Source organism: Endothiovibrio diazotrophicus (assembly GCF_054657215.1).
In genome coordinates this window covers 1-53,382 of sequence record NZ_BAAHXB010000026.1, presented here as the reverse complement: position 1 = coordinate 53,382, position 53,382 = coordinate 1, and the positions used below count along the sequence as shown (strand labels likewise).

38 protein-coding genes are annotated in these 53,382 nt (G+C 67.5%); 25 read left to right on the top strand and 13 right to left on the bottom strand.

All coding sequences use genetic code 11. The features are described from left to right. Positions 1 to 273 precede the first annotated feature (273 nt). The 3 genes from ACYQ2W_RS09170 to mgtE form a co-directional block, all read right to left on the bottom strand. Positions 274 to 1,245, bottom strand: a complete 972-nt coding sequence (locus ACYQ2W_RS09170) for a TAXI family TRAP transporter solute-binding subunit (protein ID WP_459865509.1) — start codon at positions 1,243 to 1,245, stop codon at positions 274 to 276. Between the two features lie 159 nt (positions 1,246 to 1,404). After that, entirely contained in the window at positions 1,405 to 3,018 is a 1,614-nt protein-coding gene (pap, locus tag ACYQ2W_RS09165) for a polyphosphate:AMP phosphotransferase (protein WP_459865507.1), read from the bottom strand. 210 nt (positions 3,019 to 3,228) lie between these two features. Beyond that, the gene (gene mgtE / locus ACYQ2W_RS09160) at positions 3,229 to 4,587 is read right to left on the bottom strand and encodes a magnesium transporter (protein WP_459865505.1); all 1,359 of its coding nucleotides are present in this window, start codon (positions 4,585 to 4,587) and stop codon (positions 3,229 to 3,231) included. A 268-nt stretch (positions 4,588 to 4,855) separates the two neighbouring features. Here mgtE and ACYQ2W_RS09155 point away from each other — a divergent pair, with 268 nt between their 5' ends. Further along, on the top strand, positions 4,856 to 5,644 hold the full coding sequence (locus ACYQ2W_RS09155) for a TIGR00266 family protein (protein ID WP_459865503.1): 789 nt from the start codon (positions 4,856 to 4,858) through the stop codon (positions 5,642 to 5,644). 172 nt (positions 5,645 to 5,816) lie between these two features. On the opposite strand, the gene ACYQ2W_RS09150 is transcribed toward ACYQ2W_RS09155, so the two are convergent. From ACYQ2W_RS09150 to ACYQ2W_RS09135, 4 genes are all read right to left on the bottom strand, one after another. Beyond that, a complete protein-coding gene (locus ACYQ2W_RS09150; RefSeq protein ID WP_459865501.1) occupies positions 5,817 to 5,990 on the bottom strand; it encodes a hypothetical protein in 174 nt (57 codons plus the stop codon). 35 nt (positions 5,991 to 6,025) lie between these two features. After that, a complete protein-coding gene (imuA, locus tag ACYQ2W_RS09145; protein WP_459865499.1) occupies positions 6,026 to 6,649 on the bottom strand; it encodes a translesion DNA synthesis-associated protein ImuA in 624 nt (207 codons plus the stop codon). Continuing rightward, on the bottom strand, positions 6,646 to 7,254 hold the full coding sequence (gene lexA, locus ACYQ2W_RS09140) for a transcriptional repressor LexA (protein ID WP_459865497.1): 609 nt from the start codon (positions 7,252 to 7,254) through the stop codon (positions 6,646 to 6,648). The genes imuA and lexA overlap by 4 nt, the downstream gene beginning before the upstream one ends. 169 nt (positions 7,255 to 7,423) lie before the next feature. Continuing rightward, a complete protein-coding gene (locus tag ACYQ2W_RS09135) occupies positions 7,424 to 10,240 on the bottom strand; it encodes an ATP-binding protein (protein ID WP_459865495.1) in 2,817 nt (938 codons plus the stop codon). A 249-nt stretch (positions 10,241 to 10,489) separates the two neighbouring features. Between ACYQ2W_RS09135 and ACYQ2W_RS09130 the strand changes: the two genes are divergently transcribed. Next, a complete protein-coding gene (locus ACYQ2W_RS09130; protein ID WP_459865493.1) occupies positions 10,490 to 11,170 on the top strand; it encodes an LOG family protein in 681 nt (226 codons plus the stop codon). Positions 11,171 to 11,304: 134 nt separating this feature from the next. Beyond that, positions 11,305 to 12,378 carry a 5'-nucleotidase, lipoprotein e(P4) family gene (locus tag ACYQ2W_RS09125; RefSeq protein WP_459865491.1) on the top strand — a complete coding sequence of 358 codons (1,074 nt, stop codon included), beginning with the start codon at positions 11,305 to 11,307 and terminating at the stop codon, positions 12,376 to 12,378. A 272-nt stretch (positions 12,379 to 12,650) separates the two neighbouring features. Here the strand turns inward: ACYQ2W_RS09125 and ACYQ2W_RS09120 are convergent, their stop codons facing one another. After that, complete coding sequence (locus ACYQ2W_RS09120; RefSeq protein ID WP_459865489.1) at positions 12,651 to 13,022, bottom strand: Mth938-like domain-containing protein; 372 nt, start codon at positions 13,020 to 13,022, stop codon at positions 12,651 to 12,653. Positions 13,023 to 13,116: 94 nt separating this feature from the next. Here ACYQ2W_RS09120 and alaC point away from each other — a divergent pair, with 94 nt between their 5' ends. The 4 genes from alaC (at position 13,117) to ACYQ2W_RS09100 (ending at position 18,651) form a co-directional block, all read left to right on the top strand. After that, the gene (gene alaC / locus ACYQ2W_RS09115; RefSeq protein WP_459865487.1) at positions 13,117 to 14,304 is read left to right on the top strand and encodes an alanine transaminase; all 1,188 of its coding nucleotides are present in this window, start codon (positions 13,117 to 13,119) and stop codon (positions 14,302 to 14,304) included. Continuing rightward, entirely contained in the window at positions 14,301 to 15,569 is a 1,269-nt protein-coding gene (locus tag ACYQ2W_RS09110) for a pyridoxal phosphate-dependent aminotransferase (RefSeq protein ID WP_459865485.1), read from the top strand. The genes alaC and ACYQ2W_RS09110 overlap by 4 nt, the downstream gene beginning before the upstream one ends. A 36-nt stretch (positions 15,570 to 15,605) precedes the next feature. After that, positions 15,606 to 16,919 (top strand): homoserine dehydrogenase, encoded by a 1,314-nt coding sequence (locus ACYQ2W_RS09105; protein ID WP_459865483.1) that lies wholly within the window; start codon positions 15,606 to 15,608, stop codon positions 16,917 to 16,919. Positions 16,920 to 17,670: 751 nt separating this feature from the next. Continuing rightward, positions 17,671 to 18,651: a S49 family peptidase gene (locus tag ACYQ2W_RS09100; RefSeq protein ID WP_459865481.1), complete on the top strand. Its 981-nt coding sequence runs from the start codon at positions 17,671 to 17,673 to the stop codon at positions 18,649 to 18,651. Positions 18,652 to 18,841: 190 nt separating this feature from the next. Here ACYQ2W_RS09100 and ACYQ2W_RS09095 read toward each other — a convergent pair whose 3' ends face one another. Both ACYQ2W_RS09095 and epmB read right to left on the bottom strand, forming a co-directional pair. Further along, positions 18,842 to 20,857 (bottom strand): EAL domain-containing protein, encoded by a 2,016-nt coding sequence (locus ACYQ2W_RS09095; protein ID WP_459865479.1) that lies wholly within the window; start codon positions 20,855 to 20,857, stop codon positions 18,842 to 18,844. Positions 20,858 to 21,014: 157 nt separating this feature from the next. Continuing rightward, a complete protein-coding gene (epmB, locus tag ACYQ2W_RS09090) occupies positions 21,015 to 22,025 on the bottom strand; it encodes an EF-P beta-lysylation protein EpmB (protein WP_459865477.1) in 1,011 nt (336 codons plus the stop codon). A 43-nt stretch (positions 22,026 to 22,068) separates the two neighbouring features. On the opposite strand from epmB, the gene efp reads away from it, so the two are divergent. Both efp and recJ read left to right on the top strand, forming a co-directional pair. Then, complete coding sequence (gene efp / locus ACYQ2W_RS09085; RefSeq protein WP_459865475.1) at positions 22,069 to 22,641, top strand: elongation factor P; 573 nt, start codon at positions 22,069 to 22,071, stop codon at positions 22,639 to 22,641. Between the two features lie 272 nt (positions 22,642 to 22,913). After that, a complete protein-coding gene (recJ, locus tag ACYQ2W_RS09080) occupies positions 22,914 to 24,644 on the top strand; it encodes a single-stranded-DNA-specific exonuclease RecJ (protein WP_459865473.1) in 1,731 nt (576 codons plus the stop codon). Between the two features lie 323 nt (positions 24,645 to 24,967). On the opposite strand, the gene ACYQ2W_RS09075 is transcribed toward recJ, so the two are convergent. Genes ACYQ2W_RS09075 through ACYQ2W_RS09065 form a run of 3 tightly spaced genes read right to left on the bottom strand, consistent with a single transcriptional unit; the run spans position 24,968 to position 26,985 of the window. Beyond that, entirely contained in the window at positions 24,968 to 25,405 is a 438-nt protein-coding gene (locus ACYQ2W_RS09075; RefSeq protein ID WP_459865471.1) for a PKD domain-containing protein, read from the bottom strand. Positions 25,406 to 25,423: 18 nt separating this feature from the next. Next, positions 25,424 to 26,071: a potassium channel family protein gene (locus ACYQ2W_RS09070; protein WP_459865469.1), complete on the bottom strand. Its 648-nt coding sequence runs from the start codon at positions 26,069 to 26,071 to the stop codon at positions 25,424 to 25,426. Beyond that, the gene (locus tag ACYQ2W_RS09065; protein WP_459865467.1) at positions 26,068 to 26,985 is read right to left on the bottom strand and encodes a LysR family transcriptional regulator; all 918 of its coding nucleotides are present in this window, start codon (positions 26,983 to 26,985) and stop codon (positions 26,068 to 26,070) included. Before ACYQ2W_RS09065 ends, ACYQ2W_RS09070 begins: the two co-directional genes overlap by 4 nt. 361 nt (positions 26,986 to 27,346) lie before the next feature. Here ACYQ2W_RS09065 and ACYQ2W_RS09060 point away from each other — a divergent pair, with 361 nt between their 5' ends. The 16 genes from ACYQ2W_RS09060 (at position 27,347) to ACYQ2W_RS08985 (ending at position 53,261) form a co-directional block, all read left to right on the top strand. Further along, positions 27,347 to 27,973, top strand: coding sequence for a 2Fe-2S iron-sulfur cluster-binding protein (locus ACYQ2W_RS09060; protein WP_459865465.1), 627 nt, complete (start codon positions 27,347 to 27,349; stop codon positions 27,971 to 27,973). 31 nt (positions 27,974 to 28,004) lie between these two features. Then, complete coding sequence (locus tag ACYQ2W_RS09055; protein WP_459865463.1) at positions 28,005 to 29,636, top strand: FAD-dependent oxidoreductase; 1,632 nt, start codon at positions 28,005 to 28,007, stop codon at positions 29,634 to 29,636. Positions 29,637 to 29,802: 166 nt separating this feature from the next. Next, positions 29,803 to 31,062, top strand: coding sequence for a complex I 51 kDa subunit family protein (locus ACYQ2W_RS09050; protein WP_459865461.1), 1,260 nt, complete (start codon positions 29,803 to 29,805; stop codon positions 31,060 to 31,062). Positions 31,063 to 31,400: 338 nt separating this feature from the next. Next, positions 31,401 to 33,275, top strand: coding sequence for a 2-oxoacid:acceptor oxidoreductase subunit alpha (locus ACYQ2W_RS09045; RefSeq protein WP_459865459.1), 1,875 nt, complete (start codon positions 31,401 to 31,403; stop codon positions 33,273 to 33,275). A gap of 13 nt (positions 33,276 to 33,288) precedes the next feature. Then, positions 33,289 to 34,242, top strand: a complete 954-nt coding sequence (locus ACYQ2W_RS09040; protein WP_459865457.1) for a thiamine pyrophosphate-dependent enzyme — start codon at positions 33,289 to 33,291, stop codon at positions 34,240 to 34,242. Positions 34,243 to 34,337: 95 nt separating this feature from the next. Beyond that, positions 34,338 to 36,785: a ferredoxin gene (locus tag ACYQ2W_RS09035; protein ID WP_459865455.1), complete on the top strand. Its 2,448-nt coding sequence runs from the start codon at positions 34,338 to 34,340 to the stop codon at positions 36,783 to 36,785. 323 nt (positions 36,786 to 37,108) lie between these two features. Continuing rightward, positions 37,109 to 37,942, top strand: a complete 834-nt coding sequence (locus tag ACYQ2W_RS09030; protein WP_459865453.1) for an RnfABCDGE type electron transport complex subunit B — start codon at positions 37,109 to 37,111, stop codon at positions 37,940 to 37,942. Positions 37,943 to 38,006: 64 nt separating this feature from the next. Continuing rightward, on the top strand, positions 38,007 to 42,542 hold the full coding sequence (locus ACYQ2W_RS09025) for a 4Fe-4S binding protein (protein WP_459865451.1): 4,536 nt from the start codon (positions 38,007 to 38,009) through the stop codon (positions 42,540 to 42,542). A 362-nt stretch (positions 42,543 to 42,904) separates the two neighbouring features. Further along, positions 42,905 to 44,245, top strand: coding sequence for an electron transport complex subunit RsxC (gene rsxC, locus ACYQ2W_RS09020; protein WP_459865449.1), 1,341 nt, complete (start codon positions 42,905 to 42,907; stop codon positions 44,243 to 44,245). A gap of 368 nt (positions 44,246 to 44,613) precedes the next feature. Then, positions 44,614 to 45,651, top strand: a complete 1,038-nt coding sequence (locus ACYQ2W_RS09015; RefSeq protein ID WP_459865447.1) for an RnfABCDGE type electron transport complex subunit D — start codon at positions 44,614 to 44,616, stop codon at positions 45,649 to 45,651. Between the two features lie 69 nt (positions 45,652 to 45,720). Next, positions 45,721 to 46,374, top strand: a complete 654-nt coding sequence (locus ACYQ2W_RS09010) for an RnfABCDGE type electron transport complex subunit G (protein WP_459865445.1) — start codon at positions 45,721 to 45,723, stop codon at positions 46,372 to 46,374. Positions 46,375 to 46,732: 358 nt separating this feature from the next. Continuing rightward, the gene (gene rsxE / locus ACYQ2W_RS09005; protein ID WP_459865443.1) at positions 46,733 to 47,383 is read left to right on the top strand and encodes an electron transport complex subunit RsxE; all 651 of its coding nucleotides are present in this window, start codon (positions 46,733 to 46,735) and stop codon (positions 47,381 to 47,383) included. A gap of 146 nt (positions 47,384 to 47,529) precedes the next feature. Further along, a complete protein-coding gene (locus ACYQ2W_RS09000) occupies positions 47,530 to 48,108 on the top strand; it encodes an electron transport complex protein RnfA (protein WP_459865441.1) in 579 nt (192 codons plus the stop codon). Between the two features lie 157 nt (positions 48,109 to 48,265). Further along, positions 48,266 to 48,424, top strand: coding sequence for a hypothetical protein (locus ACYQ2W_RS08995; RefSeq protein WP_459865439.1), 159 nt, complete (start codon positions 48,266 to 48,268; stop codon positions 48,422 to 48,424). A gap of 268 nt (positions 48,425 to 48,692) precedes the next feature. Further along, on the top strand, positions 48,693 to 49,598 hold the full coding sequence (locus ACYQ2W_RS08990) for a diguanylate cyclase domain-containing protein (RefSeq protein WP_459865437.1): 906 nt from the start codon (positions 48,693 to 48,695) through the stop codon (positions 49,596 to 49,598). A gap of 3 nt (positions 49,599 to 49,601) precedes the next feature. After that, positions 49,602 to 53,261: a response regulator gene (locus tag ACYQ2W_RS08985; protein ID WP_459865435.1), complete on the top strand. Its 3,660-nt coding sequence runs from the start codon at positions 49,602 to 49,604 to the stop codon at positions 53,259 to 53,261. Positions 53,262 to 53,382 lie beyond the last annotated feature (121 nt).

Here is a 53,382-nt window from a genome sequence, read left to right as displayed (position 1 = left end):
CGTAACCAGAAGATTCGGGGGGCGACGGATTGACGCCGACGCGGGTTTGCGCGCCCCTCATCCTCGTTTCCACGCTTTGCGTGGAAATGCCCCTCTTCGACGCTCTGCGTCGTGTGAAACAGTGGCACCGGGGCCTTTTTTCCGTTACTTCGTGCAAGGACGCAGAGCGTCCAAGGTGGCCGGTTACGACGCAGAGCGTCGTAACCAGAAGATTCGGGGGGCGACGGATTGATGCCGACGCGGGTTTGCGCGCCCCTCTTCCTGTCACCTGTTTCAAAGAAGCCCGGCTTCTCTGAAGTAGCGGGTCGCCCCCTCGTGAAGCGGCGCGCTGAGGCCGTCCTTCACCATCTCCGCCTTCTTCAGGTGGTTGAAGGCGGGGTGGAGGCGGCGGAAACGGTCGAAGTGGTCGAACACCGCCTTGACCACCTGGTAGACCGCCTCGGCGGAGGTGCGGGTGGAGCCGACCAGGGTGGCGCCGACGCCGAAGGTGGGGACGTCGGCGTCGTTGCCACGGTACATGCCGCCGGGGATCACCGCCTTGCGGTAGTAGGCGTTGTCGGCCACCAGTTGGTCGATGGCCGCCCCCTCCACCGGTACCAGCACCGCGTCACAGGCGGTGGTCGCCTCCTTGATCGAGCCGGAGGGGTGGCCGACGGTGAAGACGATGGCGTCGATCTTGTTGTCGCAGAGCGCCTTCGACTGCTCGGCCGATTTCAGTTCGGAGGCGAGGGTGAAGTCGGATTTCTGCCAGCCCAGCGCCTGCATCACCACCTCCATGGTGGCGCGCTGGCCGGAACCGGGGTTGCCGATGTTGACCCGCTTGCCCTTCAGGTCGGCGAAGGTGTGGATGCCGGAATCGGCGCGGGCGACCACGGTGAACGGTTCGGCGTGGAGCGAGAACAGCGCGCGCAGCTCCGGGTTGGGCCCCTGTTCGGCGAAGCGGTCGGTGCCGTGGTAGGCGTGGTACTGCCAGTCGGACTGGGCGACGCCGAGGTCGAGCTCGCCGCTGCGGATGGTGTTGAGGTTGTAGATCGAGCCGCCGGTGGACTCCACCGAGCAGTGGATGTGGTGCTTGTCCTGGTCCTTGTTGACCAGCCGGCAGATGGCGCCGCCGGCGGGGTAGTAGACACCGGTCACGCCGCCGGTGCCGATGGTGATGAAGGTGGTCTCCTCGGCCTGGGCGCCGAGGCCGAAAGTGAGGCCGGCGAGCAGCGCGGCGCCGAGCAGGGTGCGGCGTTTCAACATGGTCGGGGGTCTCTCTCTATGAAATGATCAACCGCAGATTAACGCAGATCGGCGCAGATTAGATGGGAAAAATCTGCGCCAATCTGCGCCAATCTGCGTTAATCTGCGGTTCGTCTGTATCGGTGCTGAATCGCTGTGTGTCGGTGCGGTGGCGTCGAGCTACTTCTTCGATTTCTTCGACTTCTTGTCCTTCTTGCCCCCTTCGGCGGCGGCCTCCGCCTCGCCCTTGACGCCGTTGAGCTTCTCCTCGAGCAGCACCAGTTCGGGCTCCTTGACCGTGCCACGCACCTTGTGCAGCGCCTTGTCGAGGCGGTCGCAGACGGTCTGCAGGGCCTGGATACGGGCGAACTTCTTGTCGTTGCCGGCGATGATCGTCCATGGCGAGTAGGTGGTGGAGGTGTGGGCGACCATGTCGTTGACCGCGGCCACGTAGTCGTCCCACTTTTCGCGGTTGCGCCAGTCCTCGTCGGTGATCTTGTGCTGCTTGTAGGCGACCTGCTCGCGCTCCTTGAAGCGGCGCAGCTGCTCGTCCTTGTCGATGTGCAGCCAGAACTTGATCAGCACCACGCCGTGTTCGGTCAGCTGCTCCTCGAACTCGTTGATCTCCAGGTAGGCGCGGCTCCACTCGTGTTCCTTGGCGAAGCCCTCGACCCGCTCGACCAGTACCCGGCCGTACCAGGAGCGGTCGTAGATGGTCACCTTGCCGCGGCGCGGGATGTGACGCCAGAAACGCCAGAGGTAGTGGTGGGCGCGCTCCTCGTCGGTGGGGGCGGCGATCGGGATCACCTGGTAGTGGCGGGCGTCCATGGCGGCGGTCATGCGGCGGATGTTGCCGCCCTTGCCGCCGGCGTCCGAGCCCTCGTAGACCACCACGGTGGAGATGCGGTTGTCGTAGGCCTCCTGGGCGAGGCGGTGGAGCTTGGCCTGGTAGTAGGTGAGCTTCTTCTTGTAGGTCTCGTCGTCGAGGTGCTGGGTGAGATCGACGTGGTCGAGGATGGTGACGTTGGCGGTGGGCACCTCGGGGCGGCGCATCATCGGCGCCTGCCGCGGTTCGCCTTGGCGGTGCGCTTCGAGGCGGCGGTTGAGCGCCTCCAGCAGCGTCATGCCGACGGTGAGGTCGCGGTAGCGGGTGTCCTCGGATTCGACCAGCACCCACGGGGCGACGCCGGTGTCGGAGAAGCGGATCGCCCGTTCGGAGACCTCGATGATGCGGTCGTAGTGGTCGAGGTTCTCCTTCGCCTCCTTGGAGACGCGCCAGGAGTGGAAGGGGTTCTTGCTCAGTTTCTTCAGCCGCTTGCGCTGCCCGTCCTTGGAGAGATGGAGCCAGAACTTGAGGATCACCGCGCCGTCGTCGACCAGCATCTTCTCGAAGAATTGGATGCGCTTGAGCTGGTGATCGAAGCGGGAGAGTTCGGTCTCGCCGGCGATGTGCTGGCGGATCGGCTCGAGGTACCAGCCGCCGAACATGATGCCGATCTTGCCGCGGCCGGGGAGCGCGCGCCAGAAGCGCCAGTAGCGGGGCCGCTCGCGCTCCTCGTCGGAGGGGTTGCCGAAGGCGGAGGCCTCCAGCCAGCGGGGATCGAGCCATTCGTGAAGCAGGTTGATCACCTCGCCGCGGCCGGCGCCGTCGACGCCGCCGATGATGATGATCACCGGGGTATTGGTCTCCTGCAGCGCCAACTGCGCCTGGAGCAACTGGGCACGCAGTTCCGGCACCTGCTTCTTGTATTCGTCTTTCGGGACCGACCGCCCCAACTCCGCCGCCTCAAACATCGCGTTCCTCCTCGGGAATCGCTATCGCGCTTCCCGTATTTATTATGGGAATGAGTTGTCCAATCCCCGATTAGAACAGAAATCGGAAGCCATGTGGCGAATTCTATGATGTCGTTTCGTCCAATAGCGGGAGCATTTTCACCCCAATACCTGATTCTTTTGTGAGCGTGCGCCAATGGGGCGCGCAACGCGCGCCCCATTGGCGCACGCTCACAAAAGAATCAGGGTGCCGAGGCCCAGGAAGGCCATGAAGCCGACCACGTCGGTGACTGTGGTCAGTACCACCGAGCCGGCCAGCGCCGGGTCGATGCCGACGCGGCGCAGGAACAGCGGGATGCCCACGCCGGCCAATGCCGCGGCCAACTGGTTGATGATCATCGCGCAGGCGATGACCAGCCCGATGTCGGGGTCCTTGAACCACCACCAGGCGACCAGTCCCACCGCCGCCGCCCAGATCAGCCCGTTGAGCAGCCCCACCAGCAGCTCCTTGGCGACCAGCCAGCGGGTGTTGCCGCCGCCCACCTGGCCCAGCGCCAGGCCGCGGATCACCAGGGTCAGGGTCTGGCTGCCGGCGATGCCGCCCATGCTGGCGACGATCGGCATCAGCACGGCGAGCGCCACCACCTTCTCCAGGGTCACCTCGAACAGGCCGATCACCCACGAGGCGAGAAAGGCGGTGCACAGGTTGATGCCGAGCCACACCGCGCGGCGCTGGGTGCTCGGTACCACCGGGGCGAAGAGGTCCTCGTCCTCGTCGAGACCGGCCATGCCGAGCAGCGAGTGTTCGCCTTCGTCGCGGATGACGTCGACCACGTCGTCGATGGTGATACGACCGAGCAGATGGCCCTCGTTGTCCACCACCGGGGCGGAGACCAGGTCGCGGTGCTCGAACAGCGCCGCGACGTCGTTGTCCTCGGTGGCGGCGTTGATCCCCTCCAGGCTACGGTCCATCACCTCGCCGACGGTGAGGTTGGGGTTCTGGGTGAGCAGCACGGTGAGCGGCAGCAGACCGATGTAGACGTCGAAGCGGTTGACCACGATCAGGCTATCGGTGAGCGCCGGCAGCTCGCCGCGCATGCGTAGGTAGCGCAGCACCACATCGAGCGGCACGTCGGGCCGCACGGTGATGGTGTCGGTGTTCATCAGGCCGCCGGCGCTGTCCTCGGGGTAGGAGAGCACCGCCTCCAGGCGCCGCCGGTTCTGGCTGTCCATGGAGCGCAGGACCTCTTGGGTCACCGCGTCCGGCAGGTCCTGGAGGAGGTCGGCCAGGTCGTCGGTGTCGAGGCCCTCGGTGGCCGCCACCAGCTCCTCGTCGTCCATGTGGCGGATCAGCGCGGCGCGCACCTCGTCGCTGACCAGCACCAGGATCTCGCCGTCCATCTCCGGGTCCACCAGCTCCCACACCAGCTCGCGCTGGGCGGGCGGCAGTGCCTCCAGCAGGTGGGCGGTCTCGGCGGGGTGGAGTTCGTTGAGCAGCCGCCGCACGCGCAGCAGCGTGCCGCTCTCCAGGGCTTCGGTGAAGCGCCGCAGGCGACCCTGGAAATCGTTGTTGTCAGCGGCTGGGGACATCGGTAGGGCTCAACGGGCGGGACGGACGACGGGGCCGCCTATTGTAGTCCGTCGAGTGCCGTCGACAAATGGCGGAGATAGGCACTCGCCCCCGACATGGAGAATCAACCTCGGATTGACGCGGATCTTCGCAGATGAATGTTCAGTCCAATCTGCGTCAATCTGCGGCTCCTAGAGGGGGAGCGGTTGCTGGCGCAGAAGGATTTTCGTCGCGGTTTCGTCGGCGTGTATAGTCTCTTCATCATTTACCACAGGGGGAGATGCCCACATGCGTTGCCACGAGGTCGACTACGAAATCCTGGGTTCGGAGATGCAGTTGGTGGAGGTGGAGCTGGATCCGGGCGAGACGGTGATCGCCGAGGCGGGGGCGATGACCTACATGGAGGAGGGGATCGACTTCGAGGCCCGCATGGGCGACGGTTCCGAGGCCGATCAGGGACTGATGGGCAAGCTCTTCTCTGCCGGCAAGCGGGTCTTCACCGGCGAGTCGATTTTCACCACCCACTTCACCAACCGCGGCCGCAGCAAGCGCCGGGTTGCCTTCGCCGCGCCCTATCCCGGCAACATCGTCCCGCTGGACATGGGCAAACTGGGCGAGCGGGTCACCTGTCAGAAGGATGCCTTCCTCTGTGCCGCCCTCGGCACGCGGATCGACATCACCTTCAACCGCCGACTCGGCAGCGGTCTGTTCGGCGGTGAGGGATTCATCCTGCAGACCCTGGAGGGGGACGGCATGGCCTTCATCCAGGCCGGCGGGACGATCGTCGAGAAGCGGTTGGATGGGGAGACGCTGCGGGTCGACACCGGCTGCCTGGTGGGTTTCACCGGCGGCATCGACTACGACATCGAGCGGGCCGGCAACCTCAAGTCGATGGTCTTCGGCGGCGAGGGGCTGTTCCTGGCGACGCTGCGCGGCCACGGTACGGTGTGGCTGCAGAGCCTGCCCTTCTCACGGATGGCCGACCGCATCCTCGCCAATGCCCCCTCCGCCGGTGGCAGCGCCCAGGGGGAGGGCTCGGTACTCGGCGGCATCGGCCGCTTGCTGGACGGGGACTGATCGAGCGACGCCTTTCATACCCCTATGCACCCTATGTTTCCCAAGGGGGAGATAACACGAAGATCGTGATGGCTCAGGTCTTGGCGGCTGGGGAGTGGCGGTGAGGGTGGTGAGATGGTTGCCTTCGTTCCGCTTCATGCCCTTCATGATTGAGCGGGCCTTGGGTTGGCCTTCATACCCGATGGCGGTTGGGGGCGCTGGTGACGTACCAGCGGCGGTGCATGCGCACCGGCAGCGGATCGGGGCGGCGCTGGAGGCGGCGCGGGGGGCGGAGGGTGGCGAGGCGGCGCAGCACGGTGGTGGCGGCGCCGGTGACGGTGAGGATGGCGAGGATCAGGCCGGTCATGGCGGTTCTCCCTGGGGTTTGGTGTTCAGTGGATGTCAGTTGAAGGGGAGCCGGAGCTGGCTCTCCCGGTCTCCGGCGTGACCGCCGCGACGTTTGAGGAGCCGGACGCCGACGCCTTGCGGACGCGGCCGCAGGGAGAGCCGCAGGGCCGCCGGGGAGGGGCGGTCGTGGCGTTCGGCAGGGCGGAACAGCACGCCCCAGCAGCCGCGGGCCTCGGCGGCCAGTTGGAGGCGGCGCAGGGCACGGTCGTCGGCCTTGCCGGGCCAGGCGAGGACCGCGCCGCAGGTGCCGGAGCGCAACGCCTGTTCGGTGGCCCAGAGGGCATCGGCCTGGCTGCGCGGATGGACCAGCAGGACCTTGGCGAGATCGACTTCGTGGGCGGCCAGGGCTGGGGCGTAGGGGATGTGGGGGGGGGCGATCCAGGCGATCCAGCGCCCCTCCTGGCTCAATCGGGCGAGGGCCGGCATCAGCAGGCCCAGTTCGCCGACCCCTTCTTCGTCGTAGTGGAGTTCGGTGAGGGCCCCTTGGGGCCAGCCGCCGCCGAGCCGTTCGTCCAGTTCGTCGAAGCCGCTGGCGAGGGGATGACGCTCCTCTCCGGGGGTGCCGGCGCGCCAGATGTCGCCGCGCTCGGCAAGCAGGCTCTCCAGTGATTCGTTCATAGCGGGTTGCCGTTGCGGATGACGCCGACACCGAGCCCCTCGATGGTCAGTTCGTCGCGGCTGAGGTCCAGTTCGATCGGGGAGAAGTCGGGGTTCTCGGCGATCAGCCGCACCTTGTTGCCCCGCTTTTCGAAGCGCTTCACCGTCACCTCGTCCTCGATGCGGGCGACGACGATCTGGCCGTTGCGCGCTTCGCGGGTCTGGTGGACCGCCAGCAGGTCGCCGTCGAGGATCCCCACATCCTTCATGCTTAGGCCCCGCACCCGCAGCAGGTAGTCGGCGCGGGGCTGGAACAGGTGGGGGTCGAGCTGGAAGTGCGCCTCCACATGCTCGGTGGCGAGGATCGGGCTGCCGGCGGCGACCCGGCCGACCAGGGGGAGCCCCGGATCCAGCTCTTCGGTCAGGCGAATGCCGCGGGCGTTGCCGGGGGTGAGTTCGATCGCCCCCTTGCGGGCCAGGGCGCGCAGGTGCTGCTCGGCGGCGTTGGGGGAGCGGAAGCCGAAGTAGAGGGCGATCTCGGCACGGGTGGGGGGGGCGTTGTTCTCCTCCACGTGGCGGCGGATCATGTCGAGGATCTGTTGCTGGCGGGCGGTGAGATTTTCCATGGTGGGTTGTCCATGTCTTTCTGTACAGTGATTGGGAGTATATACAGTCTGAAGGAAATGGCAAGGGGTAGGTCACACGGAGGAAGTCGTCATCTAATGATTCGGATGAACCGGTCGCGCTGCGTTCAGTCCGAAAGGCAAATAAGCGGTGGGGCCCTGGCCGGGCTTCTCAGGCCGCCGCCAGCATTTTCAGGGCCGCGATGAGCACCTCTTTGCGGATCGGCTTGGTCAGGTGGAGATCGCAGCCCGCCGCCAGGCTGCGCTGTTCGTCCTCTTTGAGGGCGTGGGCGGTGAGGGCGACGATGGTCATCGCTTCGCGCCGCTCTTCCCGCTCCCAGGCGCGGATTCTCCGGGTCGCCTCATGACCGTCCATCACCGGCATCTGGATGTCCATCAGGATGAGGTCGAAGTGCTCGCTCTTTGCCGCCTCGACGGCCTCCTGGCCGTTGATCACGGTGTGGATCGTGTGGGGGGACTTCCTGAGATAGGTCTCGATGAGCAGCGAGTTGTCCGGGGCATCCTCTGCGAGCAGGATTTTCAGACCCTTTCCATGACTTGGCGCATCGCTGGGGGTGGCGTCGGCAGGCGGCGTGTCGGCCACCGCTGCGGGGAGGGCGTTCGGTTGGGCTTCGGGCAGCTCGATCCGCTCCAAGGGGAGCGATACGACGAAGGTGGAACCCTTCCCCGGTTCACTTTCCACGCTGAGTTTTCCGTTGAGAAATTCGGTCAACCTGCAAACGATGGCCAACCCCAGGCCGGTACCGCCGAAGCGTCGGGTGTAGGAGCTGTCCACCTGGTTGAAGGGGGCGAAGATCCGCTCCTGATCCTCTTTGTCGATCCCGATACCGGTATCGCTGACGCTGAACGCCACCACTTTTTCGCGTCCACCGGACGGCGATGGTTTGACGGAGACCCGAACCTCGCCGCGCGGGGTGAATTTGATGGCGTTGCCGATCAGGTTGATGAGGATTTGGCGCAGCCGCCCTTCGTCTCCCAGCCATCCGCCCTCGATGTCGGGATCGATTTGGTGTCTCAGGATCACCTCTTTTCCCTGCGTCTGATCGTTGAAGACCATGAGCGCCGAGTCGATCAACTCGGCCATGTAGAAGGTCTCGTCGTGTCGTTCGAACAGGCCCGACTCCAGTTTGGCCATGTCGAGGATGTCGTCGATCAGCTGGAGAAGTCCTTTGCCCGCGCGCAGTTGTACCTCCAGGTATCCTCGCTGTTCCTTGTCCAGGGTGGTGTCGACGAGCATTTCGCCCATACCGAGGATGGCATTCAGTGGCGTGCGGGTCTCGTGGCTCATTACCGCAAGGAACTCGCTCTTGGCCTGACTGGCCCGTTCCGCCGACTCCTTGGCCTGGCGGAGGTCGGCCTCCATGCGTTTGCGTTCCTCGATCTCGCGGCGCAGTTTCCTGGTACGGGTGGCCACCGTCTCTTCCAGGTGCTGGCGGTGGTCCTCCAGTTCCGATTCCATGCGCCGCCGTTCGGAGATGTCGTGGAAGGCGACGACCGATCCGAGGACCCGGCCGTCGCGGAGGATCGGCGAGGCGCTGACGGTCACCGGAAACAGGGTGCCGTCGTCGTGCCGGAAGGCGTCCTGGTCATTGCGATAGCGGTTTCCCGCGGAGATCGAATGATCGATCGGACATGGGGCCTGCGGCGGCGGGTCGCCGTCGTGGTGGTGGAACAGCGTGTGGGGGTGCTGGCCGAGGAGCTGCCGTTCGGCGCGACCGAGCAGGCGGCAGGCCTCCGGGTTGACGTAGGTGATTCTCCCTGCGGTGTCGGCGACGTAGAGCCCTTCGGCGAGCGTCCCGGTGATCTCGCGCAGATGGCTTTCGCTTTCGGCCAAGGCGGCCACGCCGCGGCGGCGGGCGAGGGAGGCGCGGGCGAAGGCCCAGGTCAGTGCGGCGACGAGCAGCAGCAGCAGGATGCTGCTCCAGCAGACGATGGGATAGGTTCGATAGTCCAGCGCGGGCAGCGTGCCGGCGGGCCGGAAGGCGACGACCTTCCAGTGGTAGTTTCGCGGATCCAGCGGCGCGTCGCTGGGAGCGCCTGGATCGGTGCTGCCGGTGGTCGCGTATTGGCTCGGTTTCAGGGGGTAGACCGTCGCGTAGGTATAGAGTCCCTGCGTGGCCGAGACCGTCCCCTCGTCGTTTGAACGGATCTTTTCCCACACCGCGGGGAAACGCCGGGCGAAGCTCCGGCCGTGGGCCAGCATGAAACCCCACTCGTCGGCGGCGTCGGGGGCCGCCAGCCAGAATCCGTTCCGATTCAGCAGCATCCCCTCGGTCGCCGCAGCGGCGGCGGCCGAATGCGCCATCAAGTCACGATACTGGTCGAGCAGTAGGGCGGCTCGGTAGTTGACCAGGACGATGCCCCGTTTGCGTCCCTCCTGGTCGGTGACCGGGGTGCCGATACGGATGGTCGGCTTGTACGGAACCTCGATCTCGCCGTTTTCGACGTTCAGGTCCATGGGCGAGATGAAGATCCGGCCGGCCTCCAGCGCGAAGGTGTCGGTGAAGTAGTAGCGCCGCGCTTTGTCCTGCAGGCGTTCGGCGGACACCACCGCGGCACGGTGGCCGTCGTAGTTGACTCTGACCACCTCCCTGCCGTTCCCGTCCAGGTAGCGGATCTGGTCATACACCCGTTTCTGCGCGGAGAAATTGAGCAACGCCTGGCTGGCCTGACGATAGGCTTCGGCGTCTCCCCGATCGAGAAGCCGGTGCAGCGCCGGCTCTCCCGCCAGCACCTTGACGTCGGTGACGACGTCCTGGACGAGGTGGGCCAAGCGGTGGGCGGTCTGCCGGGCGACCGCCTGTTGGGACGCCTCCACCCGGGCTCGCGACACCTCCAGGTCCATCGACAGCATCAGCCAGATGCCGCCCAGCAGCAGGGCGGCGAGGGGGGCGAAGAGATAGGCGAAGCGGACCGCCAGCTCCCGCAACGGAGGGTTGGCTGTTTGCCGGTGGGGAATAGGGGTCATGCGCAATCGACTGACCGGGTTCGGTTCGATCAGTCCGTCACTCCTTTGCTGGTTCCGAAGGGTTCGCTCGCTGTTCCTGATACGCCCGTTCGCACTGGAGTCTAGCGCTCGGCAATACCCGTCGCCAGCAAACAAAAGGTTGGTCGAACGGGACCTTGACGCGTCTGTCTAACGATGGGAAATTGCAGTACCATGAGTTGATGTGTTTACTGCAAAAGAAAACATAATTCGATGAAAGGAAAAGAGAATATGGAAGATTTGAAGACTTCCGAAACGTGGCGGATCTTCCGCATCCAGGCCGAGCTGATCGACGGCGTCGAGACCCTCAACGAGCTGGGGCCGGCGGTGGCGATCTTCGGCAGCGCCCGGCTGAAGTCCGACAGCCCCTACTATCAGACCATCGAGCAGGTGGCCTACAACCTCTCCCGCGCCGGCTTCTCGATCATCACCGGCGGCGGCCCGGGGATCATGGAGGCGGCCAACAAGGGGGGGCACGACGGCAAGGGGGAGTCGGTGGGGCTCAACATCCAACTGCCCCACGAGCAGTCCCCCAACACCTATCAGGACATCAGCCTGGATTTCCGCTACTTCTTCGTGCGCAAGCTGATGTTCGTCAAGTATTCCATCGCCTACATCATCGCCCCGGGGGGCTTCGGCACCCTGGACGAGCTGTTCGAGGCGCTCACCCTGATCCAGACCGACAAGATCCGCCACTTCCCGGTGATCCTCATCGGCAAGAGCTACTGGGGCGGTCTGATCGAGTGGCTGCGCCAGACCATGCTCGCCACCGGCTGCATCGACAGCGGTGATCTCGATCTCTTCTATCTCTGCGACGACCCCGAGGAGGCGTCGCGGATCATCACCACCCACTACGTGGAGATCTCCCAGGACTATCCTTCGGACCGGCGTGACCGCAAGCGCTCGCCGTGAACGGGAGGGCGCTCTCCATCGCGCGCCTCCCTCGGGAGGCGTTTTTCATGGGGATTGCCTGAAAATACCTACATACAGGGCGAGGGGCGCCAAATAGACTGCGCAAAGGAGCAATTACATCGGGAGAGTGAGTTATGGCACGTCTGGCTAAAGGGCTGGGTTGGAGCGTCGTGTTGCTGCCGCTGCTGCTGGTGGGGTGCGACTGCGGCAAGGAGAGGGCGGCGCAGGCCGGGGGCACGCCTGCCGTGATGCCCACCGCCACACCACCGGGTGTCGCGCAGTCCCCGTCTCCGGAGGTCTCCCCCTCGGTATCGCCGACCCCGCCGCCGGCCGCCGTTCCCCAGCTCAACGCGGTGTTCTGGGAACAGAAGGCGCCGGAGTACCGCGCCGCTGCCCGTACCCTCTACGGCAACGCCCGGCTACGCCTCGATCAGGCCCTGGCCAACCCCGGATGGAGTGCGCTGGTCTCCCAGAACGACAATCGCATCACCACCCTGCCGCCGGCACCGGCGATCATCCTCGATATCGACGAAACGGTGCTCGACAACTCCCCGCTTTTTGCCCGCCAGGCAAAGGATCCGACGCTGGAGATGGGGCAGGCGTGGCGCGACTGGACCGCCGAGGGGAAGGCCGAGGCGGTGGCCGGGGCGGCGGATTTCGTCCGCTATGCGGTGAGGCGTGGGGTGGCCGTCTTTTTCGTCTCCAACCGCGCCTGCGACCAGGATGAGGCGACCCGCAGGAATCTCAGCGAGGCGGGCTTCCCGGAGGAGGGGGTCTACCTGATCTCGCGCAACACCGGTTACGCCGATCCCGATCAGGTGATCGCCTGCCCCGCGATGGAGTCGCTGGTCAAGAGGCTGCTCAATATCGACCAGCCGCGCTGGTATCTGGCCAAATTCCAGCGTCGCGCCGCCATCGGCAGCCGCTATCGGGTGCTGCTCCAGTTCGGCGACAGCCAGGGCGATTTCTACAGTACCCTGCCGGGTGCCAACGACTCGCCGGAGGAGCGCAAGCGGCTGCTGCTGGGACATCTCACCCCGCAGGAGCGTGACCGGATCGACCGGGATCACGCCGGTTATTACGCCGATCGTTGGATGGCCCTGCCCAATGCCGCTTACGGCAACTGGCAGTCGAGCTATCTGGGTTATCGCTCGCTGAGCGTGGGGCAGCAGGTGGCCGACGAGCTGAAGATGTTGAAGACCGATTGACCCTCGCAGGCGGTCTTGGTGGCGTAGGTCGGCGCTACCGCGCCGACGGAAACGGAGGCACCGCTGCTTGCCTTGCTTCCGGTCTTGACCGAACGGGGTACCGTTCGGAACGAGCGTGACGGCTCATACCCCGCTGCTTCCGTTCCGTCGGGGCAGTAGCCCCGACCTACGGCCTTCGGGAGGGAGCGTATCGATGACGGGAGCGTCATACCCTTCGCTCCTCTTTGCCTTTCGTTCATGGTAAAAGGCCGCCCCATTCTTCAGCAGTCCTCTCAACCGAGGATCAGCGCCGCCACCACCGCCCGGCCGTCGCCGGCGAGCAGGTTGTAGGTACGGATGGCGGCGGCGGTGTCCATCACCTCCAGGCCGATGCCGCGCTCGATCAGTGGTACGGTCAGCTCGGTGGCGGGGAAGGTGAGGTTGGCGCCGGTGCCGAGCAGCACCAGTTCGGGGTTCAGTTCGGCCAGCCGCCGGAAGTGGTCGGCAGTCAGCTCGGCGAGAGAGGGCGCCGTCCACTCGTCGATCACCCGCTCCCGCGACAGCGCCAGGCTGCCCTCGAAACGGCGCGCGCCGATGCGCGCCCAGCCGACACCGTAGGCGTCGATGCGCAGGCCGCCGAGGTGGCTGTCGAGGTCCAGTTGCATGGGGTCGATTGACACCTATTACAGGAGTGGTAATGTAGTCCGCTTCGGTCGCGTCGGCCGAAATTTCCCCGTAATATAGCGGATTTACAGCACCTTGATCGAAGAATTTCAGCGCATCAAGCGCCTCCCCCCCTACGTCTTCGCGATCGTCAACGACCTCAAGGCGAAGGCCCGCGCGCGCGGCGAGGACATCATCGACTTCGGCATGGGCAACCCCGACCAGCCGACGCCGAAGCACATCGTCGACAAGCTGTGCGAGGCCGCCCAGCGCAGCGATACCCACCGCTACTCCATGTCCAAGGGGATCCCGCGGCTGCGCCGGGCGATCTGCAACTGGTACAAGGAGAAGTTCGACGTCGATCTCGATCCGGAAAGCGAGGCGATCGTCACCATCGGTTCGAAGGAGGGGTTGGCCCACCTGGCGCTGGCCACCACCGGTCCCGGTGACGCGGTGCTGGTGCCCAATCCGGCCTATCCGATCCACCCCTACGGCTTCGTCATCTCCGGTGCCGACATCCGCCATGTGCCGCTGGTAGAGGGCAAGGACTTCTTCGAGGAGCTGCAGAAGGCGATCCGCGACTGCTGGCCGCGCCCCAAGTTCCTGCTCCTCAACTTCCCCGGCAACCCGACCACCCAGTGCGTCGAGCTCGACTTCTTCGAGAAGGTGGTGGAGATCTGCCGCGAGCACGAGATCTGGGCGGTCCACGACATCGCCTACGGCGAGATCGCCTTCGACGGCTACCAGCCGCCGTCGATCCTCCAGGTGCCCGGCGCCAAGGAGGTGGCGGTGGAGTTCTACTCCATGTCGAAGAGCTACAACATGCCCGGTTGGCGGGTCGGCTTCATGTGCGGCAACCCCACCCTGGTGGCGGCGCTGGGCCGGATGAAGTCCTACCTCGACTACGGCATGTTCACGCCGATCCAGGTGGCCTCGATCGCCGCCCTGGAGGGGCCGCAGGAGTGCGTCGCCGAGATCCGCGAGATGTACCGGCGGCGCCGCGACGTGCTCTGCGAGGGGCTCGGCGCGATCGGCTGGGAGGTGGAGAAGCCGAAGGCGACGATGTTCGTCTGGGCGCCGATTCCCGAGGCCTATCGCCCCCTCGGTTCGCTGGAGTTTTCCAAGAAGCTGCTCGACGAGGCGAAGGTGGCGGTCTCCCCCGGTATCGGCTTTGGCGAGTATGGCGACGACCACATCCGCTTCGGCCTGATCGAAAATGAGCACCGCACGCGCCAGGCGATCCGCGGTATCCGTGAAATGTTCCGCAAGGATGGCCTGATTTGACCTCCAATCCCCCTGTAGATGCCGCCAAGGCCGCCACCATGCTGCGCCCCCTGAACAAATCCTCGAAGCTGGACAACGTCTACTACGACATCCGCGGCCCGGTGATGGAGCACGCCCGCCTGATGGAGGAGGAGGGGCACCGGATCCTCAAGCTCAATCTGGGCAATCTGGCTCCCTTCGGCTTCGATGCGCCCGAGGAGATCCAGCAGGATGTGATCCATAACCTGCCGCTCGCCTCCGGTTACTCCGAGTCAAAGGGGATGTTCTCCGCCCGCAAGGCGATCATGCACTACTGCCAGAGCAAGCACATTGCCGGGGTGGGGATGGAGGACATCTACATCGGCAACGGCGTCTCCGAGCTGATCGTGATGGCGATGCAGGCGCTGCTCAACAACGGCGACGAGGTGCTGGTGCCGGCCCCCGACTACCCGCTGTGGACCGCCGCGGTGAGTCTCGGCGGCGGCACCCCGCGCCACTACCTGTGCGACGAACAGGCCGAGTGGATGCCCGACCTGGACGACATCCGCAGCCGCATTACCGCCAACACCCGCGCCCTGGTGATCATCAACCCCAACAACCCCACCGGCGCCCTCTACTCGGACGAGCTGCTGCAGGAGCTGATCGAGATCGCCCGCCAGCACCAGCTGATCCTTTTCGCCGACGAGATCTACGACAAGATGCTCTACGACGGCGCCAAGCACACCTCGGTCGCCTCGTTCGCCGACGACGTCTTCTTCGTCACCTTCAACGGCCTGTCGAAGAACTACCGCGCCTGCGGCTACCGCGCCGGCTGGATGGTGGTCTCCGGCGAGAAGCGTCACGCCGTCGACTACATCGCCGGCCTCGACATCCTCGCCTCGATGCGGCTCTGCTCCAACGTGCCGGGGCAGTTCGCGATCCAGACCGCGCTCGGCGGCTACCAGAGCATCGACGACCTGGTCGCACCCGGCGGTCGCCTGCGCCGCCAGCGCGATCAGGCCTGGGAGGCGCTCAACGCGCTGCCCGGGGTGAGCTGCGTCAAACCCAGCGCCGGGCTCTACCTGTTCCCGCGCCTCGATCCGGCGATGTATCCGATCAGCGACGATCAGGAGTTCGCCCTGAAGTTGCTCAAGGAGGAGAAGGTGCTGGTGGTCCAGGGGAGCGGTTTCAACTGGCCGGCTGCCGACCACTTCCGCATGGTCTTCCTGCCCAACAGCGACGATCTCCAGGAGGCGATGACCCGTATCGAGCACTTCCTGCATCGTTACAACAAGCTGCACGCCTGATTCCACACACGAACCCACACCAGAGAAGATCCTGCCATGAATCCCGTGAAAGTCGGCCTGCTCGGCCTTGGTACCGTCGGTGGCGGTACCGTCACCGTGTTGCAACGCAACGGCGAGGAGATCGCCCGCCGCGCCGGCCGCGCCATCCAGATCACCCACGCCGCCGCCCGCTCCCTGGACAAGCCGCGCCCCTTCAGCACCGAGGGGATGACCCTCTCCAGCGACCCCTTCGCGGTGGTCAACGACCCTGAGGTGGCGGTGGTGGTGGAGCTGATCGGCGGCTACGAGCTGGCCCGCGATCTGGTGATGCAGGCGATCGACAACGGCAAGCACGTGGTCACCGCCAACAAGGCGATGATCGCCAAGTACGGCAACGAGATCTTCGCCCGCGCCCAAGAGAAGGGCGTGATGGTCGCCTTCGAGGCGGCGGTGGCCGGCGGCATCCCGATCATCAAGGCGTTGCGCGAGGGGCTTGCCGCCAACCGCATCCAGTGGCTCGCCGGGATCATCAACGGCACCGGCAATTTCATCCTCACCGAGATGCGCGACAAGGGGCGTGACTTCGCAGACGTGCTCGCCGAGGCGCAGGCGCTGGGTTACGCCGAGGCCGACCCGACCTTCGATGTCGAGGGGATCGACGCGGCCCACAAGCTGACCATCCTCGCCTCCATCGCCTTCGGCGTGCCGCTGCAGTTCGACAAGGCATTCACCGAAGGGATCACCCGGATCACCCGCGAGGACGTCTGCTACGCCGAGGAGCTGGGCTACCGGATCAAGCACCTGGGCGTCTCGCGGCGCACCGAGGCGGGGATCGAACTGCGCGTCCACCCCACCCTGATCCCGCATCGTCGGTTGATCGCCAATGTCGATGGGGTGATGAACGCGGTGCTGGTGAAGGGCGACGCGGTGGGGCCGACCCTCTATTACGGCGCCGGTGCCGGCGCGGAGCCGACCGCCTCGGCGGTGGTCGGCGATCTGGTGGACGTGGTCCGCGCGCTCACCTCCGACCCGGAGAACCGGGTGCCCCATCTGGCGTTCCAGCCCGATCGGCTCTCCGACCTGCCGATCCTGCCGGTGGAGGCGACCGAGACCGCCTACTACCTGCGCATGGAGGCGGACGACCGTCCCGGCGTGCTCGCCGACATCACCCGTATCTTCGGCGAATCCGGCATCAGCATCGAGGCGTTCATCCAGAAGGAGCCCGCCGAAGGTGCGGTCCATGTGCCGTTGATCCTGCTCACCCAGCGGGTCAACGAGGGCAAGATGAACGAGGCGATCGGCCGCATCGAGGCGCTCTCCTGCATCAACGGTGCGGTGACCCGCATCCGGGTCGAACACCTCGACGCCTGATCCATCTGGCCGGGAGAGGGCCTTGCTGCCGTGGTGTGCGTAGGTCGCCGCTACTGCGGCGACGTAAACGGGGTTCGTTAATGGTCCCGGTGAACAGGGTTTGAACGGCCGTGTTCTCGGCGCATGAAACCGGCCTATTGGTGGGTTTGGGCGTTGACTTGTCGTAGTGCATCCTGCTTTATTTGCCCTGCATGCCGCCCGGGTCTGAGCAGGGCGGGACCCGCTGAGGGCGGGTCAGACCGTGTGCCGAGGTCTTCGCCCGCACCACCCAACAGTTACTCGACTCCCTCAAGCCGCTACGCTCCTTCGGCCGGCCGATTCCCGCGGTGCGCGCCCTGCTCAGCTGCACCAAGAACACCAATCTGGCGCAGCGCTACACCGCCTACATCCGCGAACACTACGCCAACGACCACGGCGCGGGTTGGAGAACGTGGGCAACGAATGGACGCTGGTTTGCCTCGCGTGGAATTTGAAAAGGGTGGCCGTATTGCGCCTGGATTGCGCGCAGAGGGCGTGAAATGGAGGCCAGATCGTGCGCGTTGCCCGAAATGAAGCGCGATCCAGGTAAAGACAGGGTATAAAGTCGATTTTTTTGGCTGGTGAGAGAGCTTTGGCAGCCTTGCTCGCTCGGCTCTGGCATACTTCTCGGCGCCGATTTCTTAACCTTCCCAACAACGGCAGGAACCGCCTCGCGGATGCACTTTGGTGCGGCGTGGACGGTGGCTGGCGGCAACCAACAGGATTTTCAGTGATGAGCGACGAGTGGACTTCGGATCGGCCCAAGGGGGAGGAGCGCAAGCCCGGATGGGAGCGCGAGATGCTCGAGAAGTTGGCCTTCGCGGCGGTCACCGAGCAGCGGCGGGCGCGGCGCTGGGGGATCTTCTTCAAGCTGGCGCTGCTCGCCTATTTCGTCGCCGCACTGGCGATGTTCAGCGTCAATTCGCTGAACGAGAAGCATCTGGTCGACGGCAAGCACACCGCGGTGGTGCGGGTCGACGGGATCATCGCGGCGGATTCCAAGGCGAGTGCCGACAAGGTGATCGCGGGGCTGCGCGACGCCTTCGAGGACCAGGGTACCGAGGGGGTGATCCTGAAGATCAACAGCCCCGGCGGCAGTCCGGTGCAGGCCGGCTACGTCTACGACGAGATCAAGCGGCTGCGCGAGGAGTATCCGGAGATCCCGCTCTACGCGGTGGTCGCCGACATGTGCGCCTCCGGCGGCTACTACATCGCCGCGGCGGCGGACAGGATCTACGCCGACAAGGCGAGCGTGGTGGGTTCCATCGGGGTGCTGATGGACGGCTTCGGCTTTGTCGGCTCGATGGAAAAGCTGGGGGTGGAGCGGCGGCTGATGACCTCGGGCGAGCACAAGGGGATGCTCGACCCCTTCTCGCCGAGCGATGCCGAGGAGAGCGCCCACATGCAGACGCTGCTCGAGGCGATCCATCGCCAGTTCATCGACGCGGTGAAGCAGGGGCGGGGGGATCGCTTGAAGGGGGACGAGAAGACCCTCTTCAGCGGCCTCTTCTGGACCGGCGAGCAGGCGCAGGCGCTGGGCCTGGTGGATGAGCTGGCCGGGCCGGACTACGTCGCCCGCGAGGTGATCGGCGCCGAGGAAACGGTCGACTTCTCCCACAAGCGCGAGTGGATCGATCGCTTCGCCGATCGCATCGGCGCCACCGGCGCTCACGCCCTGCTGCAACTGGTTGGCAGTGCGCCGGAGATCCGCTGAGGTCTTGGACTATAGGGCGTGCCGTGCGCGCCGTGCCAATAGGAACTGCCGGTCGGACAGCTCGTTCCCATCCTTTTCGAGTACTGCGTTCGTTCGGCACGGCGCGCCCTATATCGTCGCGCCGATCGATGCGGCGTATCTATACCGAAACACTGATGTTCTTCGTGGTAAAACGAGGAGCCGGCCGGGGTCATAGCGGCGGGGGTTCGTCGAAGTCGTAGTCGAGGGTGGTCTCGGGCGCCTGGAGCAGGTAGCCCTGGATGTAGTGGATGCCGATCTCCCACAGCAGGTTGAGGGTGTCGGCGTCTTCGACGAACTGGACGATGGTCCGTTTGCCCGCCTGCTGCACCTGTAGGCTCAGCGCCTCGACCCGCTCGCGATGGGCCGGGTTGTCCGCCAGCCGGTGGGTCAGCGCGCCGTCGAACTTGAAGTAGTCCAGGGGCAGCCGGCCGATCAGTGCGTCGGCCTCCTCGATGCGGCCGAAACGCTCCACCGCCAGGCCGCAGCGCAGCCGCTTCAGCCCGCGCAGCTGTCGCTCGACCTCGCCGCGGTGGCCGTCGATCACCGCCTCGGTTAGCTCCAGCACCAGCGCCTCGCCCGGCAACTGGTGATGGCCCAGGCGCCCCTCGAGCCACCGCGCCAATTCGTCGTCGAGCACCGTGGCCGCGGCCAGCTTGACGAAAAAGCGTACCGATCGCCCCTCGCGGTAGTGGCCCGCCAACTGGCGCAGCGCCTCGTCGATCACCCAGCGGTCGACCCGTCCGCTCAACCCTTCCCGCTCGGCGATCGGCAGGAATTGGCCCGGCAGCAGGGTCTCGCCTTCGTCGTCGACCATCCGCAGCAGCACTTCGAAGAGGTCTACCGGGGTGGCGTGGAGGTAGACGATGGGCTGGTAGACCAGGCGGAATCCCCCTTCGTCGTCGCTCAGCGCCGCCTCCAGCCGACGCCGCCAGGCGGCATGCTGATCACGGTGGAGCTCGCCATCGATCTCCGGCCGATAGCGATGGCAGCGACCGTCGGCGGCCTCGCCGGCGAGGCGGGCGGCGAGGCGGGCGTGCTCCAGGGCGGCGTCGGCATCGCTCTCCCCGCTCAGGTTGCAGAGGCCGATGGGGCAACCGGCGTTGCCCAGGCGGGCGGCGAGCTTGGTGGAGAGTTGCTCGGCCAGCGTCTCCGCCTCGTCGGCCGGGCGATGGAGGATCACGCCGAAGCGGGGGCCGCCGTAGCGCCCCGCGGTCTCCTCCTCGGCGAGGGGGTGCTGGAGCAGGGCGGAGAGCTCCTGCAGCAGCAGGTTGGCGGCGGCGTGCCCCTGCTCGACCCGCACCCGCTCGAAGCCGGCCACCTCCAGGTAGAGCAGGCTGCGGTCCACCCGGCCGAGGCCGAGGGCCAGTTCCTCGAGGAAGAAGCCGCGGTTGTGGAGGCCGGTGAGGCGGTCGCGGTTGCCGACGTAGTCGAGTTTTTCGTCGAGGCGCCGCGGGGAGGGCTCGCTACGCAGGGTGAGGAGCGCGCAGGGTTGGCCGCCGAGGACCATCCGGCGCAGCACCAGCAGGGTGGTGTGGCCGCCGTCGCGGAGGTTGATGTGCCACTCGCTGGGCGCCTCCTCCAGCACCTGGCGGATCGCCGCCCGCTCGCCCTCCGGGAAGAGCTCCGCCGGCGGGGTGTCGCGCAGCGACTCCGGACTGTGGAAGCCGAAGCGGTCGACATAGGCGGGGTTGGCGTAGAGGTGGCCTTCGGCGGTGACGCAGGCGGTCGGCGCGGGGTGCTGTTCGAGCAGTTCGCGCAGGGTCACCTCGCTGTTGCGCAGCGCCTCGCGCAGGGTACGCAGGGTGCGCCGCTGGGCCAGGGTGTCCAGCTCGCGCTGCACCGCCAGGCGCAGGCGCAGCGGCTGCTCCAGGCTGACCACGTCGCGGGCGCCGAGGGCGAGCAGGTGCTCGGCGTCCTCCTCGTGTTCGATCAGGGCGATGAAGGGGACATCCTTGCCGGGGCCGGCGATCAGCCCGAGCAGCAGGGTGGGGTCGCCGCCGACCACCCGATCGGTGCCGATCACCAGGGCCGGCGGGGTGCCGGTCAGGATCGCCTGGAGGGCCGCCTCGTCGCAGGCCAGCAGGGTCTCCACCGGGGTGGTCCCCTCGCGCAGCAGCCGCTCCACGGTGTGGCCGGTGGCGGGATCGGGGTGGAGGATCAGCAGCAGCGGGAGGGGGGTGTCCATCCGCTAAGGGTATAGGGAAACCCGGGGGTGAGGAAGTTCGCTGGCGGCAACCACGGTCGCGGAGTGCGCTCGACACTGAAAAGAAGAATTGAACCGCAGATTCACGCAGATTTTTGTCTTCTTGAATCTGCGCAAATCTGCGGTTGATATTCTCTTTTCAGAGCAGGGGGGTCTTCGACGGCTCGCCGGGGATCTCCCGCACCAGCCGCGGCACCAGGTAGCCGGGGAGGCGGGCGCGCAGCCGCTCGACCAGCCGGCGGGCCGCCTCGTCGCCCACTTCGAAATGGGCGGTGCCGCGGGCGCGGTCCAACTGGTGGAGGTAGTAGGGGAGGGCGCCGGCGCCGAACAGCCGCTCGCTCAGGGCGGCCAGGATCTCCTCGCAGTCGTTGATCCCGCGCAGCAGCACCGACTGGTTGAGCAGGGTGACTCCGGCCTGGCGCAGCCGCTCGACGGCCGCCAGCGCTTCGTTGTCCAGCTCGTTGGGGTGGTTGACGTGGAGCACCACCACCTTGCGCAGGCGACCGCGGCGGAGCCAGCCGAGCAGCTGCTCGTCGACCCGCTCGGGGATCACCACCGGTAGCCGGGTATGGATGCGCAGCCGCTCCACCGCCGACAGGCGTTCGATCCGCTCCGCCAGCTCGGCGAGCCGGCGGTCGCTGAGGGTCAGCGGGTCGCCGCCGCTGAGGATCACCTCGCTGACCGGCTCGCCCTCGGCGAGTAGCCCCAGGCTCTCCTCCAGCCGCTCCTCCATGCTCTCGTCGTAGGGGAAGTGGCGGCGGAAGCAGAAACGGCAGTGCAGCGCGCAGGCCGGGGTGGTGATCAGCAGGGCGCGACCGCGGTACTTGCGCAACAGGCGCGGGCTGCTGCGCGCGGCCAGATCGCCCACCGGATCGGCGGTGAAACCGGGGTGATCGATCCGCTCCTCGCCGCGCGGCAGCACCTGGCGCAGCAGCGGATCGTCGGGGTTGCCGCGCTCCATGCGGCGGATCAACGGATGGGGGACCCACAGGGGGAAGTCGCGGGCGGCGGCCTCGGCGGCCGGCAGGGTCGCCGGGTCGAGGCCGAGCAGGCGGTAGAGCTCCAGCGGCTCGCGCACCGCCTCGGCGATCCGCTGCCGCCAAAGCGGCGCCTGCGAAGCTGGCTGGGGACTCTCGGTTCGGGGTATCATGTGCGGCTTCGAAAATCGTGCCCAATCTGAGGACATTGAGGAAATGGCGAGTTACAGCACCAACGAATTCCGCGGCGGACTGAAGGTGATGGTCGATGGCGATCCGTGCTCCATCATTGAAAACGAGTTCGTCAAGCCGGGCAAGGGGCAGGCCTTCAACCGAGTGAAGATACGCAACCTGAAGACCGGTCGCGTGCTGGAGAAGACCTACAAGTCGGGCGAGTCGCTGGAGGGGGCCGACGTCATCGAACTCGACATGCAGTACCTCTATTACGACGGCGAGTTCTACCACTTCATGAAGCCCGACACCTTCGAGCAGTACGGCGCCGATGAGGCGGCCATCGGTGAGTCGAAGAAGTGGCTGAAGGAGCAGGACATCTGCCTGGTGACCCTCTACAACGGCTCGCCATTGGCGGTCGATCCGCCGAACTTCGTCAACCTGGCGGTCACCGACACCGATCCCGGCGTGCGTGGCGACACCTCCAGCGGCGGCACCAAGCCGGCCACCCTGGAGACCGGCGCGGTGGTCAAGGTGCCGCTGTTCATCGAGATCGGCGACGTGCTCAAGTGCGACACCCGCAGCGGCGAGTACGTCGGCCGCGCCAAGGAGGAGTAGCGCGGGATCTTCGCTATCGCGAAGATCCCGAGTGTGTGGGTGAAGGCGGGCGCTTGGCGCCCGTTTTCATGTTGGGGGGTAGCACCTGCCCTTGCCTGTAGGAGCGGCCCTCAGGCCGCGATGGCGCCCTTTCCGTCTCTCCCGCGGGTTTGAGATTTTCAGCCGATTCCGGCGGAGGTGCCTTCGCTCCCGGCGGATTACGCTGCGCTAATCCGCCCTACGGGGCCTCGGTCTTTCCGAATGTCCCGCCCATAACCTTTGACCTTTTACCTTTGACCTCACAAATCCTCCGCCGCTCTCCCACCGCCGAGGCCCTCGCCCGCCTCCCCAATGCCCTCCACCCGGTGCTGCGCCGGGTCTACGCCGGGCGCGGGGTGGCCGGTCCCGAGGACCTCGACCACTCCCTTGGCCGGCTGCTGCCGTTCTCCCGCCTCGGCGGCGTCGAGCGGGGCGCGATGCTGCTCGCCGAGGAGGCGCGCCGCGGCGGCCGGGTGCTGGTGGTGGGGGACTTCGACGCCGACGGTGCCACCGGCGCCGCGCTCACCGTGCGCGCCCTGCGCTGGATGGGGTTTCACGCCGATTACCTGGTGCCCGACCGCTTCCGCTTCGGCTACGGCCTCACCCCGGAGATCGTGGCGGTGGCCGCCGAGCGCGCGCCGAGCCTGATCGTCACCGTCGACAACGGCATCGCCAGCCTCGACGGGGTGGCCGAGGCGCGTCGGCGGGGCATCCGCGTGCTGGTCACCGACCACCACCTGCCCGGCGCCGAACTGCCGGCGGCGGAGGTGCTGGTCAATCCCAATCTGGCGGGCGACCCCTTCCCCAGCAAGCACCTGGCCGGGGTCGGCGTCGCCTTCTACCTGATGGCCGCGCTGCGCGCCCGGTTGCGCGACGACGGCTGGTTCGCCGAGCGGGAGATCCCCGAACCCAACCTCGGCCGACTGCTCGACCTGGTGGCATTGGGCACCGTCGCCGACGTGGTGCCGTTGGATCACAACAATCGGGTGCTGGTGGAGCAGGGGCTCGCCCGCATCCGCGGCGCCCACTGCTCGCCGGGGATCGCCGCGCTGCTCCAGGTGGCCGGGCGCCAGCGGGGGCGGGCGGCGGCCGGCGATCTGGGCTATGCGGTGGGGCCGCGGCTCAACGCCGCCGGGCGGATGGACGACATGGCCCTCGGCGTCGCCTGCCTGCTTGCCGATCACCCCGCGGAGGCGGACGCGCTGGCGCGCCAACTGGATCAGCTCAACCGCGAACGGCGCGAGGTGGAGGGGGAGATGAAGGCCCAGGCGCTGGCGCTGGTGGAGCGGATCCGCCTCGACGAGGAAGAGGGGCTCCCCTATGGTCTCTGCCTGTTCGACGAGGCGTGGCATCCGGGGGTGATCGGCATCGTCGCGGCGCGGATCAAGGAGCGGCTGCACCGGCCGGTGATCGCCTTCGCCCCCAACGATGAAGGTGAGCTGAAGGGTTCCGCCCGCTCGGTCTCGGCGCTGCACATCCGCGACGCCCTGGAGGCGGTGGCCACCGCCAATCCCGGTCTGATCGAACGCTTCGGCGGCCATGCCATGGCCGCCGGGCTGAGCCTGCGCGCGGGCAACCTGGAGCGTTTCCAATCCGCCTTCGACGAGGAGGTGCGCCGGCGGTTGGACGCCGAGGCGCTGCGCGGGGTGGTCCACTCCGACGGTCCGCTACGTGGCGCCGACCTCAATCTGCAACTGGCCGAGATCCTCGCCCTGGCGGGGCCGTGGGGCCACGCCTTCCCGCAACCGCTGTTCGACAACGCATTCCGGGTACTCGACCATCGCGCCCTCAACGGCGGCCACACCAAGTGCCGGGTGGCCCCCGAGGGGGGCGGCCCGCCGCTGGACGCCATCGCCTTCGGCGTTGCCGAGGAGGACTGGCCCGCCGACCTGGAGCGGGTCCATCTCGCCTACCGCCTCGACGTCAACGACTTCCGCGGCCAGCGCTCCGCGCAACTGGTGGTGGAGCATTTCGAGCCGCTATAGGGCGGGCCGTGTGCGCCGTGTTCAACGGAGTCGCCGCTCGGCCAGTTTTTCCCCATCCTTTCCGGGCGGCGCGCCCGTTCGACACGGCGCGCACAGCGCGCCCTATAGGGCGGGCCGCGCCCGCCGTGCCCAACGGAGCCACCGCTCGGGCGGGTGTTTGCCGCCCTGTCCGAGTGATACGCACGTTCGAGCTTCGATGCCCGGGGATTTCACCATGAAGTCCATGAAGGGCAACGAAGGGCATGAAGGGAGCGGGAAATGCGCCTTCATGTCCTTCTTCCCAATTCGCCGGCTTTTCCGCGGCGGTCGACGTTTCCCGCCTCCTACGGCAGTTGCAGGGTGCCGTCGGCGGCGGAGTAGACCGCGCGCCCCTCGCAGCCGGTGGGCTCGGTGGCGATCGGGTCTTCGGCGTGGACGGTGATCGAGTACTCGCCGGTTTCGCCCTGGTCGTCGGTTACGGTGAGGGCGATCAGGTAGCGGCCGGCGGCGGTGAAGGTGAAGGTCGCGGCGGGGCCGGAGGTGCTCTGGATGTCGGAGGTCATCCACTGATAGTCGGTGATCGCGCCGCCATCGGGATCGGTGGAGCCGGAGGCATCGACGGTGACAGTGAAGGGCGTGGTGCCGGTGGTCGCGTCGGCGGCGAACTGGTTGCCGTCCCGGCGGAAGATTGTGGAGGTGACGTTGTAGCTGCTGTCGTCGTAGCGGTTGTTGAAGGTGAGGTAGGTATCGTTGCCGGCGACGAAGCTGTGGGCGTGGGTCACGCAGTGGCCGAGAATATCCTACTGCGGAAAGCGCTGGCGCAGCGCACGCAGGTGCTTGACGTCGGTGAGGATCACCACCTCGTCGCCCTCGCGGATCGGGGTGGTGCCGTCGATGACGGCGAAGCGCCCCTCGTGGTAGACGCAGATGGCGCGGGCGTTCTCCGGCAGGTCGAGGCCGGCCGCCTCGCCCGCCTCGGCGGCGCCGGCATGGAAGGAGAAGAGGCGCGCTTCGTCGCGGAACAGGGTGGAGAGGGTGATCGCGTCCTCGCCCCCCTCGGCCATGTCGGCGAGGAAGCGGCTGACGGTGCGCATCGGCACCATGGCGTCGGCCAGTCCCAGGTGATCGGCGACGTGCTCCAGTTCCGGGTCCTGGATCTGGGTCACCACCTTGCGGAAGCCCAGCGAGTGGGCCACCAGACTGGCGATGATGTTGGTCTGATCGTCGTCGGTGAGACAGAAGAGCAGATCCACCGAGGGCGGCGCCACCTCCTTGAGCACCGAGGGGCGGGCGCCGTCGCCGTGGAGGATGGCGCAGTCGAGCTCCCCGGCGAGCTCCTCGACCGCCGACTTGCGCCGCTCGATCAACACCACCTCGTGGCCCCGCCCGATCAGGGCGCGGGCGGTGAGGACCGCCAGGTCGCCGCTGCCGATGAAGACGATTTTCATGGGGGGAGTATAACGGGGAGGGCGCGGTCGCCGAGGGCGTAGCGGCGGAAGGCGTCGCTGGTGGGGGATAGGACGTGGTCGCGCAGATGGACCAGATGCCATTGGCGCTTCAGCGGGAAGCCGGCGACATCGAGCACCGCGATGCGGCCGGCGGCGATCTCCGGCTGCAGGTTGTTGAGCGAGAGCACCGAGATGCCCAGCCCCGCCATCACGCACTGCTTGATCGCCTCGTTGCTGCCCAGTTCCATGCGTACGTTGAGCTCCACCTGGTTCCGCTCGAAGAAGTCGAGGATCACCGCCCGGGTGCCGGAGCCGGGTTCGCGCAGGATGAGAGGCTCCTCGGCCAAGCGTTGCGGCGGGATCTCCCGCTCGCCGGTCAGCGGGTGGCCGGGGACGGCCACCACCACCAGCGGGTTCTCGGCGAACGCCTCGGCGTGGACCGGCAGCTCCTTGGGGATGCGGCCGAGGACGTAGAGGTCGTCCTGGTTCTGTTTCAGCCGTTCGATCACCTGGCCGCGGTTGCCGACGAACAGCGACAGCTCGATCGCCGGGTGCCGGTCACAGAAACGGCCGAGCAACTGGGGGACGAAGTACTTGGCGTTGGTGATGATCGCCAGCCGCAACCGGCCGTTCTCGACCCCCTTCAGTTGCGCCAACTCCTGGTCGAGCCGCTCCATGCGGTCGAGCAGGTCGCGGCAGCCGGCGGCCATGGCCTGGCCGGCGTCGGTCAGATAGAGCTGCTTGCCTACCTGCTCGATCAGCGGCAGCCCGGCCGATTCGGAGAGCTGGCGCACTTGGATCGACACCGCCGGGGGGGTGAGGCCGAGGGCCTCGGCGGTGCGCGCCATGCTCATGTGCCGGGTAAGGGTGTGGAAGATCCTCAGCTGGTGGAGGGTGGCGTTATGGATCGGCATGGGGAGAAGCGTAAAGAATGCTTAATGATTGTGGAATCGATCGTTAGTTTTAATTAAACTACTGCGCCGCGAGGATTGCAATCCGCACCCCGCCGGTGCTCCGCCTGTCCGGGAGTGGCGTACTCGCCATTCCCGGACAGGCGGAGCACCGGCGGGGCCGTTGATTGTCTGCGTGAGATGATGGGCGGGGTAGCCGGTTCGGTCGGTCGCTTGTCTCTCACTCGCCGAAATCCCATAATGAGCGGCTTCCCTCTCCCCCTTTTTCGGTCCGGTTTCCGTGGGCCGAGGAGGGCGGAATCCGCGCCGCGCCGGGCCGCAGGGGTCCGCCGCGGTATCGACGCAACGTCCCCTCGGGAGTCCTATGACGGAACCGGCCGACAATCTGGTCAAGGCGATCATCAACGGTATCGAGGTGCAGGCGCCCTCGAACCTGTCGGTGATCCAGGCGCTGTGGCACGCGGGCTACCCGCGGGTGAAGAGCGTCGGCTGCATGGAGGGGGTGTGCGGTTCGTGCCGGGTGCTGGTGCGCCGTGCCGGCGCCCGCGAGGTGACCACCGAGCTGGGCTGCGAGCTGCTGGTGGAGGAGGGGATGGAGGTCAACTTCCTGCTCTTCCCCAACCCCACCCACCACACCTATCAACTGGACGACATCCCCAACTCCTGGGAGGTGCAGGACCGCTTCCACCACATCTTCCCCGAGGCGGCCCACTGCCGCAGCTGCGGCGGCTGCACCACCGCCTGCCCGAAGGGGATCGAGGTGGAGCGGGGGGTCGAGCTGGCGGCCAAGGGGAAGTTCGCCGAGGCGGGGGATCTGTTCGTCGAGTGTGTGATGTGCAACCTCTGCCAGACCGGCTGCCCGGAGACCATCGCGCCCAACCACGTCGGGCTCTTCGCCCGCCGCGTCACCGCCTATTTCCATATCCGCCCCTCCAACCTGATCAACCGGTTGGAGCGGCTGCGCAGGGGGGAGATGCAGGTGGTCGAGTGACCCTTCGGGTCGTCCTCCCTGCCGTCATCGTATGACCGACGCCATCTCCTACTACGAAGCCCTCGCCGCCTATCAGGCGCTCGCCAAGCGGCCGCTGCCCGAGCAGACCCTCGCCGCCGACGAGCTGCTGCGCCGCTACCACCCCGACCACCGCGCCGACAGCACGGTGGCGCTGGAGGTGGGGCCCAATCGCGGCGAGTCGTGCCACCGTCAACTGGCCGAGCTGCTGCAGGCCGACGCGCGCATCGACGCCGCCGACCTGGCCGGGGCCGAGGTACTGCGTACCGACGTGCTGGTGATCGGCGGCGGCGGCGCCGGTTGCACCGCGGCGCTGGAGGCGGCGCGGGCCGGCGCCAAGGTGATCCTCGCCACCAAGCTGCGCCTCGGCGACAGCAACACGGTGATGGCCGAGGGCGGCATCCAGGCCTCGGTGGACAAGGGCGACACGCCCCAGATGCACTACGACGACACCATCAAGGCGGGCCACCGCAGCGCCGACACCCGGCTGGTGGCGCAGATGGTGATGGACGCCCCGGCGGTGATCCGCTGGCTGATCCAGCAGGGGATGCAGTTCGACCTCAGCCCCTACGGCGATCTGCTCACCCGCCGCGCCGGCGGTACCTCCGCGCCGCGGGTCGCCTACTTCCGCGACTACACCGGGCTGGAGATGATGCGGGTGCTGCGCGAGTCGGTCTACAACGACGACGACATCGAGGTGCTCCCCTACTGCCCGGCGGTGGAGCTGCTGAGCGACGAGAACGGCCACTGCTCCGGCGCGGTGCTCTCCTCGCTGCGTGACTACCGCTACAAGCTGGTGCACGCGAAGAGCGTGATCGTCGCCACCGGCGGCATCGGCCGCATCCACCTCAACGACTTTCCCACCTCCAACCACTTCGGCGCCACCGGCGACGGGCTGGTGCTGGCCTATCGGGTGGGGGCGAAGCTGCGCGATCTCGACTCCTTCCAGTACCATCCCTCGGGCCTCGCCTACCCCTCGCACCTCTCCGGCATGCTGATCACCGAGGGGGTGCGCTCCGCCGGGGCCTACCTGCTCAACGGTCGCAACGAGCGTTTCATCGACGAGCTGAGCCCGCGTGATCAGGTGGCGGCGGCGATCCTCCGCGAGTGTGCCGAGGGTCGCGGCATCGCGGCCGAGGATGGCGCCCAAGGCGTGTGGCTCGATACCCCCGGGGTGGAGGTGCGCGAGCCGGGCATCTTCGAGAAGCGCTTCCCCAAACTGATCCAACTGGGGCGCAAGAGCGGCACCGATCCGCGGCAACAGCCGCTGCTGATCTATCCGACCCTGCACTACCAGAACGGCGGTGCGGTGATCGACGAGTACGGCTGCTCCACCGTCAAGGGGCTCTACTGCATCGGCGAGGTGAGCGGCGGCATCCACGGCCGCAACCGGCTGATGGGCAACGCCCTGCTGGAGATCATCCGCTTCGGCCGCGCCGCCGGGGGGCACGCCGCCGAGGCGGCGCACAACCTGGCCAAGCACCGCAAGGGGACCATCGAACACGTCAGCCAGCTGCGCCGCGAGCTGGCGCTGAGCGGCCGCTCGCTGGAGCAGAAGGGACCGCAGCTCTTTCCCGGCTACGCCAAGTTCGAGATGGACTCCGACTACGCCGGGCTGCGCAAGAGTTCGCAGGGGAAGCGGTGATGATGCGCGGTATCGATTGGAACCAGGCTTTCGTAGGGCGGATTAGCGATAGCGTAATCCGCCACATCGGAGCTGCCTTCGGCGAAGGTGCCTCCGTTCCGGCGGATTACGCTATCGCTAATCCGCCCTACGGCCCGAACAAGCGTAGGGAGGCGGGGGAGTGATCATGAGTATCGAAAAACTCAATCAGGTGCTGCTCCACGCCTCCGCCCGGGTTGGCGCCAACCTCGACGAGTGGCGCGCCGGTCCCGGTATCGACGGGCTGGAAAAGGCCCTCGGCAGGGTCGGTGGCGGCGAGTCGATCGTCGAGATGATCAAGGCGGCCGGGCTGCTCGGCCTCGGCGGCAGCGGCTTCCCCACCTGGCGCAAGTGGGAGGCGATGGCCGCCCGCCCCGGCCAGGGCGACAAATATCTGATCTGCAACGGCAACGAGGACGAACCGGGGACCTTCAAGGATCGCCTGCTGATGGAGGAGTGCCCCCACCAGCTGATCGAGGGGGCGACCATCGCCGCGCTCGCGGTCGGCGCCAACAAGGTGATCTTCTACGTCAATCCCCACCTCAAAGCCGCCCTCCAGGCGATGGAACTGGCAGTGGAGGAGTGGCTCGCCTGCGAGCTTCCCAAACGGGTCGGCGAAGCCCTCGGCCGTCCCGTCGAATACTGCGTGGTGCGCAGCTCCGGCCACTACATCGGCGGCGAGGAGAGCGCGGCGATCTCCACCATCGAGGGAAGCTTCCCGTTCCCCCGGCGCAAGCCCCCCTATCCGGTGGAGTCGGGGGTGCATGGTCACCCGACCCTGATCAACAACGTCGAGACCCTCTCCAACGTCCCGCACATCCTGCGCAACGGGGTCGAGTGGTACCGCGACCGGGGGCTCGGGGAGGCGTGCGGCACCAAGATCTACAGCCTGAGCGGCGACGTGCTCCACCCCGGCGCCTACGAGCTGCCGATGGGCACCCCGCTCTCCGAGCTGGTCTACCACTACGGCGGCGGGATGCTGGTGGGCAAGGAGCTGAAGGCGGTGTTCACCGGCGGCCCCTCCAACACCATCCTCACGCCGAAGGACATCGACGTGCCGATGGACTACCCCTCGGTGGCGGCGCGCCATTCGGCCCTCGGCACCGGGGCGATGATCGTGGTCTCCGAGGGGACCGGCATCGTCAAGCGGGTCACCGAGTACGTCAACTTCTTCGCCGAGTCCTCCTGCGGCCAGTGCCCGTCGTGCAAGACCGGCACCTATTACATCTCGCTGCTGCTCGACAAGATCGACACCGGCCGCGGCACCCGCTCGGACCTCGACTCGCTGGAGAGCCTCTGCCGCATCCTCCCCGGCTCCGGCCGCTGCCATCTGGTGGATGGGGCGGTGAAGGTGTTGGAGAGTTCGCTCTATCACTTTCGGGGTGAGTATGAGCAGGCGTTGTTATAGGGGCAGGTGAAAGGTCAAAGGTTAAAGGTTAAAGGAAGAGGCGGCGGTGCCGTTCCTCGACTTTTTTGCGCGATATCGCGCTCGCTGACGACATGTAACCAGCGCTCCACAGGATGGGAGTCGGGTAGGGTGTGCCGACGTCAGGAGGCGCACCGGTCGGAGCGCGGTGCGCCTCGTACCTCGGCACACCCTACGGCAGGCCGCGGGCGCGAACGAACAGATTTTGCATTTGGGATAGAGGGCTGAAGGTCAGGGTTGGCAGGTAATCGGGAGAAGCCAAGGCGCTCTTCCCTTTCACCTTTCACCTTTCACCTTTCACCTCAAGAACGAGGCTGAATATGACCACGACAAACGAACGCGAACCGACCGTCATCGACGAGCACATCGTCGAGATCGTCAGCGACTCCGGTGAGGGCGCGCAGAAGTGCGGCCAGACCTTCGGCGCCATCAGCGGCAAGATGGGCAACGGCGTCTGGACCGTGGAGATCATCCCCGCCGAGATCCAGCCGCCGGCCCGCTCGCCGGCCGGCGCCTCCGGCAACCGCATCCGCGTCGGCAACCGCTACGTCACCAACATGGGCAACGAGGCGGATCTGGTGGTCGCCTTCAACGAGCAGGTGCTGTTCTCCCGCGTCGCCAGCGGCGCCTACAAGGACGGCACCATCGTCCTGCTGGAGAACAAGTGGGCCGAGGACCCCAGCGAGCACATCCGCCAGCAGTACGCCGGCGCGATCAAGGAGTTCGCCGACCACGGTCTGGTGGTCCACGAGGTGCCGATGGAGGTGGAGTGCCTGAAGATCGTCTCCAATGCGCGCAAGGGCAAGAACATGTTCGCCCTCGGTATGATGTGCGCGATCTACAATCGCGACGCCGATCTGGCCCGCAAGGAGATCGAGAGCGCCTTCGCCTCGAAGGGGCCGAAGGTGATCCAGCCCAACATCGATCTGTTCGACTCCGGTTTCAACTATGCCCGCGAGCACCTCGACTTCAGCTGGGTGATCGAGCCCTACGAGGGCGACCACGAGCAGAAGACCATCATCACCAACGGCAACCAGGCGGTGGGCCTCGGGGTGATGGCCGCCGGCATGGAGATGGTCTCCATGTACCCGATCACCCCGGCCACCTCCGCCTCCCACTACGTCGCCGCGGTCTACGACCAAGTGGGCGGCTTCGTCCATCAGGCGGAGGACGAGATCGCCGCCATCGGCTTCGCCATCGGCGCCTCCTATGCCGGCAAGACCGCCTGCACCATCACCTCCGGTCCCGGCATGGCGCTGAAGACCGAGCTGATCGGCCTCGCCGTGATGGGCGAGATCCCGCTGGTGATCATCGACGTGCAGCGCGGCGGCCCCTCCACCGGCCTGCCCACCAAGGTGGAGCAGGCCGATCTGCTGAGTTCGATCTACGGCGAGCCGGGCGACGCGCCGAAGATCGTGATGGCCGCCGCCACCATCGAGGAGTGCTTCCACTTCGTGATCCTGGCGCGCAAGCTGGCCGAGACCTTCCGTACCCCGGTGATCCTGCTCACCGACGCCAACCTGGCCACCGGCGTGCAGCCGTGGGCCCGCCCCGAGCTGCAGGAGGAGTGGCTGGCCGCGCCGATCGATCAGTCCCCCTGGAACAAGGAGGTGCCGGCCTACGACTGGGACCCCGAGACCGGCCTCTCGCAACGGCCGATCCCCGGCCAGCGCGACGGCATGTACGTGCTCACCGGTCTCTCCCACACCAACCGCTCGAAGGTGGCCTACGACTCCGACACCCACCAGAACAGCATGTACCTGCGCTCGCGCAAGCTGGCGGCGATGCAGCAGACCCTCAACCCGCCGGAGATCCACGGCGATCCCGAGGGTGATCTACTGATCGTCGGCTGGGGCTCGACCATGGGCGCCATCGAGGAGGCGGTAGACCTGCACCGCGCCGAGGGCAAAAAGGTCTCGCATGTCCACCTGCGCTTCATCTCGCCGCTGGAGCCGGGGCTGAAGGCGATCTTCTCGCGCTTCAAGAAGGTGATGACCATCGAGATCAACTACAGCGACGACCTCACCCACCCGTTGATCACCGAGGAGAACCGCCGCTACGCCCAGCTCGCGCTGCTGCTGCGGGCGCAGACCCTGGTCGACGTCGACTGCTGGTCGGTGGTCTACGGCCACCCGCTGCAGCCCGGCATGCTCTACGACGTCATCGCCGGCAAGCTTGCCGGCCTGAACCACTAAGGAGGACCACCCGATGTTTGGACTGAAAGCAGACTGGTCCCTCGACGTCTTCGAACGTTATTTCACCCTCGGCGACTATGCCGGCGGCGAGGCCCGCTGGTGCCCCGGTTGCGGCGACTTCGCGGTGCTCAACGCCACCCACCGGGTGCTGCGCGACGCCCAGGTGGAGCCGGAGAAGAGCGTCTTCGTCTCCGGCATCGGCTGCTCCAGCCGGATGCCCCACTACGTCGGCACCTACGGCCTGCACGGCCTCCACGGCCGCGCCCTGCCGCTGGCCAACGGCATCAAGTCGCGCCGCCCCGACCTCGACGTGTGGGTCGCCACCGGCGACGGCGACTGCTTCTCCATCGGCGCCGGCCCCTGGATCCACGCCATGCGCCTGAACATGGACATGGTGGTGCTGATCTTCGACAACGGCATCTACGGCCTGACCAAGAAGCAGACCTCGCCGACCACCCCCACCGGCATGCGCACCAACACCCACCCCAAGGGGGCGTTGATGCCGCCGCTCAACCCGCTGACCATCACGCTCGGCATCACCAACATCTCCTTCGTCGCCCAGGTGCCCGACTGGAACCCGCCGCTGCTGTTCGAGACCATCAAGGCCGCCCACCAGCATCGCGGCACCAGCTTCGTCCGCGTGCTCCAGCGCTGCCCGGTCTTCTCCAACGAGTTCAGCAAGCCGATGCAGGACAACCCGGAGCAGATGCTGCTGCTCACCCACGCCGACGGCATCCCGGTGGACGATGCGGTCAAGCGGGTCTTCCCCAACCAGCGGGAGCACGACCCGAGCGACTGGCTCGGCGCCATGGCGCTCGCCCGCGACACCTCGATGATCCCGATGGGGCTGCTCTACCGCGACCCCGACGCGATCGTCTACGAGGACTTCTCCGCCAAGGGGTTGGAGAAGACCAACGAGGAGAAGCTGGCGGCGATCGACAAGGCGCTGGATAAATTCGCAATCTAGGGATCAGGGACCAGGGATCAGGGATCAGGGGCCGCTACGCGGCTTCGGGTTTCTGCCCACCGGTCCCTGATCCCTGACCCCTGATCCCTATCCCTATGAACGCAAAAGTACAACCCCAAGGTTCGCTCCCCTCCCTGCCGATCGTCTCCCGCGATTCGGAAGCGAGCAAGGCGATCATGCGCACCCTGCGCCACTTCCACCTCGGCAACCCCGAGGCGCGGGAGCGGCTGGAGGCGGTCGCCGCCGACTGCCTGCCGGCGCTGCTTGCCCCCTACCGCGACAGCGGCCGGCTGCGCTACGAGTATCCGCTCTACCTGCGCCGCATCCACGACGTGGAGGCGGAGCTGACCCCCGAGCGGCTGGCCCGCCCGCTGTCGGCGTGGCTCGGCGCCGCCGTTGCCGAGGGCGCCCGCCTGTTGCGCGACAACCTGCCGTGGATCGAGCGGGACCTGCGCGAACGGTTGCAGGGCGAGGAGGGGCCTCGTCCCGCAAAGGCGCTGCTCACCGCCGCCGCCGATGCGCTGGCGGCCCAGCTCGCACTGGAGGGGGATAGCGGGGTCAAGCTGCGCGAGGAGCTCGACGCGCTGCTCGCCGCGGTGGACGACGGCGACCAGCTCCTCGGCTACGAGCGCTATCCGGCGATCCACCTGCTGATCCATACCATCCGCAACGTCACCGCCCCGCGCCATGCCGCCCTGCGCGGCGAGGTGGAGGAGAAGATCCGCGGCCTCAAGCGGCTGTTGGAGGTGGAGCGCAGCAAGTCCGCCGAGGCGCTGGCGCCCGAGCGGGTGAAGCGCAGCGTCGGCGTCGCCGGCCTGCGCCTCAACCCCGAGGCGCTCTCCAAGGTGATGGATCACAGCAGCGGTTCGCTGGCGATGTCCGTCGAGCGCAAGGGGCGCATCGAGCAGGCGCTGGCCACCCTGCGCGCCTTTCGCGACGAACCGGTCCTGGTGCGCATCCTCTACAAGGGCTCACTGGTCGACGACAGCTGGTTGCAGAGCGTCCCCGGCTTCGAGGCGCTCGGCGTCGACGACCCGTGCGGCGAGGCCACCGCGGTGTTCGACCGCGAGGCGGGCCGGCTGGCGGCGGTGTTCGCCGCCGTGCGCATCGCCGACCTGGAGCTGGAGGATCGTTACGACCCGTCGATCCACGATCCGTGGTTCGCCAACTTCAGCTGGGAGGCGTTCTCCCACGCCGAGCTGCTGCTGGTGCCGGCGGTGATCGCCCTCGAAGGGGCCGACCGGCTGGCCGGCGAGGGGATGACCTCCTTCTCGCGGCTGCTCAACTCCGGCCGCCCGGTGCAGATCTTTGCCCGCGTGCAGTCCCACAACAACCCCGGCTGCGGGCGTGGCGAGGACCCCTTCCGCAGCTTCCGCACCGAGCTGGGTTACCTCGCCACCGCCCACCGCCAGGCCTTCGTCTCGCAGACCTCGGCGGCGCGCCACGACCACCTGCTGCGCGGCTACCTCGACTCGCTGAGCGCCACCCGCACCAGCATCCACCTGATCAACACCGGCCTGAAGGGCGCCGGCGGGCAGAGCGCGCTGAACGCCTGGCTGGTGGCCGGCGCCGCCCTGGAGGGGCGGGTCCACCCCTTCTTCCGGGTCAACCCCGGCCTCGGCGACTCCGCCGCCGAGCGGGTCGGCTTCGACGGCAACCCGCAACCCGAGCGGGACTGGCCGCTGCACCCGTTCCACTACCGGGACGAGAGCGGGTCGGCGGTGGAGGTGGACCTCCCCTTCACCTTCGCCGACTACTGCCTGCTGATGGAGAACCTGCGCGACCACTACGCCGAGGTCCCGGCCGAGTGCGAGTCCGACGACCTGGTGACCATCGGCGACTACCTCGCCAATGGCAAGGACGATCAGGTCCCCTTCGTCTGGGCGGTGGGCCGTGACGGCACCCTCCATCGGGCGGTGATCTCGCGCACCCTGGTCCACGCCTGCTGCGACCGGCGCAACTTCTGGCGCACCCTGCAGGAGCTGGCGGGGGTGAAGAACCGCCACGTCGAGCTGGCGGTGGAGGCGGCCCGCGCCGAGATCCAGGCCGCCGCCGACGCCGACATCGCGCGCATCCGCGAGGAGTGCGAGGCGGCCCTCCAGGCGGCCCGCGCCGAGGCGGCCGGCGAGGTGATGGGGCGCCTGACCGACGTGCTGATGGGTATGGACTTTACCTCGGGCGCGCCGCGTCCGAGTGTCGCCGCCGGCGCGGCGAAGGCGCCCGCGGCGCCGGTGGTCGAGTCCGAGCCGGAGCCGGTGGAGGCCGAAGCCGAGCAGGAAGAGGAGTCGCTCGGCGGCGACGAGCCGTGGATCGACACCCCGCTCTGTACCAGCTGCAACGATTGTTTGAAGGTCAACCCGCAGGTCTTCGTCTACAACGACGAGAATCAGGCGTACCTGACCAACGTCGAGCAGGCCACCTACGCCCAGTTGGTCGAGGCCGCGGAACTCTGTCCTTCCAAGTGCATCCATCCGGGACAGCCGACGAATTCGGGGGAAGCCGGGTTGGATGAGCTGCGCCTGCGCGCCGCCGCATTCAATTGAAGATCATGGGCGGCGCCTGGATCACCCCGAACGGTGAACGTTGGGTAGGGTGTGCCGACGATAGGAGGCGCACCGGTCGTAACCCGGTGCGCCTCGTCCCTCGGCACACCCTACGCACCGACCGCCCTGTTTCGGGAATTTCCACGGCGACACGTAGGGTGGATAAGCGCAGCGCATCCACCACAACGGAGGCAGCGGGCGTGAAGGTTCATCGGTGCCCGGAAACCTCCGTGAGAGATGAGGGCATGGCAGCTTCGTTCGGTGGATGCGCTGCGCTTATCCACCCTACGGGCAGGGCATAACACGGGTATGCGTCGTCTGTTATGAATTCGTTTTTTACGGCACCGGCGGTAATGACCGGGATCGGTCTCTTCTTCGGGATCATCCTCGCGGTCGCCTATCGCCTGTTGAAGGTCGAGGAGGACCCGCGCATCGCCCGCACCGAGGAGATGCTGCCGGGGACCAACTGCGGCGCCTGCGGCGAGCCGGGCTGCCTGCCGTTCGCCGAGGCGATGGTCTCCGGGCGGGCGCAGCCCTCCGGCTGTACCGTGGCTAGCGGGGATGACATCGAGGCGATCGCCGATTTCCTCGGCGTCGATGCCGGCGAGGCGGAGAAGCGGGTCGCCCGCCTGCACTGCGCCGGCGGCAAGGGGCAGGCCTATCAGATCGCCGAATACCGCGGCTTCGAGAGCTGCCGCGCGGCGGCCACCGTCTCCGGCGGCGGCAAGGGGTGCTCCTGGGGCTGCCTCGGTCTGGCCGACTGCAAGGTGGCCTGCACCTTCGAGGCGATCACCATGAACGCCAACGGCCTGCCGCAGGTGGACGTCGACAAGTGCACCGCCTGCAACGACTGCGTCGAGGCCTGCCCGAAGGATCTTTTCGAGGTGGTGCCGCTGAGTCAAAAACTGTTCGTCCAGTGCAATACGCCGCTGGAAGGCGAGCACGCCACCGCGCTCTGTTCGGTGGCCTGCGACGCCTGCGGCCGCTGCGCCGCCGACGCGGTGCCGGGGCTGATCGCGATGAAGGACAACCTGCCGCGGATCGACTACGAAGGCGGCCTGCCGGTCACCAGCGTGGCGACCCACCGCTGCCCGACGGGGGCGATCCAGTGGCTGGACGGCAATCAATTCGAGGCGTCGTCGGAGGCGCCGGGTTGACGGCGCCACCGCGACCTCTTCCCTGGAGCCTGACGCCTGAAACCTGAAGCCTTATTTACGAATCATGAGCAAACTGAACGATCTAGCCATCCGCCTCTACCGCCGCCTGTTCGGCGCCAAGGACCACTACGCCTTCGGCGGCGTCGCCGACGGGGTGCTCGACGGCCATACCGCGGTGGCGGTGAGCGAGGCGATGCTGGCCGAGGCGGCGGCCTTCGGCGGCGCGCTCGCCGCTGCCCGCCTCGGCTGGCAGCAGGGGCGGCGCGAGGCGCTGGCCAGCGACGGCGCGGAAGGACCGCGGGGTGCGCTCGCCGCCGCCATGGGCCGCGCGCTGGCCGGTCAGCGCGCCTGCGTCTTCCTCGACGGCCCGGAACTGGCCTCCGCGGTCGACCTGCTCGCCAACGCCGCCGGCCGCCACCTGCCGCTGGTGGTGCAGTTGACCAACCGCGCGCTGCCCGCCCACGGAGAGAGCGCCGGTACCGGGCACGAGGCGCTCCACCTGGCCGGAGAGAGCGGCTGCGTGGTGCTGGTCGCCGCCAACGTCCAGGAGGCGGTGGACCTCACCCTGATCGCCCACCGCATCGCCGAGCGGGCGCTCTGCCCGGTGGCGGTGGCCCAGGACAACGAACTCACCGCGCTCGCCCCGCAGGAGGTGAGCCTTGCTGCCGCGGAGCTGGTGGCCCGCTTCCTGGGTGACGCCGACGACGAGATCGACGCGCCGACGCCATCCCAGCAACTGCTCTTCGGCGACCGTCGCCGCCGGCTGCCGCGCTGGCACGACCTCGATCAGCCGATGCTCACCGGTGCCCGCCAGTCGACCACCGCCTTCGCCCTCGGCGCGACCGCCGCCGGCCCGTTCTTCGACGATCACGTCGGCGCGCTGGTGGATGAGGCCTTCGCCGAGTTCACCCGCCTCACCGGCCGCCCCTACGGCCGCCTCTGGACCCATCGCATGGAGGGGGCGGAGCGGGTGCTGCTGCTCCAGGGCGCGGCGGTGGAGAGCGCCCGCGCGATCGCCGACCGGCGCCACAAGGAGCGCCTCGGCGTGGTCGGCGTGCGCTGCCTGCGCCCGGCGCCCGGCGCCGCCCTGGTGGAGGCGCTCGCCGGACGCTCCGCGGTGGCGGTGATGGAGCGTGGCGAGGCCCACCTGGGCGACGACGGCCCGCTCGCCCGCGAGCTGCGCGCGGCCCTTGATCGTGCCTTGGAGAACGGTCGTCACGGTGCCGATTGCCATCCCGGCTACCCGCCGCTTACCGAGGCCAAGCGGCCGCGGCTGCACCGGGTCTGCTATGGCAGCGGCGGCCTGCCGCTGCGCGCCGCCGACCTGGCGGCGCTGTGTGACCGGCTGCGCGACGGCGCGCCGAACCGTCTGGTGCTCGGCGTCGATTTCCACGCCAACACCCCCGAACACCCCAAGCGTCAGGTGATGCTCGACCGCCTGCGCCGCGCCTATCCCGCGCTGGCGGGGATGGGGCTGCGCGGCGCGACGCCGACCGACCTGCGCCCCGAAGGTGCGCTGTCGCTGGCGATCTTCCATCGCGGTGAGGCGCACGCCCTGGTCGGTGAGGCCGGTACCCTGTTGCAGCGGCTGGCCGGTGGGATGACCCGCGGCCGTCCCGGCCTCGACGGCGATCCGTGGAGCCGCGACCGCCTGATCCACGCCCCGGCCGGTCCCGGCTACCCCGGCGACGATGCGCCGGTCGATGCGGCCCTGGTGGCGGGGGGCGAGGGCCTGGCCGCCGCCGACCTCTGCGCCGATCTGGTGGAGGGCGGTGTATTGGTGATCTGCGGCGAGGGGGAGGGGAGTGCGCTGTGGGCGGACCTCGGCCCGCGTAATCGCGAGGCGATCGCCAAGCGCTCGCTGCGTCTCTACCGGCTCGCCGCCGATGCCGGCGAAGAGCCGGATGACTCGTTCGATCCGCTCGCCGTAGAGCGCTCCGGCGCCCGCCGGTTGGGTGCGCTGTTCGCCGCGCTGGTGGCGAGCGAGCGGCTCGACTCCAGCCGCCGCAAGCTGGTGGCCGCCCGCGAGGAGAGTCTCGCCGCCCTCGACGAGGCGGAGCGTGGGTTGCTCACCGCCGAGTTCGAGGCCGGATTCGATGCCGTGGAGTCGCTGGACTACGCGGCGCTTGCTGCTCCCGAGGCGCTTCCCGCCCCCGCGGAGGAGACCCCGCTGGCGGTCCGCCACCTGGGCGGCAGCGACGAGACGTATGAGAGCCTTCCGCGCTTCTGGGATCAGGTGGGCGTGCTCTACCGTGACGGCGAGGCCGACCGCCTCACCGCCGACCCCTACCTCGCCACCGGCGCGGTGCCGCCGCTCAGCGCCACCTTCCGCGACCTCAGCGCCGGCCGTTCGATGCTGCCGCGCTTCGCCGCCGAGCACTGCACCGGCTGCGGCGAGTGCTGGAGCGCCTGCCCCGACAGCGCCATCGGCGCGGTGGCGCTCACCCCGGCGGCGCTGGTCAACGCCGGCATCCAGGCGACCAAGGGCGATCCGCTGCGTCCGCTGGCCTCCAAGCTGGCCGGCCGGGTCAGCGCCATGGGCCGCGCCGGGGAGTTCCGCGGTGCCGCCGCCGGTGAATTGATCACCGCCGCCTGGGCATGGCTCCAGGAGAAGGCGCCGCTCGCCGAGGAGCGCCTCGCCGCGGTGCAGCCCGCCATCGAGCGGCTGGCGGCGTGGGCCGGCCAGCTCCCCCTGGCGATGACCGAAATCCTCTTCAAGGGCGGCGAAAAGGTAAAGAAGGATGACGGCGAGCTGCTCTCGCTGGCGATCAACCCCGACGCCTGCAAGGGGTGCGGCCTCTGCGTCACCCTCTGCGCGGAGGAGGCGCTGATCGCCGAGCCGCAGCAGGGTACCCATCTCGATGCCGCCCGCGCCCTCTGGCGCACCTGGCAGGAGACCCCCGACACCGCCTCGGCGACCATCGAGCGGTTGCGCGAGGGGGGTGAACTCTCCGCCATGGCGGCGATCCAGCTCTCCCGCTACTGCGCCCTGGCAATGGCCGGCGGCGACCCTGCCGAGCCCGGTTCCGGCGAGAAGATCGCCCTGCGCATGGCGCTGGCCGCAACCGAGTACCAGCAGCAGCCGCTGCTCCACCGCTTCACCCTGGAGCTGGGGGAGCTGCGCGAGCGGATCACCGAAAAGGTGCGCGACACCCTCTCCGCGGCGCTGCCCGCCGACGACCTCGACGCCCTGGAGCGCAAGCTGCGCGGCGCCCCCGGCAAGCAGATCGACCTCTCCGCCTTCGAGGGTGCGAAGGGGGTGGAGACCGCCCGCATGCGCCGGCTGGTGGAGCTGGCCCGCGGCCTCAACGATCAGTACCAGCGCCTCTCCGCGGGGCGCTACGGCCTCGGCCGCGCCCGCTTCGGGCTGGCGGTGGCCGCCGGCAGCGTCGCCGAGTGGGCCGGCGCCTTCCCCAACAACCCGTTCCAGGCGCCGGTGGTGCTCGACATGACCGGCGACGCCGGACAGTTGGCGGCGGGGGTGCTCGCCGGGCAGCTGGCGGTGGCGCTGCGGGCGATCGGGTTGATGGAGCAGGCGCGGGAGGAGTTGGGCGAAGGGCGAAGGGGCAAAGAGGCGAAGGGGCAGAACGGGGGCACGAACCCTTTAGCCTCTTCGCCCCTTAGCCCCTTGGCCTGGTCGGATCTGACCGAAGAGCAAAAGCGGGTCTGTCCGCCGTTGATCCTGATGGGCAACGAGGCCGAGCTGGGCGGGCGCGGGCTCTCCCAGGTGGCGTGGCTGCTCAACTCCGGGCTGCCGGTGAAGATCCTGGTGTTGAGCGAGCTGGAGCTGGGGCTCGACACCCGCGGGGTGGCCGCACGACCGCTGGGTACGCTCAACGATCCGCGCAGCGATCTCGGGCTGATGGCGCTGGCCCAGCGCAACGGCTTCGTGGCGCAGACCAGCATCGGGGATGCCGATCACTACCGGGAGAGCCTGCGCCGGGCGCTGCGCTATACCGGGCCGGCGCTGATCCGGGTCCATGCGCCGAGCCCCGCCCGCCACGGCTTCGCCGCCGACGGCGCGGTGGCGCGGGCGCGTCAGGCGGTGGCCAGCCGCGCCTTCCCGCTGTTCCGTTACGATCCGAGCGGGAAGGGGGTGTTCGGCTCCCGTCTCGACCTCGACGGCAACCCCGATGCCTGCGAGCCGTGGGCGGCGGGGGAGGGCGGTGCGCTGCTGCCGGTCCACTGGGCCGCCGGGGAGTCCCGCTTCGCCGCCCACTTCGCGCCGCTGGCCGATGATGCGGCGAGCCCCGCCGAGGCATCGGCGTGGCTCGCGCTGGATGCCAAGGCGCGGGAGAAACGCACCCCTTATGTCGAGCTGACCGGCAAACGCTATCGGGTGAGCGGCGAGCTGTTGGTCCAGACCGAGCGCCTTCAGCACGCCTGGCGCACCCTGCAGGAACTGGGTGGCCTGGTCACCCCGTTCACCGAGCGGGTGCAGCGCGAGGCGGAAGAGCGGGTCGCCGCCGAGCACCAGACGGCGTTGGCCGCACAGCGCGCCGAATACGAGGCGAAGCTCGGAGATCAGGCCGCCGGCATGCAGGGGCAGATGGCGGCGGAGATCAAGCAACGTCTGATGTCGCTGGCAGGTTACCAATAGGGCGGGCCGCGCCCGCCGTGCCGCGGTTCGTGCGCAGCTCGTAGGGCGGATTAGCGTTAGCGTAATCCGCCGGGAACGAGGGCACCTTCGCCGGAGGCAGCTTCGATTCGGCGGATTACGCTAGCGCTAATCCGCCCTACGGGGAGGCTGCCGCGTGAAGGCGTCGATGAGTGTTCCGTTCCAAGCGTCTCCCAAAAAAGGGTGACGTGCAAAAGACAATAGGAAGAATGTGGTTGAAACCGATGCAGGAGATTTTCACGATGCTCACCGTGGTGATGGTGGTGAGGATGCATTCCGTTGCGGCCGCGAAATCCGCCGCCTCTTCACTGAAGCCCGGTACCTGAAGCCTGTAGCCTGAATCCATGTCCTTCCTCTCCTCCCTACTCTCCATCGAGAAGAGCTTCCACCACGGCGTCCACCCGGAAGGCCTGAAGGAGGCCACCGTCGATCTGCCGATCCAGCGGGTGCCCTTCGTCTCGCGCTACGTGATGCCGCTGGGCCAGCACATCGGCGTGCCGGCCAAGGCGGTGGTGCAGGCGGGTGACGCGGTCAAGCGCGGCCAGCTGATCGCCGAGGCCGGCGCCTTTCTCTCCACCTGCCTGCACAGTCCGGTGACCGGGAAGGTGGTCAACGTCGGCCCCCACCGCTACACCGACGGCAGCTTCCAGCCGGCGATCGAGATCGAGGCCGATCCCTACGCCACCCAGCGCCTCGATCCCCAGCCGGCGAAGGATTGGGCGGCGCTCTCCATCGACGAGTTCATCGCCGAGGTGCAGCGGGCGGGGATCGTCGGTCTCGGCGGCGCCGCCTTCCCGGCGCACGTGAAGTATTCGATCCCCGAGACCCTGAAGATCGACGAGATCCTGATCAACGGGGCGGAGTGCGAGCCCTATCTGACCAACGACCACCGGCTGATGGTCGAGCGCCCCGAGGCGATGCTGCGCGGTACCGAGATCCTGATGGCCAAGCTGGGGGCGAGTCACGCCACCATCGGCGTCGAGGACAACAAGCCCGACGCCATCGAGATCCTGCGCAAGCGGATCGGCAACAATGGCGCCATCTCGGTGGTTTCGCTCCCCATGAAGTATCCGCAGGGGGCGGAGAAGATGCTGATCCGCGCGGTCTACGGGCGCGAGGTTCCGGCCGGTCAGCTGCCGCGGGATCTGGGGATCACGGTCAACAACGTCGGCACGGTGGTGGCGATCGCCGACTGGTTCGACCACGGCATGCCGCTGATCGAGCGGGTAGTGACCGTCTCCGGCCCCGGCGCGGCCTATCCGGCCAACCTGATCGTGCCGCTGGGCACCCCGCTGCGCGACGTGCTCAAGTTCTGCGGCGGGCTCAAGGTGGGGACCCGCGAGGTGATCATGGGCGGGCCGATGATGGGCGCGCCGGCGGCGAGCCTCGACGTGCCGGTGCTCAAGGGGTGCTCCGGCATCCTGGCGTTCACCGATGCGGAGACCCGTCTCGGTCAGGAGTACGCCTGCATCCGCTGCGGCCGTTGCCTGGAGGCGTGTCCCTATTTCCTCAACCCCTCGCGGCTGGCGCGGCTGGGCAAGGCGCGCCGCTTCGAGGAGATGCGCGACCAGTATCAGGTGATGGACTGCGTCGAGTGCGGGGCGTGTACCTACGCCTGTCCCTCGAACATCCCGATCGTGCAGCACATCCGCACCGCCAAGGACAACCTCCGGCGCCGCGTATAGGGCGGGTCGCGCCCGCCGTCGGCGGTGGGCAATGAACCGATCGAAAGGGTTTGCACGGCGACGGTAACGGGCATGCCGTGCCCACCCCTCCCTACGGGGTGGGTAACGGAGAGGCCGAATCGGCGCGCACGGCACGCCCTATAGGTTGCCGAGAATCATTTGTGGCGGGGGTAAGGCTTCAGGCTACAGGCGTCAGGCTCCCGGTGAAGAGGAGAGGGTGGTGGAGTGTTGGAAGTCCTTGGAAACTCGATATGTTGAATGGTTTTGTTGGAATTGCAGTGATCGTCGAGTGCGGCACCTGCCTCAATGCCACTCCCTCTTTCCTGGCGCCTGTAGCCTGACGCCTGGAGCCTAATCAGACATCGTCCATGAAAAAGAAAGATCCCAAACTCCTGGTCCAACCCGCGCCGCTGCTGCGCCAGGGCATGACCACCCCCACCGCCATGCGCGACGTGTGGGTGGCGCTGGCCCCGGCGGTGCTCGCCGCGCTCTGGTTCTTCGGCCTGAAGGCGGCGCTGGTGCTCGGTGCCAGCATCGCCGGCGCGGTGGCCACCGAATGGGCCTTCACCGCGCCCGAGAAGCGCAAGATGGCGCTCGGCGACAACAGCGCCGCGCTCACCGGCCTGCTCCTCGGCCTGACCCTGCCGCCGGCGCTGCCGATGTGGATGGCCTTCGTCGGCAGCGTGGTCGCCATCGGCATCGGCAAGGTGATGTGGGGCGGCCTTGGCCAGAACGTCTTCAACCCGGCGTTGGTCGGCCGCGCCTTCCTCCTCGGCACCTTCCCGATCGCGATGACCACCTGGTCGCCGGCGGCCGGCCCCGGCGGCTTCTTCGACGTGCCGGCGAGCGTGCTCGCCGCGCCCTTCATGTCGCCGGTCTACGACGCGATGTCCGAGGCCTCGCCGCTCGGTCTGCTCAAGTTCCAGCACCAGGGCACGGAGTTCCTGCGCCTGCTGCTCGGCAACACCTCCGGCTCCCTCGGCGAGACCAGCGGCCTGCTGCTGCTGCTCGGCGGGCTCTATCTGTGGTGGCGGCGCGATCTCGACTGGCGCATCCCCGCCGCGATCACGGTCGCCGCGGTGGTCTTCTCGACCATCCTCTTCCTGGTCAACGGCGACAAGTACCCGAGTCCGCTCTTCACCGTTTTCTCCGGCGGCTTCCTGCTCGGCACCCTGTACATGGCCACCGATCCGGTCACCTCGCCGGTGACCCCGCGCGGGGCGGTGATCTTCGGCCTCGGCGTCGGTTTCCTGGTGGTGCTGATCCGCGTCTTCGGCGGCTTCCCGGAGGGGATGATGTACGCGATCCTGCTAATGAACGCGGCGACGCCGCTGATCGACCGCTATACCCAGCCGCGGGTGTTCGGGCGGGGGATACAAGAGGGGTCCGCAAATGAACGCAAATGAACGCGAATGTGAAGAGGGCTTCCTGCTGATTCGCGTTTATTTGCGTTCATTTGCGGATGAGAATTCGATATGACCGATACCATCAAGATTGTGCCCGAGAAGGAGCCGAGCAGCTTCGTCCTCGTCTTTGCCCTGGCGCTGGCGGGCTTCCTCTCCGGGCTCGGCATCATCGCCGTCTATGAAGGGACGATGCCGACGATCAAGGCGAACAAGGCGCGCGAGCTGCGCGAGGCGGTGTTCAAGGTGCTGCCCGGCGTGACCCAAATGCAGCGGCTGGAGTACCGCGACGGCAAGCTGGTGCCGGAGAAGGGGCAGGGCGACAGCGAGAGCAGCGTCTACGCCGGTTACGACGAGGCCGGCCACTTCGTCGGCTACGCCGTGCCCGGCGAGGGTCCCGGCTTCCAGGACACCATCAGCCTGCTCTTCGGTTACCTGCCGGACCAGCGCAAGATGGTCGGCATGGTGATCCTCGACAGCCGCGAGACCCCCGGCCTTGGCGACAAGATTTACAAGGACGCCGACTTCGTCGCCAACTTCGACGATCTCTCGGTGGACCCGATGATCGTCGCGGTGAAGAAGGGGACCAAGTCCTCGCCCAACGAGATCGACGCGATCACCGGTGCCACCATCTCTTCCAAGGCGGTGGTGCGGATCATGAACGAGGCGCGCCTGCGCTGGGAGAAGCGGTTGCCGCCGCCGGGGCATGAGCCGGCGTTGGAATAGGAAGAAGGCGTCAGGCTTCAGGCGCCGGGCTTCCGGTGGGGGCCGTGGTAGCGTAACGGTCGCGGTCCTGGTTTGGCGTCTTCCTGTTGGGCGCGAGATTGAATGGTTATCGAGTGATGCGGATTGGATGTAGATCTGAATTCATGGTGCGGGGTGTCTTCGGCGTGAAGAGCGGGCGTAGGGTGTGCCGAGGAACGAGGCGCACCACTTCGAAACCGGTGCGCCTCCTATCGTCGGCACACCCTACCAAGTGTCCGTCTTTCCGGAGGACAGACCATTTGTCGTCCGCAATCCACAACCGACTGGCACGGCCCTCTTGCCTGACGCCTGAAGCCCGGAGCCTGGAGCCTTCCCCCCAATGAGCACGAAACAGCTGGATACCTACGAAGAGCTGATGAAGGGCCTGTGGCGCGAGAACCCGGTGTTCGTCCAGGTGCTCGGCATGTGCCCGACGCTGGCGGTGACCAACACCGCGCTCAACTCCCTGGTGATGGGGGTGGCGACGCTGTTGGTGCTGGTGGGATCGAGCTTCCTGGTCTCCTCGCTGCGCCGTTGGGTGCCGAAGCAGGTGCGCATCTCGCTCTACGTGATCATCATCGCCACCTTCGTGACCATCGTCGACTACTCGCTGTTGGCGCTGATGCCGGCGGTACACAAGGAGCTGGGGGCGTTCCTGCCGCTGATCGTCGCCAACTGCATCATCCTCGGCCGCCAGGAGGCGTTCGCCTCGCGCTACGGGGTGAAGTACGCGGTGGTCGACGCGGTCGGCATGTCCGCCGGCTTCACCATCGCCCTGCTGGCGCTGGGCAGCGTGCGCGAGATCCTCGGCACGGGCTCGCTGTTCGGTGTCCCGCTGTTCGGTGCCCACTTCGAGCCGTGGGTGATCATGATCCTCCCACCGGGCGGCTTCCTCACCCTCGGCCTGATCCTGCTCTTCCTCAACTGGGCGACGGAAAAAAAGAAGGAGTTCATGGCGCAGGTGGCGGTGGCGGAGCGGGAAGGGGTTTGACGAAGGCTTCAGGCTTCAGGTGTGAGAATGGTTCTTAATTATGGTCCTCAAAATGTGCGATGAACGGGTTCGAATAGCACGGCCCTCTTACCTGGTGCCTGGTGCCCGTAGCCAGGAGCCTTTTTCGACTCACAAGGAGTCGGGCAATGGATAATCTCGTTTGGATCTTCATCAGCGCCCTGCTGGTCAACAACTTCGTCCTCGCTTACTTCCTCGGCCTCTGTCCGTTCCTCGGCGTGTCGGGGCGGCTGGAGACCTCGTTCCGGCTCGGGTTGGCGACCACCTTCGTACTGGTGGTGACCGCCATCTGCGCGTGGTTCCTCAACACCTACGTGCTGATCTACGCCCCCTACCTGCGGCTGATCAGCTTCATCGTGGTGATCGCCTCCACCGTGCAGTTCATCGAGATGTCGATCAAGAAGCTGAGCCCGTCGCTGTTCAAGGCGCTCGGCATCTTCCTGCCGCTGATCACCACCAACTGCGCGATTCTCGGTCTGGCGATCTTCGCCACCAACCGCGGCTACGGCTTCTGGGAGGGGGTGGTCTTCGCCCTCGGCGCCGGCGCCGGCTTCACCCTGGCGATGGTGCTGATGGCCGGCATCCGCGAGGAGACCGAACTCTCCAACGTCCCCGCGCTGATCCGCGGCACCGCCTTCAACCTGATCGTCGCAGGCGTCCTGTCGATGGCGTTCATGGGGTTCGCGGGGCTGTTCAGCGCGGCGTGAAAGCGAGGTGAAAGGTTCAAGGTGAAAGGTCAAAGGGCCTTCGTTTGGCGTGCTTCCGGCCACCGTCGGCGTGGTGGTCGATGACGTCTGTTGGATGGCACGGTCCTTCTTTCCTTTAACCTTTTACCTTTGACCCTTAACCTGGTTCGTTAATCCCATGACCCAACTCCTCGCCCTCCTCGGAATCACCGCGCTGTGCGGCGGCTGGATGGTGTTCCAGCTCTGGCTCGCCAAACAGGACCCGTCCAAGAAGGAGCCCTTCCGCCCCGGCTGCGGCGCCTGCGGCAACGGCGCTTGTGGGAAGAGGGATTCGTGACGTCAAGGGTGTCTCCCGGATCACCCGGCGGTCAGCTCGTCGATCTTTTGGAGCAACTCGATCCCGGTTGGCGCGCTGACGTCCAATACGGATCGGCGTTTCGAAACAGCTCCACGGACGAGTCGTGAAAATGACTCCCTCCCGCGACCCGACGGGAGGAAGGAAGGGGCTTTTCGAGAAGAGTCCTTTTTCTCTATAGTCTATTTCGCTATATGAGCCCGCAAGGACGTTACCTGGCCCCGCAATCCCAATCATCGGTGAAGCGCCCATGCAGGAATCTCTCTCTCGCGCCAAGATCCTGGTCGTCGACGATGTGGTCGGGAACGTCCTCGCCCTGCGTCTGCACCTGCGGGCAGAGTACGAAGTGCTGGCGGCCTCCGGCGGCTTGGAGGCGTTGCGGCTGGCCTGCGACGAGCAGCCGGACCTGATCCTGCTCGACGTGATGATGCCGGAGATCGACGGCTATGAGACCTGCCGCCGGCTCAAGGCGCAGGCCGACACCGCGGAGATCCCGGTGATCTTCGTTACCGCCTGCGACGACAGCCACGAGGAGCAGCAGGGATTCTCGGTCGGTGCGGTGGACTACATCACCAAGCCGTTCAACGCGCCGGTGGTGAAGGCGCGGGTGCGTACCCACGTGGAGCTGAAACGGCAGCGGGATCTGCTGCGTACGCTCTCCTTCATGGACGGCTTGACCGGCTTGGCGAACCGCCGCCGTTTCGACGAGTGCCTCGCGCTGGAGTGGAAGCGCTGCGCCCGGATGGAAGAGCCGCTATCGGTGATCATGATCGACGTCGACCATTTCAAGCGTTTCAACGATCACTACGGCCACCAGGCGGGGGACGACTGTCTGCGCCAAGTGGCCGGCGCGGTGGCCTGCCAGGTCAACCGGCCCGGCGATCTGGTGGCCCGCTACGGCGGCGAGGAGATGGTCTGTCTGCTGTCGCAGACGGATCTGGAGGGCGCGCGTCGGGTGGCGGAGCGGATCTCCGCCGCGGTGGCGGAGCTGGCGATCCCCCATGCCGATTCACCCACCGCGGCGACGTTGACCCTGAGCCAGGGCATCGCCTGCCGGGTGCCGGCCCGCGATACGCCGCCGGAGCCGCTGATCGAGGAGGCCGACGGTCGCCTCTACGAGGCCAAGGCGGCGGGCCGCAACGCGGTTTTCGGTTGATCCATGGTCCGCGGGCCCTCCTCGCTCAATTATCCGCTGCTCCGTTTCCTGGCGCTGTTCCTGCCGGTCGCCCTGGTGGTGCTCGGCGCCGTCTGGCTCGCGGGACGCGCCGACCTCGAGAAGCGTGTGAGCGAGCTGCGGGCGGCCGACACATTGAGTGTCGGCTTGGCGGCCGGGGCGCTGGAACAGCGGCTGATCGGGGTGTCGCGCGACCTTTTCGTGCTCGCCAACCAGAGCTCCCTGCGTACCGCTCTGCAGGCGCCGACGCCGGCCAATCTCGCCCATCTGGCCAACGACTTCAGCAATTTCTCCCTCAACAAGCGGGTCTACCAGCAGTTGCGCTGGATCGACGAGCAGGGCCGGGAGCGGGTGCGGGTCGATTGGGTGGACGGAGGTCCGCGGGTGGTGCCGGCCGCCGAGCTCCAGGACAAGAGCGACCGCTACTACTTTACCGATGCCTTCCGCCTGGCGCCGGGCGAGCTGTTCGTCTCGCCGCTGGACCTGAACGTCGAGCACCACCAGGTGGAGGTGCCTTACCGGCCGATGCTCCGGCTCGCCACGCCGGTGGCTGACCATGCCGGGGTCAAGCGCGGTATCGTGCTCATCAACTACGCCGGCAGCGATCTGCTGGAGGCCTTCGATCGCGGGGGCGAGCGGATCCGCGGCCACCTTGCGCTGCTCAATCGCGACGGCTACTGGCTGCGCAGCCCGCAGGCCGATGAGGCGTGGGGGTTCATGTTCGGCCGCGACGAGACCTTCGGCCGGCGTCACCCCGAAGCCTGGCAGCGGATCGGCACCGGCGGCCGCGGGCAGTTCGAGGATGCGCAGGGGCTGTGGACCTACCGTACCGTCCTTCCCCTGGAGATCGGCGAGCATCCGGCGATGGGGCGGGAGGGGACGGGGGGGGGATACGCCTGGCGGGTCGTGGCGCATGTCGGCCACGAGGCGCTGGTCTCCGCCCGCAACGCCGTGGTGAGTCGCCTCGCCCCGCCCGCGGCCCTGCTGCTCGGGTTGTTTGCGGTCGGCGCCTACTGGCTGACGCGCACCGAGCGGGCGCTCGCCCGCTCGGCCGCGGAGGTGGCGGAACTCTATGAACTCAATCACATGATGGTGGCCGAAGCACCGGTCGGGATCGCCGCCTACCGGGCCGACGGCGAGTGCCTGTTCGCCAACGGCGCCCTGGCGCGGATGGTCGATGCGGAAGAGGCGCATCTGCGGGTGCGGAATTTTCGTCGGGTCGATGCCTGGCGCGCGGGCGGGTTGCTCGAAGAGGCCCGGGAGGCGCTGGAGAGCGGACAGCCACGCCACCACGAAGGCCGCCTGGAGAGTGTCTCCGGCCGCGAGGTGTGGGTGGAGTGCCATCTGGTTCCCTTCGCCAGTGGCGGCGAGCGGAACCTGCTGCTCATTGCCAATGACGTCAGCGTCTCCCGCGCCGCCGAGCAGGCGTTGATCGAAGGACGTCAGGCGGCGGAGGAGGCAAGCCGGGCGAAGAGCGCCTTCGTCGCCAACATGAGCCACGAGATCCGCACGCCGCTGAATGCCATTATCGGCTTCACCCAGCTTGCGCGAGAGCTGGAGGCGGAGCCGCGGCTGGCGGATTACCTGGGCAAGATCGAGCGCTCGTCCCGTCATCTGCTGGGGATCGTCAACGACCTGCTCGACTTCTCCAAAATCGAGTCGGGGCGGATGGAGCTCGACCAGGTCGAATTCCAGTTCGATCAACTGCTCAACGAGAGCGCCGGGATGATCGGCAACCGAGCCGAGGAGAAGGGGCTGGAGCTGGTCTATCGGGTCTCCCCCCGGGTGCCGCTGCAGGTGGTCGGCGATCCGCTGCGGCTGATCCAGGTGTTGAACAACCTGCTCGGCAATGCGGTGAAGTTCACCGATCGTGGCGAGGTGGAACTGCGGGTGGAGGTGGCGGCCCTGGCGGCGCGAGGGGTGGATCTGCGCTTCGAGGTGCGCGACAGCGGTATCGGCATGACCGAGGAGCAGCGGCTGCGGCTCTTCACCCCCTTCACCCAGGCCGACAGCTCGATCACCCGGCGTTTCGGCGGTACCGGTCTGGGGTTGACCATCAGCCGCCGGTTGGTGGAGCAGATGGGGGGGGTGATGGAGGTGCGCAGCGCCCCCGGAGAGGGGAGCGTATTCCTGTTCACGGTTCATCTGGAGCGGCCTTCCGCCGAGCAACGGACGTCGCCGCTCCACCTGCGCGGAGGCCGGGCGCTGGTGGTGGACGACGTGGCGAGCGCCCGGCAGGCCGCCGCCCAGATGCTGGAGGCGTGGGAGATGACGGTGGTCACCGCGGCGGACGGGGTCGAGGCGCTGGCCGCGGCGCGTGAGCAGGGGCCGTTCGACCTGATCCTGATGGATTGGGAGATGCCCCGCATGGATGGGGTGGCCGCGGCCCGCGAAATCGCGGAACACGCCGTCGACAAGGGACGGTCGCCGACGCCGGTGGTCATCATGGTCACCGCCCACTCGCGGGATCGGCTGACGCGTGCCGCCCCCTCCTTGCCGGTCGCCGCGGTGCTGGAGAAACCGTATACCCCTTCCGACATCATGGATGCGGTGGTCACCGCGCGTGAGGGGGCCGTGGTGGAGGAGGTGCGCAACCCGCCGAGCGGTGATTGGCGGGCGTTGGCCCGCCCTTTGGCGGGGGCGCGGGTACTGGTGGTGGAGGACAACTCGATCAACCAGCAGGTGGCCCGCGATATCCTGAAGAGCGCGGGGATCGCCGCCACCGTGGCCGGCAATGGCGAGGAGGCGTTGGAGCTGCTGCGTCTCCAATCGTTCGACGCGGTGCTGATGGACATCCACATGCCGGTGATGGACGGTCTGGAGGCGACCCGCCGAATCCGTCGGGAGTCCTCCTGGGCGCAGTTGCCGGTGATCGCCATGAGTGCGGCGGCGATGACCCAGGACCGCAACGCCTGTTTCGCCGCCGGCATGAACGACCATGTGGCCAAACCCGTCGATCGCGACCAGCTCTTCGGCACCCTGGCGCGCTGGATCGGCCCGCCGGATCGGCCCGAGCGGCCTCCGCAGGAGGAGGCTTCGCCGAGCCGCGGGCAGGCGCCGGAGAGACCGCCGCCCCTGGAGGGGATCGACGTGGTCGGGGCGATGAAGCGGATCGACTGCGACTGGCCCGCTTTCCGGCGCTTGCTGAGCGGTTTTCGCGACAGCTACTCCGAAGGCGCAATGCCGATCATCCGCCTTTGGCAGTCAGGGGAGCGCGAGCGAGTAAGGCTGGAGGCCCACGCGATCAAGGGGGCCGCCGCCGCCCTCGGCATCGAGCCGGTGCGAGCGGCCGCCGCCGAACTGGAGGCGCTGGCGAAAGAAGACGCACCGTTGGACACCGCGGTAGAGACGCTCGAAAGACGCCTGGGGTCGCTTCTGGAGGTGCTTGCGGGGCTCGACGGGGAGTCGGTCGAAACGGCACAGGCCGTGGCCGCTCCGGAGCAGGCTCACCCGCTGGCCACGGAGCTGGACCAGCTATTGAAGCGCCACTCCCTGGATGCGCTGGAGCGCTGCGCGCAGTTGCGGCCCCACCTGCCGGAGGAGGCGTTCGCGCGGCTGGAGAAGGCGGTGAACCGGCTCGATTTCACCGCCGCCAGCGCCGTGCTCGCGGAGCAGTTCGCCGGGTTAGGGCCCGCGAAAGAATAACTTCCTGTTTTGGAATGCCGATCTACTCCGCCCGGCGGCGTTGCGCAAAGGGTTGCATACAACGGGTATGCGCCCCCTTGCGCGCCTTGCCGGACGGGCGTCGATCTACTCCGCCCGGCGG

Bases quoted from the DNA above. Each gene is read 5' to 3' on its own strand.
- ACYQ2W_RS09150 (WP_459865501.1), bottom strand. From the start codon at position 5,990: ATGACCGGCCTGATCCTCGCCATCCTCACCGTCACCGGCGCCGCCACC.
- ACYQ2W_RS09035 (WP_459865455.1), top strand. From the start codon at position 34,338: ATGAACGCAAAAGTACAACCCCAAGGTTCGCTCCCCTCCCTGCCGATC.
- mgtE (WP_459865505.1), bottom strand. From the start codon at position 4,587: ATGTCCCCAGCCGCTGACAACAACGATTTCCAGGGTCGCCTGCGGCGC.
- ACYQ2W_RS08985 (WP_459865435.1), top strand. From the start codon at position 49,602: ATGGTCCGCGGGCCCTCCTCGCTCAATTATCCGCTGCTCCGTTTCCTG.
- ACYQ2W_RS08990 (WP_459865437.1), top strand. From the start codon at position 48,693: ATGCAGGAATCTCTCTCTCGCGCCAAGATCCTGGTCGTCGACGATGTG.
- rsxC (WP_459865449.1), top strand. From the start codon at position 42,905: ATGTCCTTCCTCTCCTCCCTACTCTCCATCGAGAAGAGCTTCCACCAC.
- ACYQ2W_RS09135 (WP_459865495.1), bottom strand. From the start codon at position 10,240: ATGACCCCTATTCCCCACCGGCAAACAGCCAACCCTCCGTTGCGGGAG.
- rsxE (WP_459865443.1), top strand. From the start codon at position 46,733: ATGAGCACGAAACAGCTGGATACCTACGAAGAGCTGATGAAGGGCCTG.
- ACYQ2W_RS09015 (WP_459865447.1), top strand. From the start codon at position 44,614: ATGAAAAAGAAAGATCCCAAACTCCTGGTCCAACCCGCGCCGCTGCTG.
- epmB (WP_459865477.1), bottom strand. From the start codon at position 22,025: ATGATACCCCGAACCGAGAGTCCCCAGCCAGCTTCGCAGGCGCCGCTT.
- ACYQ2W_RS09045 (WP_459865459.1), top strand. From the start codon at position 31,401: ATGACCACGACAAACGAACGCGAACCGACCGTCATCGACGAGCACATC.
- ACYQ2W_RS09095 (WP_459865479.1), bottom strand. From the start codon at position 20,857: ATGGACACCCCCCTCCCGCTGCTGCTGATCCTCCACCCCGATCCCGCC.
- ACYQ2W_RS09030 (WP_459865453.1), top strand. From the start codon at position 37,109: ATGAATTCGTTTTTTACGGCACCGGCGGTAATGACCGGGATCGGTCTC.
- pap (WP_459865507.1), bottom strand. From the start codon at position 3,018: ATGTTTGAGGCGGCGGAGTTGGGGCGGTCGGTCCCGAAAGACGAATAC.
- imuA (WP_459865499.1), bottom strand. From the start codon at position 6,649: ATGAACGAATCACTGGAGAGCCTGCTTGCCGAGCGCGGCGACATCTGG.
- ACYQ2W_RS09125 (WP_459865491.1), top strand. From the start codon at position 11,305: ATGGCACGTCTGGCTAAAGGGCTGGGTTGGAGCGTCGTGTTGCTGCCG.
- ACYQ2W_RS09025 (WP_459865451.1), top strand. From the start codon at position 38,007: ATGAGCAAACTGAACGATCTAGCCATCCGCCTCTACCGCCGCCTGTTC.
- ACYQ2W_RS09000 (WP_459865441.1), top strand. From the start codon at position 47,530: ATGGATAATCTCGTTTGGATCTTCATCAGCGCCCTGCTGGTCAACAAC.
- ACYQ2W_RS09010 (WP_459865445.1), top strand. From the start codon at position 45,721: ATGACCGATACCATCAAGATTGTGCCCGAGAAGGAGCCGAGCAGCTTC.
- lexA (WP_459865497.1), bottom strand. From the start codon at position 7,254: ATGGAAAATCTCACCGCCCGCCAGCAACAGATCCTCGACATGATCCGC.
- ACYQ2W_RS09105 (WP_459865483.1), top strand. From the start codon at position 15,606: ATGAATCCCGTGAAAGTCGGCCTGCTCGGCCTTGGTACCGTCGGTGGC.
- ACYQ2W_RS09100 (WP_459865481.1), top strand. From the start codon at position 17,671: ATGAGCGACGAGTGGACTTCGGATCGGCCCAAGGGGGAGGAGCGCAAG.
- ACYQ2W_RS09060 (WP_459865465.1), top strand. From the start codon at position 27,347: ATGACGGAACCGGCCGACAATCTGGTCAAGGCGATCATCAACGGTATC.
- ACYQ2W_RS09155 (WP_459865503.1), top strand. From the start codon at position 4,856: ATGCGTTGCCACGAGGTCGACTACGAAATCCTGGGTTCGGAGATGCAG.
- ACYQ2W_RS09130 (WP_459865493.1), top strand. From the start codon at position 10,490: ATGGAAGATTTGAAGACTTCCGAAACGTGGCGGATCTTCCGCATCCAG.
- ACYQ2W_RS09070 (WP_459865469.1), bottom strand. From the start codon at position 26,071: ATGAAAATCGTCTTCATCGGCAGCGGCGACCTGGCGGTCCTCACCGCC.
- ACYQ2W_RS09050 (WP_459865461.1), top strand. From the start codon at position 29,803: ATGAGTATCGAAAAACTCAATCAGGTGCTGCTCCACGCCTCCGCCCGG.
- ACYQ2W_RS09065 (WP_459865467.1), bottom strand. From the start codon at position 26,985: ATGCCGATCCATAACGCCACCCTCCACCAGCTGAGGATCTTCCACACC.
- efp (WP_459865475.1), top strand. From the start codon at position 22,069: ATGGCGAGTTACAGCACCAACGAATTCCGCGGCGGACTGAAGGTGATG.
- ACYQ2W_RS08995 (WP_459865439.1), top strand. From the start codon at position 48,266: ATGACCCAACTCCTCGCCCTCCTCGGAATCACCGCGCTGTGCGGCGGC.
- ACYQ2W_RS09055 (WP_459865463.1), top strand. From the start codon at position 28,005: ATGACCGACGCCATCTCCTACTACGAAGCCCTCGCCGCCTATCAGGCG.
- ACYQ2W_RS09040 (WP_459865457.1), top strand. From the start codon at position 33,289: ATGTTTGGACTGAAAGCAGACTGGTCCCTCGACGTCTTCGAACGTTAT.
- ACYQ2W_RS09170 (WP_459865509.1), bottom strand. From the start codon at position 1,245: ATGTTGAAACGCCGCACCCTGCTCGGCGCCGCGCTGCTCGCCGGCCTC.
- ACYQ2W_RS09120 (WP_459865489.1), bottom strand. From the start codon at position 13,022: ATGCAACTGGACCTCGACAGCCACCTCGGCGGCCTGCGCATCGACGCC.